The organism is Pseudomonas sp. PLMAX, assembly GCF_046042685.1.
Classification (GTDB): domain Bacteria; phylum Pseudomonadota; class Gammaproteobacteria; order Pseudomonadales; family Pseudomonadaceae; genus Aquipseudomonas; species Aquipseudomonas putida_AE.
On sequence record NZ_CP064949.1, the window covers coordinates 6,524,244 to 6,581,422 of the forward strand.

The 57,179-nt window shown below is 62.0% G+C and carries 52 protein-coding genes (2 of these 52 cut by a window edge); 27 read left to right on the top strand and 25 right to left on the bottom strand.

The window, feature by feature from the left end:
* From DKB71_RS29750 to DKB71_RS29785, 8 genes are all read left to right on the top strand, one after another.
* Positions 1-412 carry the 3' end of an ethanolamine ammonia-lyase subunit EutB gene (locus tag DKB71_RS29750; protein ID WP_408599096.1) on the top strand. Its footprint begins 983 nt before the window's first position, so the window shows 412 of its 1,395 coding nt (coding positions 984-1,395); the start codon falls outside the window, past its left edge; it ends in the stop codon at positions 410-412.
* Positions 413-417: 5 nt separating this feature from the next.
* Positions 418-1,242 carry an ethanolamine ammonia-lyase subunit EutC gene (gene eutC, locus DKB71_RS29755; protein ID WP_408599098.1) on the top strand — a complete coding sequence of 275 codons (825 nt, stop codon included), beginning with the start codon at positions 418-420 and terminating at the stop codon, positions 1,240-1,242.
* 116 nt (positions 1,243-1,358) lie between these two features.
* Complete coding sequence (locus DKB71_RS29760; RefSeq protein ID WP_077186306.1) at positions 1,359-1,820, top strand: N-acetyltransferase; 462 nt, start codon at positions 1,359-1,361, stop codon at positions 1,818-1,820.
* Between the two features lie 214 nt (positions 1,821-2,034).
* Entirely contained in the window at positions 2,035-2,691 is a 657-nt protein-coding gene (locus tag DKB71_RS29765; RefSeq protein ID WP_274074437.1) for a DedA family protein, read from the top strand.
* Positions 2,692-2,695: 4 nt separating this feature from the next.
* Positions 2,696-3,508 carry a zinc-dependent peptidase gene (locus DKB71_RS29770; protein ID WP_274074436.1) on the top strand — a complete coding sequence of 271 codons (813 nt, stop codon included), beginning with the start codon at positions 2,696-2,698 and terminating at the stop codon, positions 3,506-3,508.
* 113 nt (positions 3,509-3,621) lie between these two features.
* Positions 3,622-4,149, top strand: coding sequence for an inorganic diphosphatase (ppa, locus tag DKB71_RS29775; protein ID WP_003205933.1), 528 nt, complete (start codon positions 3,622-3,624; stop codon positions 4,147-4,149).
* A 228-nt stretch (positions 4,150-4,377) separates the two neighbouring features.
* The gene (locus tag DKB71_RS29780) at positions 4,378-5,124 is read left to right on the top strand and encodes a S24 family peptidase (protein WP_274074435.1); all 747 of its coding nucleotides are present in this window, start codon (positions 4,378-4,380) and stop codon (positions 5,122-5,124) included.
* A 529-nt stretch (positions 5,125-5,653) separates the two neighbouring features.
* Entirely contained in the window at positions 5,654-7,105 is a 1,452-nt protein-coding gene (locus DKB71_RS29785) for a DUF1254 domain-containing protein (protein ID WP_408599101.1), read from the top strand.
* A 55-nt stretch (positions 7,106-7,160) separates the two neighbouring features.
* Here DKB71_RS29785 and DKB71_RS29790 read toward each other — a convergent pair whose 3' ends face one another.
* From DKB71_RS29790 to DKB71_RS29815, 6 genes are read right to left on the bottom strand one after another with little or no spacing between them, the layout of a single operon-like run.
* Positions 7,161-7,973, bottom strand: a complete 813-nt coding sequence (locus tag DKB71_RS29790; RefSeq protein ID WP_408599103.1) for a YfaP family protein — start codon at positions 7,971-7,973, stop codon at positions 7,161-7,163.
* Between the two features lie 3 nt (positions 7,974-7,976).
* Entirely contained in the window at positions 7,977-9,596 is a 1,620-nt protein-coding gene (locus tag DKB71_RS29795; protein WP_408599105.1) for a DUF2300 domain-containing protein, read from the bottom strand.
* A 1-nt stretch (position 9,597) separates the two neighbouring features.
* Positions 9,598-14,154, bottom strand: coding sequence for an alpha-2-macroglobulin family protein (locus DKB71_RS29800; protein ID WP_408599107.1), 4,557 nt, complete (start codon positions 14,152-14,154; stop codon positions 9,598-9,600).
* On the bottom strand, positions 14,151-14,816 hold the full coding sequence (locus DKB71_RS29805; protein ID WP_408599109.1) for a DUF1175 domain-containing protein: 666 nt from the start codon (positions 14,814-14,816) through the stop codon (positions 14,151-14,153). Before DKB71_RS29805 ends, DKB71_RS29800 begins: the two co-directional genes overlap by 4 nt.
* Positions 14,786-16,498, bottom strand: a complete 1,713-nt coding sequence (locus DKB71_RS29810) for a DUF2138 domain-containing protein (protein WP_408599111.1) — start codon at positions 16,496-16,498, stop codon at positions 14,786-14,788. The genes DKB71_RS29805 and DKB71_RS29810 overlap by 31 nt, the downstream gene beginning before the upstream one ends.
* Positions 16,499-16,533: 35 nt before the next feature.
* Positions 16,534-17,322, bottom strand: a complete 789-nt coding sequence (locus DKB71_RS29815) for a YfaP family protein (RefSeq protein WP_408599113.1) — start codon at positions 17,320-17,322, stop codon at positions 16,534-16,536.
* A 276-nt stretch (positions 17,323-17,598) separates the two neighbouring features.
* On the opposite strand from DKB71_RS29815, the gene DKB71_RS29820 reads away from it, so the two are divergent.
* The 5 genes from DKB71_RS29820 to DKB71_RS29840 all read left to right on the top strand — a co-directional run bounded on the left by DKB71_RS29820 (position 17,599) and on the right by DKB71_RS29840 (position 23,962).
* Positions 17,599-18,738 carry a Fic family protein gene (locus DKB71_RS29820; protein ID WP_408599115.1) on the top strand — a complete coding sequence of 380 codons (1,140 nt, stop codon included), beginning with the start codon at positions 17,599-17,601 and terminating at the stop codon, positions 18,736-18,738.
* An 85-nt stretch (positions 18,739-18,823) separates the two neighbouring features.
* Positions 18,824-19,066, top strand: coding sequence for an exodeoxyribonuclease VII small subunit (locus DKB71_RS29825; RefSeq protein ID WP_007894317.1), 243 nt, complete (start codon positions 18,824-18,826; stop codon positions 19,064-19,066).
* Positions 19,063-19,950: a (2E,6E)-farnesyl diphosphate synthase gene (gene ispA / locus DKB71_RS29830; RefSeq protein ID WP_274074420.1), complete on the top strand. Its 888-nt coding sequence runs from the start codon at positions 19,063-19,065 to the stop codon at positions 19,948-19,950. The genes DKB71_RS29825 and ispA overlap by 4 nt, the downstream gene beginning before the upstream one ends.
* Positions 19,951-20,041: 91 nt before the next feature.
* Positions 20,042-21,940 (top strand): 1-deoxy-D-xylulose-5-phosphate synthase, encoded by a 1,899-nt coding sequence (dxs, locus tag DKB71_RS29835; protein WP_274074419.1) that lies wholly within the window; start codon positions 20,042-20,044, stop codon positions 21,938-21,940.
* A 138-nt stretch (positions 21,941-22,078) separates the two neighbouring features.
* Positions 22,079-23,962, top strand: a complete 1,884-nt coding sequence (locus DKB71_RS29840) for a TonB-dependent receptor domain-containing protein (RefSeq protein WP_408599118.1) — start codon at positions 22,079-22,081, stop codon at positions 23,960-23,962.
* Between the two features lie 138 nt (positions 23,963-24,100).
* Here DKB71_RS29840 and DKB71_RS29845 read toward each other — a convergent pair whose 3' ends face one another.
* From DKB71_RS29845 to nrdR, 12 genes are all read right to left on the bottom strand, one after another.
* Positions 24,101-24,901, bottom strand: coding sequence for a cobalamin-binding protein (locus DKB71_RS29845; protein ID WP_408599120.1), 801 nt, complete (start codon positions 24,899-24,901; stop codon positions 24,101-24,103).
* Entirely contained in the window at positions 24,901-25,320 is a 420-nt protein-coding gene (locus DKB71_RS29850) for an MFS transporter (protein ID WP_323607775.1), read from the bottom strand. The genes DKB71_RS29845 and DKB71_RS29850 overlap by 1 nt, the downstream gene beginning before the upstream one ends.
* Positions 25,317-25,934 (bottom strand): GTP cyclohydrolase II, encoded by a 618-nt coding sequence (gene ribA / locus DKB71_RS29855; protein ID WP_180204442.1) that lies wholly within the window; start codon positions 25,932-25,934, stop codon positions 25,317-25,319. Before ribA ends, DKB71_RS29850 begins: the two co-directional genes overlap by 4 nt.
* Before the next feature lie 180 nt (positions 25,935-26,114).
* The gene (locus DKB71_RS29860; RefSeq protein ID WP_323607774.1) at positions 26,115-26,852 is read right to left on the bottom strand and encodes a transporter substrate-binding domain-containing protein; all 738 of its coding nucleotides are present in this window, start codon (positions 26,850-26,852) and stop codon (positions 26,115-26,117) included.
* A 24-nt stretch (positions 26,853-26,876) separates the two neighbouring features.
* Positions 26,877-27,380: a phosphatidylglycerophosphatase A gene (locus tag DKB71_RS29865; RefSeq protein ID WP_046815881.1), complete on the bottom strand. Its 504-nt coding sequence runs from the start codon at positions 27,378-27,380 to the stop codon at positions 26,877-26,879.
* The gene (thiL, locus tag DKB71_RS29870) at positions 27,377-28,342 is read right to left on the bottom strand and encodes a thiamine-phosphate kinase (protein WP_408599121.1); all 966 of its coding nucleotides are present in this window, start codon (positions 28,340-28,342) and stop codon (positions 27,377-27,379) included. The genes DKB71_RS29865 and thiL overlap by 4 nt, the downstream gene beginning before the upstream one ends.
* 18 nt (positions 28,343-28,360) lie before the next feature.
* A complete protein-coding gene (gene nusB / locus DKB71_RS29875) occupies positions 28,361-28,861 on the bottom strand; it encodes a transcription antitermination factor NusB (RefSeq protein WP_008053839.1) in 501 nt (166 codons plus the stop codon).
* Complete coding sequence (ribE, locus tag DKB71_RS29880) at positions 28,858-29,334, bottom strand: 6,7-dimethyl-8-ribityllumazine synthase (RefSeq protein WP_003228649.1); 477 nt, start codon at positions 29,332-29,334, stop codon at positions 28,858-28,860. The genes nusB and ribE overlap by 4 nt, the downstream gene beginning before the upstream one ends.
* A gap of 91 nt (positions 29,335-29,425) precedes the next feature.
* A complete protein-coding gene (ribBA, locus tag DKB71_RS29885) occupies positions 29,426-30,517 on the bottom strand; it encodes a bifunctional 3,4-dihydroxy-2-butanone-4-phosphate synthase/GTP cyclohydrolase II (protein ID WP_274074413.1) in 1,092 nt (363 codons plus the stop codon).
* A 32-nt stretch (positions 30,518-30,549) separates the two neighbouring features.
* Positions 30,550-31,212, bottom strand: a complete 663-nt coding sequence (locus DKB71_RS29890) for a riboflavin synthase (protein ID WP_007906836.1) — start codon at positions 31,210-31,212, stop codon at positions 30,550-30,552.
* 47 nt (positions 31,213-31,259) lie between these two features.
* A complete protein-coding gene (gene ribD, locus DKB71_RS29895) occupies positions 31,260-32,393 on the bottom strand; it encodes a bifunctional diaminohydroxyphosphoribosylaminopyrimidine deaminase/5-amino-6-(5-phosphoribosylamino)uracil reductase RibD (RefSeq protein WP_408599122.1) in 1,134 nt (377 codons plus the stop codon).
* Positions 32,390-32,854 carry a transcriptional regulator NrdR gene (gene nrdR, locus DKB71_RS29900; RefSeq protein WP_003228656.1) on the bottom strand — a complete coding sequence of 155 codons (465 nt, stop codon included), beginning with the start codon at positions 32,852-32,854 and terminating at the stop codon, positions 32,390-32,392. Before nrdR ends, ribD begins: the two co-directional genes overlap by 4 nt.
* A 118-nt stretch (positions 32,855-32,972) precedes the next feature.
* Between nrdR and DKB71_RS29905 the strand changes: the two genes are divergently transcribed.
* The 3 genes from DKB71_RS29905 (at position 32,973) to trxA (ending at position 35,095) form a co-directional block, all read left to right on the top strand.
* The gene (locus DKB71_RS29905) at positions 32,973-33,437 is read left to right on the top strand and encodes a YbaY family lipoprotein (protein WP_274074411.1); all 465 of its coding nucleotides are present in this window, start codon (positions 32,973-32,975) and stop codon (positions 33,435-33,437) included.
* Complete coding sequence (locus DKB71_RS29910; protein ID WP_274074410.1) at positions 33,434-34,090, top strand: methyltransferase; 657 nt, start codon at positions 33,434-33,436, stop codon at positions 34,088-34,090. Before DKB71_RS29905 ends, DKB71_RS29910 begins: the two co-directional genes overlap by 4 nt.
* 132 nt (positions 34,091-34,222) lie before the next feature.
* Complete coding sequence (gene trxA / locus DKB71_RS29915; protein ID WP_008065763.1) at positions 34,223-35,095, top strand: thioredoxin; 873 nt, start codon at positions 34,223-34,225, stop codon at positions 35,093-35,095.
* Between the two features lie 95 nt (positions 35,096-35,190).
* Here trxA and DKB71_RS29920 read toward each other — a convergent pair whose 3' ends face one another.
* The gene (locus DKB71_RS29920) at positions 35,191-35,535 is read right to left on the bottom strand and encodes a hypothetical protein (RefSeq protein ID WP_408599123.1); all 345 of its coding nucleotides are present in this window, start codon (positions 35,533-35,535) and stop codon (positions 35,191-35,193) included.
* Between the two features lie 135 nt (positions 35,536-35,670).
* Between DKB71_RS29920 and DKB71_RS29925 the strand changes: the two genes are divergently transcribed.
* From DKB71_RS29925 to DKB71_RS29950, 6 genes are all read left to right on the top strand, one after another.
* Positions 35,671-36,231 (top strand): DUF2796 domain-containing protein, encoded by a 561-nt coding sequence (locus DKB71_RS29925; protein WP_408599124.1) that lies wholly within the window; start codon positions 35,671-35,673, stop codon positions 36,229-36,231.
* A 135-nt stretch (positions 36,232-36,366) separates the two neighbouring features.
* The gene (locus tag DKB71_RS29930) at positions 36,367-37,077 is read left to right on the top strand and encodes an ABC transporter ATP-binding protein (protein ID WP_408599125.1); all 711 of its coding nucleotides are present in this window, start codon (positions 36,367-36,369) and stop codon (positions 37,075-37,077) included.
* A 1-nt stretch (position 37,078) separates the two neighbouring features.
* Positions 37,079-38,344 carry an ABC transporter permease gene (locus tag DKB71_RS29935; RefSeq protein WP_408599126.1) on the top strand — a complete coding sequence of 422 codons (1,266 nt, stop codon included), beginning with the start codon at positions 37,079-37,081 and terminating at the stop codon, positions 38,342-38,344.
* A 10-nt stretch (positions 38,345-38,354) separates the two neighbouring features.
* Positions 38,355-38,873 carry a DUF3299 domain-containing protein gene (locus tag DKB71_RS29940; protein WP_408599127.1) on the top strand — a complete coding sequence of 173 codons (519 nt, stop codon included), beginning with the start codon at positions 38,355-38,357 and terminating at the stop codon, positions 38,871-38,873.
* Positions 38,874-39,107: 234 nt separating this feature from the next.
* Positions 39,108-39,806 carry an OmpW family protein gene (locus DKB71_RS29945; protein WP_274074404.1) on the top strand — a complete coding sequence of 233 codons (699 nt, stop codon included), beginning with the start codon at positions 39,108-39,110 and terminating at the stop codon, positions 39,804-39,806.
* 167 nt (positions 39,807-39,973) lie between these two features.
* Complete coding sequence (locus DKB71_RS29950; RefSeq protein WP_323629399.1) at positions 39,974-41,305, top strand: IS4 family transposase; 1,332 nt, start codon at positions 39,974-39,976, stop codon at positions 41,303-41,305.
* Positions 41,306-41,334: 29 nt separating this feature from the next.
* Here the strand turns inward: DKB71_RS29950 and DKB71_RS29955 are convergent, their stop codons facing one another.
* Both DKB71_RS29955 and DKB71_RS29960 read right to left on the bottom strand, forming a co-directional pair.
* On the bottom strand, positions 41,335-42,264 hold the full coding sequence (locus DKB71_RS29955; protein ID WP_408599128.1) for an NAD-dependent epimerase/dehydratase family protein: 930 nt from the start codon (positions 42,262-42,264) through the stop codon (positions 41,335-41,337).
* The gene (locus DKB71_RS29960) at positions 42,257-43,141 is read right to left on the bottom strand and encodes a sugar nucleotide-binding protein (RefSeq protein WP_046815894.1); all 885 of its coding nucleotides are present in this window, start codon (positions 43,139-43,141) and stop codon (positions 42,257-42,259) included. Before DKB71_RS29960 ends, DKB71_RS29955 begins: the two co-directional genes overlap by 8 nt.
* 223 nt (positions 43,142-43,364) lie before the next feature.
* On the opposite strand from DKB71_RS29960, the gene DKB71_RS29965 reads away from it, so the two are divergent.
* On the top strand, positions 43,365-47,669 hold the full coding sequence (locus DKB71_RS29965) for a DEAD/DEAH box helicase (RefSeq protein ID WP_408601176.1): 4,305 nt from the start codon (positions 43,365-43,367) through the stop codon (positions 47,667-47,669).
* A gap of 112 nt (positions 47,670-47,781) precedes the next feature.
* On the opposite strand, the gene DKB71_RS29970 is transcribed toward DKB71_RS29965, so the two are convergent.
* The gene (locus DKB71_RS29970; RefSeq protein ID WP_408599129.1) at positions 47,782-49,902 is read right to left on the bottom strand and encodes a mechanosensitive ion channel family protein; all 2,121 of its coding nucleotides are present in this window, start codon (positions 49,900-49,902) and stop codon (positions 47,782-47,784) included.
* Between the two features lie 408 nt (positions 49,903-50,310).
* Here DKB71_RS29970 and DKB71_RS29975 point away from each other — a divergent pair, with 408 nt between their 5' ends.
* From DKB71_RS29975 to DKB71_RS29990, 4 genes are read left to right on the top strand one after another with little or no spacing between them, the layout of a single operon-like run.
* Positions 50,311-51,237, top strand: coding sequence for a DUF72 domain-containing protein (locus DKB71_RS29975; RefSeq protein ID WP_323607763.1), 927 nt, complete (start codon positions 50,311-50,313; stop codon positions 51,235-51,237).
* Positions 51,234-52,031, top strand: coding sequence for an endonuclease/exonuclease/phosphatase family protein (locus tag DKB71_RS29980; protein ID WP_408599130.1), 798 nt, complete (start codon positions 51,234-51,236; stop codon positions 52,029-52,031). The genes DKB71_RS29975 and DKB71_RS29980 overlap by 4 nt, the downstream gene beginning before the upstream one ends.
* Positions 52,028-53,323, top strand: coding sequence for a cardiolipin synthase ClsB (clsB, locus tag DKB71_RS29985; RefSeq protein ID WP_323607762.1), 1,296 nt, complete (start codon positions 52,028-52,030; stop codon positions 53,321-53,323). Before DKB71_RS29980 ends, clsB begins: the two co-directional genes overlap by 4 nt.
* Positions 53,310-54,296 (top strand): lysylphosphatidylglycerol synthase domain-containing protein, encoded by a 987-nt coding sequence (locus DKB71_RS29990; RefSeq protein ID WP_323628305.1) that lies wholly within the window; start codon positions 53,310-53,312, stop codon positions 54,294-54,296. The genes clsB and DKB71_RS29990 overlap by 14 nt, the downstream gene beginning before the upstream one ends.
* Before the next feature lie 38 nt (positions 54,297-54,334).
* Here the strand turns inward: DKB71_RS29990 and DKB71_RS29995 are convergent, their stop codons facing one another.
* The 3 genes from DKB71_RS29995 to DKB71_RS30005 all read right to left on the bottom strand — a co-directional run.
* The gene (locus DKB71_RS29995) at positions 54,335-55,093 is read right to left on the bottom strand and encodes a S9 family peptidase (protein ID WP_274074396.1); all 759 of its coding nucleotides are present in this window, start codon (positions 55,091-55,093) and stop codon (positions 54,335-54,337) included.
* Positions 55,083-56,192 (bottom strand): DUF3182 family protein, encoded by a 1,110-nt coding sequence (locus DKB71_RS30000; RefSeq protein ID WP_408599131.1) that lies wholly within the window; start codon positions 56,190-56,192, stop codon positions 55,083-55,085. The genes DKB71_RS29995 and DKB71_RS30000 overlap by 11 nt, the downstream gene beginning before the upstream one ends.
* A 301-nt stretch (positions 56,193-56,493) precedes the next feature.
* Positions 56,494-57,179, bottom strand: the 3' portion of a protein-coding gene (locus DKB71_RS30005; protein WP_274074394.1) for a GlxA family transcriptional regulator. The gene runs 307 nt beyond the window's last position; the window shows 686 of its 993 coding nt (coding positions 308-993); the start codon falls outside the window, past its right edge; it ends in the stop codon at positions 56,494-56,496.

Sequence of the window (57,179 nt, forward strand, 5' to 3'; positions counted from 1 at the left end):
TGTCGGATTCATCGGCCCCGAATATCTCTACAACGGCAAACAGATCATCCGCGCCGGCCTCGAAGACCACTTCTGCGGCAAACTGCTGGGCGTACCGATGGGCTGCGACATCTGCTACACCAACCACGCCGAGGCGGACCAGGATGACATGGACACCCTGTTGACCCTGCTCGGAGTGGCCGGGATCAATTTCATCATGGGTATCCCCGGTTCCGACGACATCATGCTCAACTACCAGACCACGTCGTTCCACGATGCGCTGTACGCCCGGCAGACGCTGGGGCTCAAGCCTGCCCCGGAGTTCGAGCAATGGCTGGCGAAAATGGGCATCTTCACCCAGGCGGACGGCAAGGTCCTCTTCGGTAACAGCCTGCCGCCGGCCTTCCGCCAGGCCCTGGCGCAATTGGGATGAGTGATATGGAAAAACCACCCTTCGATCCGCACAACCCGTGGCTGGAGCTGCGACGCCTGACCCCCGCGCGCATTGCCCTGGGCCGCACTGGCACCAGTATGCCCACCCGTGCCCAACTGGACTTTCAGTATGCTCACGCCCAGGCGCGAGACGCGGTGCACTTGCCGTTTGATCATGCCGCCCTCAGCGAGCAACTGGCCGAACGGGGTCGTAAGAGTCTGTTGCTGCATAGCGCAGCGCCTGATCGCAACAGCTACCTGCAGCGCCCTGATCTGGGGCGCAAATTGAGCGTGGAATCGGCAAAAAACCTGCGCGAATACGCCACGGCCAATCCTGGCGGAGTCGATCTGGCCATCGTGGTAGCCGATGGTTTGTCGGCATTGGCGGTGCATCGCCATACGCTGCCGTTCCTGGCGCGCTTTGCAGAGCAGAGTTCAGCCGACGGATGGTCAATCGCGCCCGTCATACTGGTGGAACAGGGGCGAGTCGCGGTAGCCGACGAGATCGGCGAACTGTTGGGTGCAAAAATGACCGTGATCCTGATCGGCGAACGCCCTGGCCTGAGCTCTCCAGACAGTCTGGGATTATATTTCACCTACAATCCAAAGGTCGGCCTGACCGACGCCTATCGCAACTGCATCTCGAATGTGCGTCTCGAAGGCCTGACTTACGGCATGGCGGCACACCGTTTGCTGTATTTGATGCGCGAGGCGTGCCGGCGACAGTTATCCGGGGTCAATCTGAAGGACGAAGCGCAGGTGCAAACGCTGGAATCGGACGCAGGAGCGGACCTCAAAGGAAATTTCCTGCTTGATGCGCCCCAAACCTGAACCGCTTCCGCATTGCGCTTTCTCACCTTTTTCAGGCAGGATCGACGCACGGCTGCCAGTGAGTACCCTTTGCCGCCAAAGCACGTGAAGACAGCCACTTGAAGACGAGACCTACCATGCGGATTATTCAAGCGACCCTCGAACACCTGGACCAGCTGACCCCGTTGTTCGTCAAATATCGCGAGTTTTACGGCTCCCTGGCCTATCCGGACTCGTCCCGGGCGTTCCTCGAGAAACGCCTGCGTCGCAAGGAGTCGGTGATCTACCTGGCCCTGTCCGATGACGACAGCAACAGACTGCTGGGCTTCTGTCAGCTGTACCCGAGCTTTTCTTCGCTTTCGCTCAAACGCGTGTGGATCCTCAACGACATCTACGTCGCCGAAGACGCACGCCGCCAGCTGGTTGCAGACAACCTGATCCGCACCGCGAAGAAAATGGCCAAGGAAACCAACGCCGTGCGCATGCGCGTGTCCACCAGCAGCAACAACGAAGTGGCGCAGAAAACCTACGAATCCATCGGATTCAAGGAAGACACCGAGTTCAAGAACTACGTATTGCCGATCAGCGACGAGTTGTAATGTCAAAAAAGAGATCGCAGCTTTCGACCGAAGGCTGCGGTCTTGTCCTCAATTCACCCTGAAATCCCCTGCTACAAACCCTACGCGCTTTTCACTTCCCAGCCCGTATAATCCCGTACTTTCCGGCTTGTAAGAAATACTACCTCCTGTCTGTAGTCTTACGCGAAGTCATCCGCAGGCCTGCCAAGTCGGGCCGTTACCACAGGTGCCGTCCATGGATTTCAACCCGCTCGATCTCGTCCTGCATCTCGATGTCTACCTCGATTTGCTGGTCACCAACTACGGGCCATGGATCTACGCCATTCTGTTTCTGGTCATTTTCTGCGAAACCGGGCTGGTGGTCATGCCCTTCCTGCCGGGCGATTCACTGCTGTTCATCGCCGGCGCCGTTGCGGCCGGTGGCGGCATGGACCCGGTGTTGCTGGGCGGCCTGCTGATGCTCGCGGCCATCCTCGGTGACAGCACCAACTACATCATCGGACGAACGGCCGGCGAGCGATTGTTCAGCAACCCGAACTCGAAGATCTTCCGGCGCGACTACCTGCAGCAAACCCACGACTTCTACGACAAGCACGGCGGCAAAACCGTGACCCTGGCGCGTTTCCTGCCGATCATCCGCACCTTTGCCCCCTTCGTCGCCGGCGTCGCGAAAATGCCCTACCCACGCTTCTTTGCCTTCAGCGTGCTGGGCACGATTCTCTGGGTCGGTGGCCTGGTCACCCTGGGTTACTTCTTCGGCAACGTGCCGTTCATCAAATCCAACCTGTCGCTGCTGGTGGTGGGCATCATCCTGCTGTCGCTGGTGCCGATGATCATTGGCCTTGTGCGCAGCCGCCTTGGCGGTTCGAACTCCAAGACCGCATCGCGCTGACAGCATGTGGTCCCTTGGCGCCTGGCGCCGTCGGCGCACCCTGGCCAAGCACCCGATCGCCGACGAGATGTGGCAACGGGTGCGCCATCACCTGAGTTTTCTCGATGGCATCAGTGCCGCCGAAGACCAGTGGCTGCGCGAAGCCTGCGTCCTGTTCCTGCAAGACAAACACCTGACCGCCCTGCCCGGTGTCGAGCTGCATCAGGAACAACGCCTGCTGCTCGCCGCCCAGGCGCAACTGCCGTTGCTACACCTGGGTGACCTGAACTGGTACCAGGGTTTTCACGAAATCGTGCTCTACCCCGACGATTTCCTCAGCCCCCAGCGCCATCGTGACGCCAGTGGCGTCGAGCACGAATGGGACGGCGAGCACAGCGGCGAAGCCTGGCAACAAGGGCCGATCATCCTCGCCTGGCCGGGCGTCATGGCCAGCGGCGGCTGGGAAGGCTACAACCTGGTGATCCACGAACTGGCGCACAAGCTCGACATGCTCAACGGCGACGCCAACGGCCTGCCACCGCTGCACTCGGACATGCGGGTGAGCGACTGGGCCAGGGTCATGCAGCAAGCCTACGACGATCTGGACCGTCAACTGGAACGCAATCCGGATGCCGAGACCGCCATTGATCCGTATGCCGCGGAAAACCCGGCCGAGTTCTTCGCCGTCACCAGCGAATACTTCTTCAGTGCCCCGGATTTGCTGCACGAGGCTTATCCACAGGTCTATGAGCAACTGAAGCTGTTCTATCGCCAGGACCCACTGGCAAGGCTGCGGCAACTTCTGGCCGAGAACCCGGTCTATCAGGCACACGACTAAGGTCTACACGACCTCTGGTACGTGGCGTCGACGTAGGAATATGCCTATAATCGCCGCCACTTTTTGGTCAATCCGGCCAAGTGTTTCTGGTCAACTAACGGGGGCAACGCCCAATGAGCTACAGCAAGATTCCGGCTGGCAAAGACCTGCCGAACGACATCTACGTCGCGATCGAGATTCCGGCCAACCACGCGCCGATCAAATACGAAATCGACAAAGACAGCGATTGCCTGTTCGTTGACCGTTTCATGGCCACCCCAATGTTCTACCCGGCCAACTACGGTTACATCCCGAACACCCTGGCTGACGACGGTGATCCCCTCGACGTGCTGGTCGTAACCCCTTACCCGGTTGCCCCAGGCTCGGTGATCCGCGCGCGTCCAGTCGGCATCCTGAACATGACCGACGATGGCGGCGGCGATGCCAAAGTGATCGCGGTTCCACACGACAAGCTGTCCCAGCTGTACGTCGACGTGAAGGAATACACCGACCTGCCGCCGCTGCTGATCCAGCAGATCGAGCACTTCTTCGCGAACTACAAAGATCTCGAAAAAGGCAAATGGGTCAAGATCGAAGGCTGGGCCGGCGCAGACGCCGCCCGCGAAGCGATCACCAAGTCGGTTGCTGCCTATAAAGGTTAAGAGCAGCTGCAGGCTTCAAGCCGCACGCTTCAAGAAGAACCCCGGTTGATCCGGGGTTTTTTTTGCGCGTCTGTAAAGCGCATTAAACAATTCGTTTAACGCGCTGCAATGCCGGGTTTTCATGTTTATTTTTTACCCAACGCGCCTCACATCCAGTCGTAAATTTCCCTCGAAATTTGAACGAGCCGTTTATTCAAAGCCCCGGCGGGCGCCAGTAGACTCCCGTTCATGAAAAAGAACACTAGCGGCCCACGGTTTAAAGCGCTCCTTGAAGCAGCGAACATCACGACGACAGGATTCGCCGAATTCCTGGATACGGCTCCGCAAAATGTACACAACTGGTACACCCGCGGCGTCCCCGCCCATTGCATGGAAGAAGTCGCCAGGAAACTCTCGGTCAACAGCGACTGGCTGAAAACCGGCGAAGGCTCGAAAGACGCCAGGCACCTGCGCCTGGTCGACGACACCGGCCACACCTTCGACGCCCAGGCCATCCGCGGTGTCTACACCGTGGTCGAGCCCACCGACATCGAACTGCCCTTCTACAAGGAAGTGATCACGGCCCCCGGCTCCAAAAAGACCCACGTCATCGAAGACCGCGGACAAAGCCTGCGCCTGCCCCGCAGCCACCTCGACTCCCTGGAAATCAACCACGCCGATGCCATCGGCGCCGCCATGATCGGCAACAGCATGGCCGAGAAAATCGACGACGGCTCCACCCTGGCAATCGACCGCGGCCTGACCCAGATAGTCGACGGCGAAATCTACGCCATCGAACACGACGGCATGCTGCGCATCAAATACCTGCACCGAATGCCAGGCAATGCCTTGCGCATGCGCAGCCATAACCGCGCCGATTACCCCGACGAAATCTTCCGCCCCGCGCAAATCGAAGAACAGAACATCCGCGTACTGGGCTGGGTGTTCTGGTGGTCGACACTGAACAAACGACGACCACCGCTACCGTTCCTGTAGCCCCAGGAAACGCCAACTCACACACCAGACTGGGAATTCTGCAAAAAAATCAGTATGCTGCGCCCCACATTTGCGCATCACCCCGCCAAGCGGCCCTGATCGCACCGACAAGGCAGATGACTTTCTCGCCAAGTCCCACAGCCGGACGCAAGATCCGGGTGTACGTTTTGAAGGCTGGCGCGGTTTACCAAAAATGAACCAAGCCAGTCCCCGAGAAGCCGGCCACAAGCCGGCTTTTTAATGCCCGCCAGAAAGCCGACTCGCCTGAAAAAACTCGGGATAACGCCCTCCGGGCTTTTGAATGGAAGCCGTCCCGAGTCGCCTCGAGTGAAATCCCCCCTCTCGTATGCACTGCCCAAAAATCCGAGCTATACCTCTCGCTGGCTGTCCGAAAATGCAAGATGCATTTCTGATGTCTGCATAGTGTCCGCGGACCTGATCCCCAGTTTTCTTTGCAACTGCCCATAACCTGCAGTTGCTCATAACTAACGAGGTGAAAATGAACAGGATGTCATACAGGGGCTGGACGATGGCTGCGGCAGTTGTCGTAGCGGGGTCAACGCTTTTCGCGGGGTGCGCGGGCAAGAACGATCCGATTGCGCAGGCAGACAAGGCGGATGTAGCCAAGGGCGTGGCCGCGCCGAGTCTTGAGCAGACCAAGGCGATCGCCGAGGAAGGGTTTATCTACGGTTTGCCGCTGGTCATGAACTATGCGGTGATGAACGAGTTCGCGGTGGACCCCAAGTCCAGCCAGTTCAAGGCCCCCTTCAATCAACTGCACAACGAGCATCGGGTCGCGACGCCCGCCGATACCGCGGTCATTACGCCAAACAGCGACACGCCGTACTCGATACTCTGGGCCGACCTGCGCGCGGAGCCGCTGGTGATCACGGTGCCCGCGGTCTCCAAAAAGCGTTACTACTCAATACAACTGATCGACGGCAACACCTATAACTATGGCTACATCGGCAGTCGGGCGACTGCCAGCGCAGCCGGCAGCTATCTGGTTGCAGGCCCCGACTGGAAGGGCACGACACCTCCGGGCATCGACAAGGTGTTTACCTCCACGACCCCCTTCGCGCTCACCTTGATCCGCACCCAGTTGTTCAATCCGGCCGACATGCCAAATGTCGAGAAGGTGCAGGCGAGCTACAAAATCCAGGCGCTGTCCGCCTTCCTTCATCAACCCGCGCCGCCCGCTGCGCCGAAGATCGATTTCGTACCGGCGACCACGGCAGGTATCAAGGCCAACTTCTTCGAGTACCTGTCTGCCGCGATGGAGTATTTGCCAGCATCGTCTGACGACAAGGCGATCCGGGCCAGGCTGGCCAGCATCGGGGTAGGTCCCGGCCGGAAATTTGAATTCAAGGACCTCTCGCTCGAGCACAAGGCCGCGGTCCTTCTTGGAATGAAGGCCGGTGACGAGAAGGTCGACAAGTTTCTCTCGAACGGAATGAAGAATATCAATGGCTGGAACGTCGGTGCGTTCTTTGGTGATCAGGCGTTCTACCAGTCCAACTGGCTCATGCGTGCCGGTGCCGCGAAGGGCGGCCTGTACGGCAACGACGCCGCCGAGGCGATGTACCCCTTCACGCGCACCGACGGCAGCGGCCAGACGCTCGATACCAGCAAGCACAATTACACGCTCACCTTCCCGGCCGGCAAGCTGCCGCCCGTCAATGCCTTCTGGTCGGTGACGATGTACGACGGCAAAAGCCAGCTGCTGATCAAGAATCCGCTCAACCGCTACCTGATCAATTCGCCGATGCTGTCAGCCATGACGAAGAACGCGGATGGCTCGCTGACCCTGTACATACAGAAGGATTCGCCGGGCAAGGCCAAGGAGCCCAACTGGCTGCCCGCGCCTGACGACACGGTGTATCTGGTGATGCGTCTCTACTGGCCGAAGACCGCACCGCCTTCGATTCTTCCCGCTGGCAACGGCAGCTGGCAGCCACCGGCGCTGGTGGTCGCGAAGTAGGGTGAATGTTGCGGCTGCTTGCGCCTGGCAAGCAGCCGTTCGCGCGACTGGCGATTTACGGATAACTGAACGCCTTCACCAACGTCAACTCCCCCACCGCACGCATCGGCACCAGAAACGTCTCCATCTTCTCACTCGGCGTCCCTTCCTCCGTAATCACCGTCACCTGCGCCGTCGTCAGCGGCTGAACCGCATCCTCCTGCCCTTCTTCATCACTGCGATACCCACCGCCAAAGTAATTCACATACACCAGATACTGCCCTTTGATCGGCGCAGGCATGGCGAAGATTTCCGGGCCATAGCCGGTGGTGACGTCGACATCGAGGGCGGCGCCGTTGGCCACGGCGCGGTCGCCGTACCAGATGTGGGCGCCGTCCGGGGTGATCAGGTGCAGGTCGAGGTCGGTGCCGTCGCTGTCCCAGGCCAGCAGTACGCGCAGCTTGGCAGGAGTCGCGCCACCACTGGCGTTGAGGAACTGGGTTCGGTGGCGTTGTTGGCCGTCGGGGCTGCGGATTTCGACGCTGTTGCTGCCGTTGGGGAAGGAGAATGGTCGATCGAAGCCGCCTGATGGATCGATTTTCAGGGGCATGCTGACGCCGTTGATGATCAGCCGGCCGGGTTCGCCGCTCTTCGGTGCGGCGTTGATCTGACCGGCGATGCGCGCGGTGTTGGCCTGGCCTGCCGGGGTGTTCACCGACGATGCCGGGTAGTTGACGACCTGGCGAAAACTCTCGCCTTCACCTTCGGCGGCGCCGGTTCGCCAGCCGCCGGAGGGGGTGTCGAGTTTGACGCTGTCGGCGGCGGTTGCCGGCGATAGCACGGCGATCGCGCAGAGCAGCAGCAAGACCTGTGGATAACGATGGGTCATGGTCTATTCCAGCAAAAGGTGGCGGGCGAGCCCTTCGATGTAGGTTTCATCCTGGCCGTTGGGGTGCGCTTCGAAGGCCAGGTGCAGGTATTCGTGGGTCAGGTCGAGGCGGTCTTGCAGGGAGAGCACGCCGCGCACGTAGAGGCGCTGGCGTTCGCGGTCGACGAAGGGGCGGCCGAAGGCCAAGCGGCAGACGGCGAAGGTGCTGACTTCGTTGTAGCCGGCTTCGCCTTCCAGGCGCGGGCGCCAGCTGCGGCGCTGCTTTTGCAGCCAGTCTTGTGCGGCGGGCAGCGCTTCGCAGGAAGCCACAGGATTGTCCCAGCGGCTGAGGCTGGCGCGTGGGTAGGCGTGGAGCAGGATGGCGTCGTAACGCTGGCCGGCGCTGGCTTGTTCCACGGCTTGTTGCCAGGACAATTTGTCGAGGCCTGGCTGGTTGGAGTGGTAGGTCACCGTGCTGCCGGCGAGCACCAGGTCGCTGGTCCAGGCGGCGATGGCGCGGGTATCCGCAGTGGCCGGGCGTGGGGCGACTCGCTGGCGCTGGCTGCTGTCGTCGATGCTCAGGCAATCACCGTTACGCGTGGCGTTTTGCAGCAGGTAGGTGCGGATGGCCACGGTGAGGGCCTTGGCGGCTTCCGCGGGTTCCGCGCTGGCCTCACGCTGCAGAACTCGGGCAACATACTCTTCGCGATCCAGTCGGGCGACCAGCTTGTCCTTGAATAAAAACAGTTCGCCGTCACTGTGGATATCCAGTTGGTTGCCGTTGACGAACTCGACGCGGTAATCGCCCTGCAATTGGCCGGAGGACACCACGCGGTCACCTGACATGACCCGCTGAAGTGGATAACGCGAGAACAGATCGACCTCGACACACTGCCCCGCCTCCGCCGGCCAGGACGCCGGCACCACCGCAGACAAGGCCTGGGCGTAGTCGCGCAGGACCCGCTGGCTGGTGCCGCGCCCTCCCGCCCAGATCGGCGTGCCATCCGCCGTCCAACCGGCGAATCCACCTTGGCGCGATGCCGCATCCCGATCCCCCAGCCAGCTCCAGGTCTTTACCCGCAAGCGGCTACCGAGCTCGCCCACGACGTTGCCATCCGCCGCGTTCAACAGCACATCCAGCAACACGCGACGCGCCTGGTCCTGCGCCGGCATCAGCGCCAGCGCGCGCAGCAATTCAGTCACCGAGACCCGGGTGGCGGGCTGCAATGACGGCAAGTCCAGCAGCCACTGCGGCGCCTGTCGTGCCTGCCAATAGTCACGCCAGGCGCCAGGGTCAAGCGCCAGGCGCGCCGGCTCGAAATACAATCCGCAGGACTTCACCAACGCCTGATCCCGCTCGACTTTGCCACCCGCAGCGCAGCAATAGACTTCCTCTTTCGACTGCCCGCGACACTCATAGGCCGGCTCTCGCGCGCCGGTATCCACCAGCCAGGCGTACACAAACAGCTTCCAGACACTGCCCAGGGGCGCCTGCAGACTGTCGGCCAAGGGCTCGCGCGACAGCAGCTGCGTGTGGCTCAACGTCAGCAGTTGATCCTTGTAGGCCAGTCGTAGCGGTTCCTCCTGCGCTGTGACCAGCGCGGGAATCAGACTCAGCAGCAACCAGACCCAGGGTCGATGCATGTCAGTGAACCGTCACCTGACCGAGCGCCGGCTTCTGCTCCTGAGCCTGATGCTGCGGCGCATAGACCTGGGTGAAACGCGCAGGTGGCAAGCTGAACTGGCCTTTCTGCGAGAAACGCACCAGGTGACGCAGGCGCAGTTCGCCGCTCAAGGCATCCACCGGAACGGCGTAGGCCATTTGTCCCGGCTCGAAACGGGCCTTCTCCAGCGCCGACGGTTCGGTCCCGGCCTTGCCCATGAGCTTGATGCCCCAGGTCGTGCGCTCGACATCCGCGCCCGGTGGCAGCGGCACTTCCAGCAGGCCATAGTGCAAGGGTCTGGCGGCTTTGCTGGTCAGGATCACTTCGTCGAGATACAGATTGTCGCTGGACAACGGCGCATGGCCGACCGGCTGCTGCTTGAAGGTGAAGGCTTCATCGCCCGGCACCAGTTGCGACAGGCGACGGGTGATGGTCACGGGCAGCGGATCGACCGCTGGCTGCTGGCTCTGGAAGCTCAATGCGGCGCTCAGTGACCGCTCTTGCGCACCGCTCAACGACAATACGCCGGGTACCTGTGCGCCTTGCCAAGTCCAATAGACTTCACCCGTGGCGCCCTGCTCCTGCTTCCATCCGTCGCCCGGTTTCAGGGCCACGGCCGGCGCGGCCTGTTCGATGCTGCGTTGCAACCAGGTCAGTGCCAGCGCGCGTTCCAGGGTGGATTGCTGTGGCAGCAGACGTTGCAACAACGCTTGCGTGTGGGCCTGATCGAAAGGCTGCAGTGACGCATTCAACGCCTCGGCAAACGGCTCGGAGCTGGTGGCCAGGCGCTGCTGCGCGTCGGCCAGTTGCCGCTTGAACGCGTCCGGCAAAGCGACCTTCGATTGCGCGGCTAACGAGGCAGTCAAGACGCGGGCAGCGGCCAGGCCCAATGCCGAATCCGGATCCCCCATGACCAGGCTATCGCCCGCCACGTCCATGACGTTATCGGCACGCCCCTCACCTGCCTGCATCAGATCTTCCATCAAACCGCTGAGCAAGGTGTTGACCGGCAACTGCATCTGCCTGGCGAACGACAGGATCAATGCCCGTTGCAGCAGCGGAGTGCTCTTCGCCTGTTTCGCGTACACCTCCAGCACCCGCTGCCAGTGTTCCGGCGGCAGACTCAGTTCCAGCACCCGGCTGGCGTGCCAGTCGGCGTAATAGGCGTAGGCGGTTAGAAACGCGTCCGGCTCGCCGTCCATGCCCCACCAGGTGAAGCTCGCCGAAGGACCAGCCATCTGCACCAGGCGCAGGCGGCTGTTCTGCATGATCAGACGCAAGCGATCGCGCACCTGCGGGTTAGACGACAAGGCGGGATAGGCGATGCTCAGCGGCAGCAAACCGCTGGCGGTTTGCTCAACGCTGCCATACGGGTAGCCCAGCAGGTCATCGAGGGCCGCACGGAACAGCGCTTGCGGGCTGTCATCCAGGCGCAGGCGAATATCCGTGGCATCCGCCGGCAGGCTCAGCGGCGTCTCCGCGCCAGCCACGTCCAGGCGCTGGCTTTGCGTGACTTGCCAGCCTTCGCCGGTTGCGCTCAGGCGCACGGCCAGGGCATCGGCGGTTTTGCCGTCCTGCACCAGTTCAGCGCTCCACTCGCCATTGACCAACTCGAACGCTGGCAACGGCAAGTAGTTGATGCCGCTGTTGAGCGTGACAGGAACCCGTTGATCGCTGCCCGCGTAATGAATCACCAGCTCAGCCTTGAGCGGGTTTTGCGCCTGGCTGAAAGCAAACACACCGAGATCCGGTTTGTCACCCGCGCGGAATTTGCTCGGCCCGCTCCACTTCAGGTACAGGGGTTTCTCCGAGCGTACGAACTGCTTCTTCTGCCCGACCTGGCCGTCATCGGCGATGGCCCGGGCGGTGATGCGCCAGCGGGTCAGCGAGTCCGGCATCTTGAAGGTGAACCGGGTCTTGCCGTTGGCGTCGGTCACAAGCTCCGGTTGCCAGGCGGCGGTGTCGACGTCTTCGCGACGCGGCCGCTCCAGCACTTTCACCCCGCGCTCGCTGCGGTTCGCCTTGCCCGGCGCGCCGGGGCTGCCGGGCAATGCGACGTCGTAGCTGATGAACGACAGACTGGCGCTGGTGCGCACGTTGTTGCGACGCGGATGGTAGAAGAACTGGTCGATGGTCGGAGCGATTTCCGGCTGCAAGGCATAGACCATTTCGTCGACCACACTGACCGTCAGATGCGCCGGGATCGGCTTGCCGGCGAACTGCGTGGTCAGGTCCACCGCAACGGTGTCGCCGGGTCGGTAGGTCTCTTTGTCCGTGGCGATGGCCACGTCGATCTGCGGCGTGATCACCTTGATCCCGGCGTTCTGGAAGCTGTACTGGCCGCCCTTGGTGTACAGCACCGAGAAGGTCAGGTTCGGCGCGAAGCTGTCCTTTACCACGATGCGCGCGCGGTATTGAGTGTCGCTGAGTTTTTCCAGCTTCAGCCAGTCGCTGCCCTTGGACAGCAACGCCGTGGCCTCGACCTTGTCGCGCTCCAGCGACAGCAGCGCATCGTTGATCGGCTCGGGGAAGGTGATCAACGCCAGCGCTTCGTCGCCGGCTTTGTACTCGGGTTTGTCGAGGACGATTTCCACGGTGCCCGGTACGGCTTTGACGCCCTCGCCGGTGACCGAATGACCGGTGGCGCCGAGGGTGCGGCCGTGGTCGTCCCTGAGTGTCAGGCTGTAAGTGCCGGGACGCTCGAAGGCCAGGGTGAAACCTTTGTCGGTTGCCGCGAGTTTACCTTCCCCAGTGCTCTGGTCTTCCAGGCGAACCCAGCCATAGCTGCTCGGGGTGACCGCCGCACTTTGTTCGCTTTCGTTGACGTAGCTGAACGCAACCTTGTCGCCCACCGCACTGAAGCGCTGGGGTGCACTCAAGCGGAAATTCGCCGCGCCGCGATCGATGAGGATTTCCTTGGTGGTCTTGACCCGATACGCCGCGCCATCGCTGGCGAACACCGTGAGCATGTAGCGACTCGGTTTTTCCGCAGCCGGCAAATCGAGGACGGCGTTGCCCTTGGCGTCGGTGGTCAGTTCGGTGCTGGTCAGTTCCACCGGGAATTGCCCGAGGTATTGCAGCTCGTTGTCGACCATCGACAGTTGCTGGGCGCGCAGGCTCAGGCTCAGTTTGGCGTTGGCCACCGGCTTGCCATCCGGATACAGCAGCACCAGGTTGCCCTTGACCGGTTCACCGGTGCGGTAGTCCTGCTTGGCCAGGTTCAGGGAGATTTCGAAGTGCGGCTTGATGTATTCAGCCACGCGGAAGGCGCTGCTGTAGGCCTGCTCCTTGTAGTTGAAACGCAGCTCATATCCACCGGCCACGGCGTTGTCCGGCAACTGGAAACGGCCTTGAGTGCCGGCCTTGGAATCGAGTTTCAGGTCCAGGCTTTGCAGCGCCGTACCAGTCGCATCGAGCACCGTCACATTGACGTCGGCAGCGGTGGGTTGCACCGAATCCCGGGCATTCTTGAACTCGCGCCCGACGATTTTCAGCGATACCCAATCCCCTGGCCGGTACAGCGGGCGATCGGTGAAGGCAAAGAGTTTGGTGTCGTAGATTTCGCTGTCGTAGTAGAAGTTTTCTGAAACGAAAACCCCACCCTCTTCATCCTCACCGATCACGAACGAACGTTCGGGGCTGACGTGTTTCAGGCGCAGCAAACCATCGGCGTCGGTTGCCCCGCTACTCATCACACCCAGGCCATCGGTCCACAGCACATTGACCTTGGGCACCGAGCTACCCTCGTGTTTGCGCGCGGCCCACACCAGCAGTTCGTCCCCGGCAATCTTGCTCACCGCCACGGTGTTGGAGACGAAGACCATGGTGGTCGCACGGTACTTGCCGATCAACGCTTCCACCAGATACAGCCCCGGTTTCAAGTTGCCCAACGGGATGTAGACGTTGCCCGGCGCGACACTGACGAATTCACTGGAAGACCCGGCGAGGTTGACGCCTTCAGGCGGCTGGATTGGTTTGGCTTGCCACAGCGGATAACGAAACTGGCTGACCACCGGCAGTCCCGGAATCAGCGCGAATTGCGGCTGCGCGTCGTAGGGTGTTGGCGCGGCCATGGCGCTACCCATTTTCAGTTCCGGCACTTGCTCGGTGACTTGTTTACGCGACTCGTAGGAAAACGCCCGCTGCATCACCCGGCGGGATTTGCGGTACCAGTTGTCCCACAGATAGGCGAGCGTATTCGACAGGCCTTCGCCCTTGAACTGGCCGTCACTGACCACCCGGTGCAGGTTCTTCTGGCGTTTGAGGAAGTCGAGCGGCTTGTCGATGCGATACACGCGAATGTCGGCGCCGCCGTAGGGTTCCATGCGCAAGCGACGGTAGTCGCGACCCGGCGCTTCGAGGCGGACCATTGCCTGTTCGTCGCTGGCAAAACTGCTGTCGGCCAGCAGGAAAAAACTCTCACCGGTCACCGGCGTGTAGCCACTGGGCTCAACAGTGTCTGCGGCGTTGGCCGTCGACAGAGGCAGCACCAATACCAACAACAGGGACAGAAAACGCAGCATGCGGGCACCGGTCATTGGGAGAGAAAATTCAGTCGATAGACGCCGATGAAGTTGGGGTTGGCTGCATCGGGTATCCATCGGGTGTCCTTCCATGTCATGAGTTGTTGCAGGCTTGCCGAGCGCATGCCGTTGTCGGTGGGGGTGGTGGTGCCGGTGTGATAGGCGATGTAGCGGCCCATCCAGATCATCAGGTGCTGGTCGTCGCCCTGATCGAAAAACATCAGGTCGCCAGGGCGTGCCTGTGCGACATCGCGGCCAACCAGTTGGCTGTTGAACTGAATCAGCTTGATCGCGTTGACGTAGGGCCCGACCTTGCCACCACCCTGCTGCCACTGCTGGGCGAGGCCGCGCTGGGCATCGCTCAGTTGCAACTCCGGCGGCAGGTAGCGGTTGGACAGGCCATTGCTGCGCAGCCATTTGTCATCATGGACTTTCAGCGCTTCGTTGGCGGCAAAACGCACCAGCCCTGCGCAGTCCTGCTGATACCAGCGCGGGCTCGGGCCCTGGCTCAGTTGCTCCTGGGCGATGCGCACGAACCAGGCGCGGAATACATGGGATTGCTGCGGGTCGAGCGCCGGTGCGTCGATGGCCCGGGCGCCCGCGCTCAACAGTAATGCGAGCACGCCGAGGCTGCGGATCAGTGCGTTCACAGCGCTTTCCACTCCAGCGGCAGCCATTGCCAGTGGCCATCGGGCTCGCTGCCCTCGGGCAGGGTCAGGGCGTACTTGCCGTAACCGCCGAGCTTGCGCAATTTCGGGATCAGGTAGGTTTGCGCTGCGTTGGAGAACACCGGTTCCATGTCTTGCGGCAGGCTGTCGAGGGTTTCGCGCTGCATCAGTTGGGCCATGGAGTCCGGACCGAAATACACCGGCATCAGCAGGTCCTTGGGCACCACGTCGGCCATCGGCGGGAAGCGTTTGTCGAGGGTGCCGAGGGCTTTATCCACCAGCTTGTCGTCGAGGGAAAACAGCAGCGTCGAACCGTGACGCGCCAGGCTGACTTTCATGAAGGCCTTGCCGGTGATCTGATCGGGATCGGATGCATCCTTTGCCGCATAGGGACCGAAAGTGGAGCTGACCTGGCGCTGCCATTGATGACTCAGGCCTTCCTGCTTCTCGACCACCGGGAACGCATGTTCATCGACCTTGCCTTCATAAGCGCCGACCATCGAGCCGAACAGTTTGCCCAGTTCACCATCGAGGCTGGCACTGTCTTCATCCTTGAGGCTGGCTACCAGCAGCGGTGTATAAAGCCGCGAATCGGCGTACCAGCACAGGCCCGCCGCACCGCCCATGTGCTCGGTCAGCGCCTGGGCGGCGGCCTCGTCGGCACCGAGCTTGAGCAGCAGCGGCTGCTGTTGTTCGGCGGCCAGCGGCAGGGTCACACAAGCGCTGGCGCCCATGGGCATGGCTTGCCAGATCGGTTTGAAATCGAAGTCCGGCTGGTTGTCCAGTTCGTCCATGGCGAGGAAGCTGTGCCAGCCCTTGTCGTCCATGTCGAAGCGCAACCCGGCGAAGTTCGGAATGAAACGCTGATACCCCATGGCCAGCACACTGGCATTCACCGACAGCCGCTGTTTCACCTCTGGCGCGCGGGGTTGCAGGCCGAAGGCCTCGGGAAACAGTTTGTCGCCATTGAGCAGCGCGGCGATGGCTTGGGTCGAGACGCCGCCCGCTTCCTGTGTCGCCCCACTTTGCGGATCGTACAGCCTGGTCGGATTCGACAGCACCACCAGCTTGTCGCCGTGGGAAGCAAACAGCAGCGCCTTGCTGGCGTTGTACGTGAGTTGATAGAGCGCCACGTCGTCGTTGCCGACTTTCACGTCCGCGAGTTTGCTCAACTGCGAATCATCCAGCGCCACTTTCGCCAGCGGCTCAAGCACCTTGGCCAGGCCACCGCGATCCATCACCAGCAGAAAATCCTTGAGCCGGCCGTCCGCCCCGCGCCACAACGCAACGTCCGCCGGTTGATCGAACAGCTGCTCGATCAGCGTGTCCTGCAACTTCAGGTCGTGTTCGTAAATGATCCGCCGCAGGCTGCCAATCAGCCCGAGGCGATCGGCATGGGTCTGGTAATAGAAGACGAAATCTTCGGTCAGGGTTTCCTTGAGGAACGGCACCGTCAGCAGGTCCTTGGGCAACTGGCTCAGGGAATGGGTTTCGAGCAGGCCGTCGGGGCGGCTCATGCCGAGCTTTTCAGCCGCCAGTTGCGGTGCCGGGGCTTTGTTTTTATGCATCAGCCAGCCCATGCCAGCGGCCACGCCCGCGACCAGACACAGCCCGGCCACAATGACCGGCCAACGGCGGGACGGTTTGGCACTCGGTGTTTCAGCCGCCGGTAAAATAGTGCTATCGCTCATTTCACAAAACCCAGTTCATCCGTGGAGCGGGATGCTTAATAGTTGAAAGTCTTGACCAGCAGCAGATCCCCGATCGCGCGCAGGGGCACGATGAAGGTTTCGCGTTTTTCGTCGACGGTGTTTTCGTTGAGCACCAGGTTGATCTGCGAGGTGATGACCTCGTTCCGGTTGCTGGTCTCATCGAAGTTATAGCCGCCGCTACCGAAGTTGCCCCAATAGTTGACGTAAACCAGATAGGTGCCATGCAGCGGCGCGGTCATGGTGAACATTTCCGGACCAGGGCCGTCGACGCCGTCCGGGTCCAGGCCACCGCCATTGCTCATGGCCGGGCGCGCCCAGAACGCATGCTGGCCGTCCGGGGTGACGATGTGCAGGTCGAGCTCGGCTTTCGGATCGTCCCAGCCCAGCACCACGCGAATCCGCGCCGGAGTGCGCAGGTTGTTGGCTTCATAGAACTGCACGCGCTTGAGCGACTGGCCTTCGGCACTGCGCACTTCGACGCTGTTGGAACCGGCCCCGAATGCATAGGGCCGGGCAAAACGCCCCTGATCGTCGGTGTACAGGTTCAAAGGATTGCCGTTGACCGCCAAGGTATGGGGCCCGCGCTGTGCGCCGATGGCCTTGAGCTGGCCCTGGATCATCGTGCGATTGCGCTGCACACCGCGATCGATGGGGGGCGTGGGATAGGCGACTTGCGGGTTTTCGGTACGGTCGAGCAAACCGTTGAAGCGCCAGCCGCCCACCGGCTCCGACAACTCGGCACTCGGCGCGGCCAGGGCGGGCGCACAGAACCAGCCGATCAGCAGCAAAAGAAATGAGCGCATGTGACGCCTCCTGCCATGCATGACGAAACCTTGCGCCTGATCCTCGGCGCGTTACAGATGCGGATGCTGCGTTTCGTCAGAAAGACCCAGACTCACGGGTCGTAGATGGCGCGAAGGTTAGACGCTCAGTCCGCGCCTAACAATCGGAGAACGCTGAAAATGAGGTGCGAATCACGCCGACGGCTGGACGGTGAGCCGAATAAAGATCATATTCGGCTCACTATATGAGCCGAATAGCCTTTCTAATCGGCTCACACCTTCAAGAGTAGCGAGTTCATGGCACCTTTCTGGATCTGGCAGCAGCCCGATTGGCCGAGTTTCACCTGGAACGCCGAACGACTGGCACCGTTGCTGCGCGAGTGCGTCCAGGCACAAGGTCGATTGACGGGCATGGTCAGTTCCGTGGGCAATTCGCTGAGTGCGCAGAGTGAACTGGATGCATTGCTGCAAAACATCGTCACCTCGTCCGCCATTGAAGGTGAGCAGTTGAATGTCGGCTCGGTGCGCTCTTCATTGGCGCGACGGCTGGGGCTGGAGCAACTTGATGGCAACCATGTCAGCCAGCGTAGCGAAGGCTTGGCGCAATTGATGCTCGATGCCACGCAGCATTTCGCTGAACCACTGACACTGGAACGATTGCTTGGGTGGCATGAGTGGTTGTTTCCTGATCAGGACACCGACCTCGCCACCCGCAGCATGCGGGTCGGCGCGTTGCGCGGCGATGATCCGATGCAAGTCGTGTCCGGTCGCCTCGACAGGCCGACCGTTCACTTCGAAGCGCCGCCGCGCCAGGGCCTCGAGCGCCAGGTCGATAGTTTCCTCGACTGGTTTGAAAGCAGCCGGAATCAGGCGGGGCTCGACCCGTTACTGCGGGCCGGGGTCGCACATTTCTGGTTCGTCACGCTTCACCCTTTTGATGACGGCAATGGCCGCCTGACTCGCGCCATCACCGACCTTGCACTGGCTCAGGGCGAGGCCCAGGCGATTCGCTTTTACGCCATGTCGGCGAGCATCCTCGAAGATCGCTCTGGCTATTACCGCGTATTGGAAAACAGTCAGAAAGCCACTCTGTACATCACTGAATGGCTGGAGTGGTTTCTCCAGACCTTGTTGCGCAGCCTGCAGCAGGCCATGGCGCGGATCGAGTCGGTGCTGGGCAAAGCCCGCTTCTGGCAGGCGCACCGGCAGTCCGGTTTGTCGGCCGAGCAGACCAAGGTACTGAATCGCTTGCTCGATGGCGGGGAGCGAGGGTTTGAGGACGGGATCAGCGCCGCGCAATATCAAGCGGTGGTGAAAGTATCCAAAGCGACCGCGACCCGCCATCTGGCTGAACTACTGGCGAAGGGCTGCCTGAATCGACTACCGGGTGGCGGACGCAGTACCCGGTATCAAATCAATTATCCTGAAACCCTGTAGGGGGCTTGCGGTGCCGGTGTATTTGCCCATAAACCCCCTATCTGCTAGTGTCGCGCCGGTTTAACGTCAACCGGAAATCGCCGCCATGGCCCGCAAAAAAGCTGCACTGGATTTCGAACAATCCCTCGCTGACCTGCAAACGCTGGTAGAGCGCCTGGAGAATGGCGAATTATCGCTGGAAGACTCGCTGACCGCTTTCGAGCAAGGCATCGGCCTGACCCGCGATTGCCAGGCGGCGCTGGCCCAGGCCGAGCAAAAAGTTCAGGTGCTGCTCGAGCGTGACGGCGAGTTGGCCGAGGAACCCTTCGACGCGGATCAACCAGAATGATTGAAGCGTATTCGGCGACCAGCCAGGCCCGCGTCAACGCCGCCATGGAAACCCTGTTCACCGCGCCGAGCCCTGAGCTGGCGCGACTGTACGAAGCCATGCGCTACAGCGTGATGAATGGCGGCAAGCGCGTGCGCCCGCTGCTGGCCTACGCCGCCTGCGAAGCCCTGGGCGGCAAGGCCGAGCAGGCCAACGGCGCGGCCTGCGCAGTGGAACTGATCCACGCCTATTCGCTGGTACACGACGATTTGCCGGCCATGGACGACGACGATCTGCGTCGTGGCCAGCCGACTACGCACAAAAAATTCGATGAAGCCTGCGCGATCCTCGCCGGCGATGGCTTGCAGAGCCTGGCGTTCAGCGCCCTGCTCGACCCGCGCCTGAGCAATGCCGACGCCGAGATCCGCCTGCAAATGGTCAGTGCGCTGGCCCTGGCGGCGGGTCCGGCGGGCATGGTCGGCGGCCAGGCCATCGACCTTGGCTCGGTCGGCCTGAAGCTCGATCAGCAGGCGCTCGAATACATGCACCGGCACAAGACCGGCGCGCTGATCGAAGTCAGCGTCAAGCTAGGCGCCCTGGCCAGCGGTCGCGCCGAGAAGGACGAACTCAAGTCCCTGCAGACTTATGCACAGGCCATCGGCCTGGCCTTCCAGGTCCAGGACGACATTCTCGACGTCGAAAGCGATACCGAAACTCTTGGCAAACGCCAGGGCGCCGACATTGCCCGCGACAAGCCAACCTACCCGGCCCTGCTCGGCCTCGACGCCGCCAAGGCCTATGCCCTGGAACTGCGCGATCAGGCGCTGCACGCGCTGCGACCGTTTGACGCGGCTGCCGAGCCCCTGCGCGACCTGGCCCGTTACATCGTCTCGCGCCGCAGCTGACGGCGTATCCGCCAAAAAAGACCAACGCGTGGGCAGGGGCCGATGCATCAGGTAAACTGCCGCATCTTTTATACCTATAACGATTCGCCTGATGCCCACGACGTTCCATGAGATTCCCCGCAAGCGCCCGACCACGCCCCTGCTCGACCGCGCGAACACGCCGGACGGCCTGCGCCGGTTAGGCGAAGCCGAGCTGGAAACCCTGGCCGATGAGTTGCGCCTGGAATTGCTCTACACGGTCGGCCAGACCGGTGGGCATTTCGGTGCAGGCCTGGGCGTCATCGAGCTGACCATCGCGCTGCATTACGTTTTCGACACCCCGGACGACCGGCTGGTGTGGGACGTAGGTCATCAGGCTTATCCACACAAGATCCTCACCGGTCGTCGCGAGCGCATGGGCACCCTGCGCCAGAAGGACGGTATTGCCGCCTTCCCGCGCCGTTCCGAGAGCGAGTACGACACCTTTGGCGTCGGCCATTCCAGTACTTCGATCAGTGCGGCCCTGGGCATGGCGATTGCCGCCCGCCTGCAGAACAGCGAGCGCAAGGCGATTGCCGTGATCGGCGACGGCGCACTGACGGCCGGCATGGCGTTCGAAGCGCTGAACCACGCGCCGGAAGTGGACGCCAACATGCTGGTGATCCTCAACGACAATGACATGTCGATCTCGCGCAACGTCGGCGGCTTGTCGAACTACCTGGCGAAGATCCTTTCCAGTCGCACCTATGCGAGCATGCGCGAGGGCAGCAAGAAAGTGCTGTCGCGCCTGCCGGGTGCCTGGGAAATCGCCCGTCGTACCGAAGAATACGCAAAAGGCATGCTGGTTCCCGGCACCCTGTTCGAAGAGCTGGGCTGGAACTACATCGGCCCGATCGACGGCCACGACCTGCCCACCCTGATCGCCACCCTGCGCAACATGCGCGATCTCAAGGGCCCGCAGTTCCTGCACATCGTCACCAAGAAAGGCAAAGGCTTCGCTCCGGCTGAAGTCGACCCGATCGGTTACCACGCCATCACCAAGCTCGAGCCTGTCGATGCGCCGGCCAACCCGCCGAAAAAAGCCAGCGGGCCGAAATACTCCGGCGTGTTCGGCGAATGGCTGTGCGACATGGCGGCTGCCGACCCGCGTCTGGTCGGGATCACCCCGGCGATGAAGGAAGGCTCGGACCTGGTGGCCTTCAGCGAGCGTTTCCCGCTGCGCTACTTCGACGTGGCGATTGCCGAACAACACGCCGTGACCCTGGCGGCCGGCATGGCCTGCGAAGGCGCCAAGCCTGTGGTGGCGATCTATTCGACCTTCCTGCAACGCGGTTACGACCAGTTGGTGCACGACGTCGCGGTGCAGAACCTCGACGTGCTGTTCGCCATCGATCGTGCCGGCCTGGTCGGCGAAGACGGCCCGACTCATGCGGGCAGCTTCGACCTGTCGTTCCTGCGGTGCATCCCCGGCATGCTGGTGATGACCCCGAGCGACGAAAACGAACTGCGCAAGATGCTCACCACCGGCCACCTGTACGAAGGCCCGGCGGCCGTGCGCTATCCGCGCGGCAATGGCCCGAATGCGACCATCGAGAAAGACCTCGAGCCGATCGAAATCGGCAAGGGTGTGGTTCGCCGTCGGGGCAGCAAGGTCGCCCTGCTGGTGTTCGGCGTACAGCTGGCCGAGGCGCTGAAAGTCGCCGAGACGCTGGACGCGACCGTGGTCGACATGCGTTTCGTCAAACCGCTGGATGAAGCACTGGTTCGCGAGATTGCCGGCAGCCATGAACTGCTGGTGACCGTCGAGGAAAACGCCATCATGGGCGGCGCCGGTGGTGCGGTCAGTGAGTTCCTCGCCCGCGAGAACATCCTCAAGTCAATGCTGCACCTGGGCTTGCCGGATGTTTACGTCGAGCACGCCAAGCCGGCGCAAATGCTGGCGGAGTGCGGGTTGGATGAGGCCGGTATCGAAGCATCGATCCGCGAACGCCTGCAATTGCTGAATATTTAAACGCAAGACCCTGTGGGAGCGGGCTTGCTCGCGAAAGCGGTGAATCTGTCGATAGAAATGTTGACTGACACACGGCCTTCGCGAGCAAGCCCGCTCCCACATTTGATTTGTGTACACCCAAGCACCAACGGATCACCGATGAAACTTTCCCCCCTCGCCCTGACGCTGACGCTTCTGCCGTCCGGACACCTGCTGGCTGACTCCTTCGAACGCGACCAGGCCCTGAAACTGCCCGACGTGCTGATCAGCGCCAACCGCCAGGTCCAGGCGCGCAACGACAGCAGCGCCGCCAACACGGTATTCACCCGCGAAGACATCGACCGACTGCAACCGAACAGCGTCACTGATCTGCTGCGCCGTGTACCGGGAGTGCAAGTGGCACAAACCGGCGGACGCGGCAGCTTGCCGGGGATCTACATCCGCGGCACGCAGTCGGCCCAGAGCCTGGTGCTGGTGGATGGCCAACGGATCGGCAACTCGTCCTCTGGCGACAGCAACCTGCAACACATCAACATCGAACAGGTCGAGCGCGTGGAAGTGCTGCGCGGCTCCCGTTCGGTGATCTACGGCAGCGATGCGATTGGCGGGGTGATCCAGATCTTCACCCGGCGTGGCAGCGAGCCCGGCCTGCAGCCACGCCTGCATGTCGGTTTTGGCAGCAACCAGACCTGGGAGCGCAGCCTCGGTTTGTCCGGTGGCGATGAGCAGACCCGCTTCAACCTCGGCGCCAGCCTCGATGAAACCGCCGGGATCGATCGCACCCATGAGTCGTATCCCAGCGACGGCGATCACGACGCATACCGCAACAAATCCCTGAGCCTGAGCCTGAGTCACGCCCTCAGCGACGACGTCGAGATCGGCGCCAACCTGCTGGATAACCGTGGCAAGAGCGAATATGACAATCCGTTCGGCCGCTTCGACCTGGACACTTTCGAGTCAGTCCAGCAGCAGCCCTACAACGAATTCGATGTGAGCAGTGTCAGCAGCTACGTCGACGCACGGGTCAACGACCTGTGGAAAACCCGCGTCGAATTCGGCCATAGCGAAAACCGCGAGAAGACGTTCGACAAGCTCAGCGATGAACGTAGCGTGTTCAACACCTACCGCGATTCGGTGAACTGGCAGAACGACCTGACACTCGACGAGCGCAACAGCCTGATCCTCGGCGGCGACTGGTACCAGGACCGGGTCAACAGCAGCACGCCGTTCGACGAGGACAGCCGCTGGAACCGCGCGGCCTTTATCCAGCATCGCTACCAGGCCGACAGCTTCTCCACCGAGCTGGGCCTGCGCCGCGACCAGAACCAGCAGTTCGGCGGCCATAACAGCTGGAGCGGTACCTTCACCCTGCCGCTGAACCCGGACAACGACGTGCTGCTGACCTACAGCGAAGGTTTCCGCGCTCCGACCTTCAACGACCTGTACTACCCGGACTTCAGCAACCCGGACCTGAAACCCGAGACCTCGAAAAGTTACGAGCTGCAATGGCGCAGCCAACTGACCGAGAACAGTCGCCTGGAGGCCTCGCTGTACCGCACGGACCTCGAAGACGCGATCATCTTCGGCAGCAACTCACGACCGGAAAACGTCGCCTCGGCGCGGATCAACGGCTTTGAAGCGGCGTTGAAACAGCAGTTGTTCGGCTGGCAGAGCAACCTTGGCGTGGCGATCATCGACCCGCGGGACCGCGACACCGGGCATACCCTGGCCCGTCGTGCCCGGCGTACGTTGAGCTGGGATCTGGACCGCCAGTTCGACCGCCTGGGCCTGGGCGCCAGCTGGCAAGCTGTGAGCAGCAGCTATGACGACCTGAACAATCAACAGCCATTGGGGGGTTATGGATTGTTGGGATTGCGCAGCAGTTGGGCGCTCAATCGTGAAGTCAGCCTGGAGCTGAAGGTCGATAACCTGCTGGACAAGGGATACAGCCGGGCGATGTACAGCCATGAAGGCAACCAGTACGGGTATCGCGAGGAGGGTCGGGCGTGGATGTTTGGGGTGACCTGGACGCCTGGGCTCTGATTTGAAGTTTTTGTTGGCCAGTCTGGCCTCTTCGCGAGCAAGCCCGCTCCCACACTTGACCTCTGTCGTACACAAAATCGGTGTCCACTGAAATCCAGTGTGGGAGCGGGCTTGCTCGCGAAGGGCCGCAACTCGGTCTCAGCGTTCGGGCGCTATCAACCGGCACAACTTGGCCGTAGCCTCAATCATCTGCCCACTCGGCCGCTCCAGGCCTTTATCCGTCACCAACCGCAATTGCCCCTGCCGCACCGCCGCCACCTGCGGCCACAGTTTCCACGCATCCAGCTGCGCCTGATCACCGGCCAGAATCGCCTCGGGATCGCGCTGCAGGACCGCTTCGACACTGACCTGCGGCGCCGGTAACGTCTGATCGCCGAACACGTTTCGCGCCCCGCACACTTCGAGCGCCGCGCTGATGATCTGGCCACCGCCAACGGTATAGAGCGGCCGGTCCCAGACCTGATAGAACACCCGCAACGGCTCTTCGCGCCTGTAGCGTTGACGCAGCTCAGCCAGCCGCTGACGCAAACCGCCAGCCAACGCAGCCCCACGCTCAGGCCGGCCAAGCTGCAAGGCAATCGCCTCGATCTGCGCGGTGAGCTGTTCGAAATCGTGCGGTTCGGCGACGTAGGTGGGGATGCCCAAGCGCTTGAGTTGTTCGCGCTGGGCCGGGCCGACACTGCCGGGCCAGAGCAGCAGCAAGTCGGGTTTGAGACTGAGCAGCCGCTCCATGTCCAGTTGGCCGTAGCGGCCCACGGAGGGCAGATCCTTGAGTTCGGCGGGACGCTCGCCGGCATCCAGCACGCCAACCAGTAAGTCGGCCGAACCCAGCTCAACGACAATTTCAGAGAGCGACGGCGCCAGGCTGACAACCCGTTCGACCGCGACTGCCGAGCCACTGGCGGCCAGCAGCAACACCGCCAGCCAGACAGGACGCATCAACCGAGCTGACGCGGAATACGGTAGAGGTAGAACAGCACGGCAGTCGACAGCGCCAGCAGCATCAGCGGCACCGCTTCGAGGCCGACGAACACCGCCAATGCACCGATCCACGCCGGCAGGCCTGCTGCCAGGAACGCCGTGCGCCGCTTGGCCGCCAGACTGATCCAGGCGCCAGGCTCTTCAGGGGTGTCGAGGGCTTTCTGGGTGGCGATCAGCGCATGTTTGTAGCCGCCAAAGAACTTCAGGCTGACAAACATCGAGGCGACACCAGCGATGAACAAGGGCATCGCCAGCACCGGCAGGATGGCCTCGCTCTGGCCGAACACGGCGTTGATCACGAACAGCGGCAACAAGGCCAACGCCAGGTATTGCCACCAGTTGACGGACAGTCGCCGCCGCACCTGGCCGCGGGTCACGCCCGGCCTACCTCGCCCTGATGTTCGTTGCCCATCATGTGGTCGAGTTTGCTGGCCTTGGTCGCCAGGTAGAGTTTGTTGTGCGGATTGTGCCCGGTGTGCAGCGGCACGCGCTCGGCGACCGCGATGCCCATGTCGGTCAAGGCTTTGACCTTGCGCGGGTTGTTGGTCATCAGGCGCAGGGATTTCACCCCCAGGTGCTCAAGCATCGGCAGGCACATGGCGTAGTCACGCTGGTCGGCGGCAAAGCCCAGGCGCTCGTTGGCTTCAACGGTGTCGGCACCGCCGTCCTGCAGCTCATAGGCGCGGATCTTGTTCAGCAGGCCAATGCCACGGCCTTCCTGACGCAAGTACAGCAACACGCCCCGACCTTCACGGGCGATGGCCTGCAGCGCGGCCTCAAGTTGCGAGCCGCAGTCGCAACGCTGGCTGAACAGGGCATCGCCGGTCAGGCATTCGGAGTGCAGCCGGCCGAGTACCGGGGCACCGTCGGCGATCTCACCCAGGCTCAGCACGACGTGCTCGCGGCCGGTGGCCTCATCGAGAAAGCCGTGCATGATGAATTGCGCAAAAGGCGTTGGCAGCTTGGAAGCGGCGACAAAAACGACAGGCACCGGTGTGCTCCTGATCTAAAAGTCTGAAGATTCGCAGGCCGGCATTGTAACAGCAGGTTCCAACCGACGCTTAGGCTGAATTATCGGCCATAACAATCAAAAAGTTTGATCTCTGTAGGAGCTGCCGCAGGCTGCGATCTTTGATTTTAAAAGATCGCAGCCTGCGGCAGCTCCTACAGGTTAGTTCTCATCGAACGGATAGGGTTGCTTCCAGCGCTCGAAGATCGGTTTGAGCTCACCGCTTTTCACCAACTGCGCCATGCGCTGGTCGAACAGTTCCATCAGGCTGCGGGCCGCCGGGGTCTTGGCAAAGCACAGGTACAACGGCAATTCGGCAATATGCGTGCGGCGGAACTGGGAAGGATCCTTCGCCCGACTGAGCACCCAATCGACTTCAGTTAGAGCATCTATGTAGAAGTCGGCGCGGTTCTGCGTCAGCATCGAAACGATGCCGGTACGCCGCAACACTTCATTGTAGCGGCGGATATTGGGCAGATAATCCTGAAAATCGTAGCCACGCACCCACGCCAGGCGGTAATTACCCAGGGTTTGCGGGGTCGGTTGCGGGCTGCTGGCCAAGCCCAGGGCATAGATATGGTCGGTATCGAAGTTCCAGCGCGGATAAAGCACGTCGCTGGATTCTTCATGGTAGGAGCCGACACAGGCGTCGACCTCACCGCGCTCGGCCAGCCCCATCGAGCGCACATAGGGTTCGCTGCGGATGTCCAGCTTGACCCCCGCTGGCTCGAAGACTTTGCGCAACACGTCCCAGCCCAGGCCGTGGCCGTCGGCAGCGGTATAGTCTTCCCAGTCTTCGCTGGCCAGATGAATCACCGATGGCGGGGTGGATGCCTCCTGCGCCTGGGCAAGTGCACCGAACACCATAAACACCATCGTTACCAACCAGCGTCGAGCCATCCCTAGTTCTCCCTAATTAATCCCTCAGGCGAAAATCCATACCAGCCCCTGCATCGCCAACCAGGCAAACACCCCGGCCAATACATCGTCGAGCATGATGCCGACGCCTCCATGCACATGCCGGTCAACCCAGTGAATCGGCCACGGCTTGAGGATATCGAAGAAGCGGAACACCAGGAACCCTGCCAACAGCCACTGCCAGCCTTCCGGCACCAGCCACAGGGTGATCCACATTCCGACCATCTCGTCCCAGACGATGCCTTCGTGGTCGTGTACCCGCAAATCATCGGCCACCTTGCCGCACAGCCAGAAGCCGAACAGCATGGTGATGCCCAGCATCAGCCAGTAACCCCAGTCGGGCAACATCTGCCATAACGGGATAAAGGGTAGCGCAACCAGCGATCCCCAGGTGCCTGGAGCCTTTGGCAAGGTGCCCGAGCCGAAACCGAACGCCAGGAAATGCCAGGGATTGCGCCAGACCGAGGGCGGTACGAATTCCGCCGGGACCTGTTTGGGATGATCTGTCACGGTGTCTCCCGAAAATGTTGATAGCCCCGGGTTTGCGGGGTGATGTCATGCCCATCGGTATCGATCAGCGTCACGCCCTGCCCCGCCACGATCCGCCCGATCACATGGATCGGCCAGCCGTCGGCCACCAGTGGCGGCAACTCGACGGACGGTATGGTGAAGACCAATACGTAATCGTCGCCACCACTCAGGGCTGCGTCCTGCGCGCCCGGCTGGCCGAGGAAGGCCACCAGTGCTTTGGACAGCGGCAAGCGATCCCGTTCGATCAGCACCCCGACTTTCGAAGCCAGGGCAATGTGTCCGCAATCGGCGAGCAAACCGTCGGAGATATCCATGGCTGAAGTGGCCTTGCCGCGCAACGCCTGCCCCAGGCCAAGCTGCGGTTGCGGCGACCAGTAATGCGCCAGCAGCGGCTCGGCGATGGCGGCTTCAGCGTCGCGCTCGCCGAGCACCAGCGGCAAGGCGCCAGCGGCATTGCCCAGTTCGCCGCCGACACACAGCAAGTCGCCGGGCCGTGCGCCACTGCGGGTCAAGGCCAGGCCACCCGGCACCCGACCGAACACGGTCATGGTCAGGCTCAACGGCCCGCGGGTGGTGTCGCCGCCCACCAGCGCCACGCCGCAGCTCTGCGCCATGAGGTTCAAACCACGGGCGTAGGCCTGCAGCCAATCGGCGGTCACCGTCGGCAAGGTCAGGGCAAGGGTAAAGGCAACGGGGATGGCGCCCATGGCGGCCAGGTCGCTGACCGCTACGGCCAGCGAGCGCTGACCGAGCAGAAACGGATCGCAGGGGTCGGCGAAATGCACACCGGCCACCAGCGTATCGGTAGAAATCGCCAACTGCTCCCCGGGAGGAACCGCCAGCAAGGCGCAGTCGTCGCCAATCCCCAGGGCAACGCCTTCGCCGCCCTGCGCACAAGGCGCGGCGGCGAAGAAATTGCGGATCAGCTCAAACTCACCCATTGCTGAATCAAGCGCCAATCAGCGCTTGAACGCCTTCACTTCAGCTTCCCGCAGACGTGGGGCCAGCTTGTCGAGCACACCGTTGACGAACTTGTGCCCATCGGTGGAACCGAAGACCTTGGCCAGTTCGATACCCTCGTTGATCACAACGCGGTACGGCACGTCGACACGCTTGAGCAGCTCCCAGGTGGACAGGCGCAGAACCGCCAGTTCAACCGGGTCCAGCTCTTCGATGGTCAAGTCCAGGCAAGGCGTGAGCGCCGTGTCGATTTCGGTCTTGAACTGCGGCACCCCGTGGAGGATCTCGCGGAAGTAGGCACCGTCGACATCGGTGAAATCGTTATCGACCCGGAACTGCGCTTCGATCTCGTTCAGCGACTGCTTGGCCATGTGCCATTGGTACAGCGCCTGGGTCGCGAGCTGACGGGCTTCGCGACGCTTGACGCTTTTCGATGGCTTGCCAGCATCCGCAGGTTTTGGATCGCGCGGGTTGAAACGATCGCTTTCGTCGCTAATCACTTGGCCTCCAACTGCGCCAGCAGGCTGACCATTTCCAGAGCGGACAGGGCAGCTTCGGCACCTTTGTTACCGGCCTTGGTGCCGGAACGTTCAATGGCTTGCTCGATGGAATCAACGGTCAGCACGCCGAAAGCGACCGGAACGCCGAACTCCATGGACACCTGGGCCAGGCCTTTGGTGCACTCGCCAGCCACGTATTCGAAGTGCGGAGTACCGCCACGAATGACCGCGCCCAGTGCGATGATTGCCGCGAACTCGCCCTTCTGAGCGACTTTCTGCGCAACCAGCGGGATTTCGAAGGCGCCAGGAGCGCGGATGATGGTGATGTCGCTTTCGCTTACGCCATGGCGAACCAGGGCATCAACAGCACCGCTGACCAGGCTTTCAACGACGAAGCTGTTGAAACGGCCTACTACCAAAGCATAGCGGCCTTTAGGGGCGATGAAGGTACCTTCGATGGTCTTCAGGGTCATTCGTTAGATCTCTTAAAGAGCCGGGACGCGTCTCGTACGCATCCCTCAGTGATATTTGAACCGCGAATACGGGGCCGGATACGACCGGTCATTATTCGGAGGGCACGTATTCTACAACTTCCAGATCGAAACCGGATATCGCATTAAATTTCATCGGTGCCGACATCAGGCGCATTTTACGAACGCCCAGGTCGCGCAGGATCTGCGAACCGGCACCCACGGTGCTGTAGGTGGTCGGTTTTTTCACCGCCGCGTGGTCGGCAGTTTCGCGGATATGCGCCAGCAACACGTCGCCATCGAGCGGGTGGCCGAGCAACAGCACCACGCCACTGCCGGCCTCGGCAACCGCGGACATGGCGGCGCGCAGGCTCCAGCGGCCCGGTTGCTTGACCATCAGCAGGTCGCGCAGCGGGTCCATGTTGTGCACGCGCACCAGGGTCGGTTCTTCGGCACACACGTTGCCCAGGGTCAGGGCCATGTGCACGTCGCCTTCCACGGAATCACGATAGGTCACCAGGTTGAATTGGCCCAGTTCGCTGTCCAGAGGCTGCTCGGCAATCCGCTGAACGGTACGTTCGTGGATCATCCGGTAGTGAATCAGGTCGGCGATGGTGCCGATCTTGATGTTGTGCTCGGCGGCAAAGGCTTCCAGCTCGGCGCGACGGGACATGGTGCCGTCGTCGTTCATCACTTCGCAGATCACCCCGCTCGGCTCGAAACCGGCCATGCGCGCCAGGTCGCATGCGGCTTCGGTGTGGCCGGCGCGGGCCAGGGTGCCGCCGGCCTGGGCCATCAGCGGGAAGATGTGGCCTGGGCTGACGATGTCTTCAGCCTTGGCATCACGGGCGGCAGCCGCTTGCACGGTGCGCGCACGGTCGGCGGCGGAGATGCCGGTGGTGACGCCGGTGGCTGCTTCGATCGAGACGGTGAACTTGGTGCCGAAGCCGGAGCCGTTGCGCGGCGCCATCAGCGGCAGCTTGAGCAGCTCGCAGCGCTCGCGGCTCATCGGCATGCAGATCAGGCCACGGGCGTGCTTGGCCATGAAGTTGATGTGTTCGGCCTGGCAGCACTCGGCGGCCATGATCAGGTCGCCTTCGTTCTCGCGGTCTTCGTCATCCATGAGGATGACCATCTTGCCTTGGCGGATGTCTTCAACCAGTTCTTCGATGCTATTGAGCGCCACAAGGCACCCCCCTTCTTTCGAAATTTTGAGCTTCAGGATTTGAGGTAGCCGTTGGCGGCCAGAAAGCTTTCGGTAATGTTACTGGAGGTTGGCTCTGCGGCCTTGTCGCCCAACAGCAGGCGCTCCAGATAACGCGCCAGCAAATCCACTTCCAGATTCACCCGGCGACCTGGCTGGTACGACGCCATGATGGTTTCGCTCAGGGTGTGCGGAATGATGGTCAGCAGGAACTCGGCGCCATCGACCGCGTTCACGGTCAGGCTGGTGCCGTCGACGGTGATCGAGCCTTTATGGGCGATGTACTTGGCCAGGTCCTTCGGCGCGCGGATGCGGAATTCCACGGCCCGCGCGTTCTCGGTACGGGCAACCACTTCGCCCACGCCGTCGACGTGACCGCTGACCAGATGACCGCCGAGGCGCGTGGTCGGGGTCAGGGCTTTTTCCAGATTGACCGGGCTGCCGCTTTTGAGGTCGTTCATGGCGGTGCAGTCGAGGGTTTCACGGCTGACGTCAGCCGCGAAGCCGTTGCCCGGCAGTTCAACCGCCGTCAGGCACACGCCGTTGACCGCGATGCTGTCGCCCAGCTTGACGTCGCTCAGGTCGAGCTTGCCGGTTTCGACGTGGACCCGCACATCTCCACCTTTAGGGGTCAATGCACGAATACTGCCGATGGATTCGATAATGCCGGTAAACATGGAGTCCTCCTCGAGAACAGGGCCAGCGCTATAACGATGGCCGGGAATTATACGCTGGCGACTGGCAAAGGAATGGCAGTGACCCGCCAGTCATCGCCAACCGCGCGAATTTCGGTGATTTTGAGCTCGGGCGCATCCTTCATTTGCGCGAGCGGCCAATCCAGCAACGGCCGCGCCGAAGAACCCAGGAACTTGCCGGCGATGAAAATCTGGAACTCGTCCACTAGACCGAGTTGGGCAAAGGCACCCGCCAGCCGTGGTCCGGCCTCGACCAACACTTCATTGACCTGACGGTTGGCGAGTTCGACCAGCAACTGACGAAGATCGACCTGCCCATCGTAACCCGGCACGATCAGGCACTCCGGGCCGTTGGCGTATTGTTCTTCCACTGCCACGCAGGTAGCGACCAGCGCGGGACCTGCCTTGAAGAATGGCGCATCCAGCGGCACCCGCAGACGGCCATCGACCAACACACGCAGCGGCGGTCGGCTCATGGCCAGTGCGGCCTGTTCGGTGTCCAGACCGAGTTCATCGGCGCGCACAGTCAAACGGGCGTTGTCCGCCAGCACCGTATCGGCGCCGGTCAGCACCACGCTGGCCTGAGCACGCAAACGTTGAACCGCCGAGCGCGCTGCCGGGCCGGTAATCCACTGGCTTTCGCCGCTTTCCATTGCCGTGCGACCGTCGAGGCTCATGGCCAGCTTGACCCGCACAAACGGCAAGCCATGCTCCATGCGCTTGAGGAAGCCCTGATTGAGCCGGCGCGCCTCGCCTTCCAGCACGCCGCTTTCGGTGACGATACCGGCCTGCTCCAGGCGCTGCAGACCACGACCGGCCACTTCCGGGTTCGGGTCCTGCATCGCCGCCACGACCCGCGCCACGCCGGCGTTGACCAACGCATCGGCGCACGGTGGCGTGCGCCCGTGGTGACTGCAGGGTTCGAGGGTCACGTAAGCGGTCGCGCCCCGGGCCAGCTCACCGGCGGCGCGCAGGGCGTGGACTTCGGCGTGGGGTTCGCCGGCGCGCTCGTGCCAGCCTTCGCCGACGATCTGCCCGCCGCGCACGATCACGCAGCCGACTCGCGGGTTGGGGTGGGTCGTGTAATGACCTTTGCGCGCCAGTTCCAAAGCACGGGCCATGTAATGGGCGTCGAGGACGGCAAGCTCTGCTGACGTGGTCATTCTTTCACCGGTTCCCGGGCCAGGCGATCGATCTCTTCGCGGAACTCGTTGAGGTCCTGGAAGCGGCGATACACCGAAGCGAAGCGGATGTAGGCGACTTCGTCGAGCTTTTGCAGCTCGGCCATCACCAGCTCACCGACCACGAGGGACTTGACCTCGCGCTCGCCGGTGGCGCGCAGTTTGTGTTTGATGTGCACCAGCGACGACTCGAGGCGCTCGACACTCACCGGGCGCTTTTCCAGCGCCCGCTGCATGCCGGCGCGGAGTTTTTCTTCGTCGAACGGCTGGCGACTGCCGTCGGTTTTGATCAGGCGCGGCAACACCAGTTCAGCGGTTTCGAACGTCGTGAAACGTTCGCCGCAGGCCAGGCATTCACGCCGGCGGCGCACCTGTTCGCCCTCGGCGACCAGACGCGAGTCGATGACCTTGGTGTCGTTGGCACCGCAGAAGGGACAGTGCATGGTGGCAGGCAACAAAAAAAGGGAGGGCCATGGTAGCGCATCCGGGTGGCAAGACAAGCCATAGGGTTTGCGGTATACAGATTGGCTATATATGGATTACGTGTTGCCGGAGCCGCAAATGTCCCTGAGACCACTCGTTTTGCTCAGTTTTTTCAGCCTGTTGGTCGCCTGCAGCAGCGATGCACCCCAGCCGCAGCCGCCAACGCCAGGCCCTGCACCGGAACAGGCGCAGAAGAAAGCCCGGGAATCGGCGAACCTCGGCCCGCTGCCGGCCTATCAGCGCGAACTGAGCGGTACGCTGCAAGGTGTGCCAACAGGTGCTGAAGTGGAACTGGCGCTGCTGGTGATCGACGACAAAGACCGTCCACAGCAATTGCTGGCCAGTTCGAGCCTGATCGGCAACAACCAGGTGCTGCCGTTTCACCTGCGCTTCAACCCGGATTCGTTCCCGGCCGGTGCCCGTGTAGAACTGCGTGGCCGCGCCAGCCAGTCCGGCCAGTTGATCCTGCATCTGCCGTCACAGCGGATTAGCCAGCCGACCACCCAGGCCCTGGGCCAGCTGCAATTCGTCAAAGCCCCATGAGTGCACCGCACGACCTGCAACAGGCCTTGGGGGAACTGCTGGGTGATGCGCGACTGGTTGCCTGTGAATTACCGGGGACCGACCTGAAGTTGTGGCTGATCGATGGCGACAACATGGATCGCGCGTTCAGCCCGGAAGAAACCCGGCGGATTCTGCACGAACCGCCGTACTGGAGCTTCTGCTGGGCCAGTGGCCTGGCGGTGGCGCGTTACCTCGCCGACTTCCCTGAGTGGGTCAAGGGCAAGCGCGTGCTGGATTTCGGCGCAGGCTCCGGCGTCGCCGGGATTGCCGCGGTGAAGGCCGGGGCGCTGGAAGTGGTGGCTTGCGACCTGGATCCGCTGGCGATTGCCGCCTGTCGGGCGAATGCCGAGCTCAATGACGTACAGCTCGTTTACTCGACGGATTTTTTCGCCGAGGCCGATCGTTTCGATCTGATTCTGGTCGCGGATGTGCTGTACGACCGGGCGAACCTGCCACTGCTCGATGAGTTCCTGAGTCGTGGCAAGGAGGCTCTGGTGGCGGATTCGCGCGTTCGGGATTTTCGTCATCCGTTGTATCAACGCATTGAAATGCTTGAAGCGATGACCCTGCCGGACCTGGCCGAGCCGGAAGAGTTTCGGCATGTGAGCCTTTACCACGCGCGGCGCGGCTGAAGCCGCTAAAAGATCGCAGCCTTCGGCAGCGCCTACGCGGGGATGCGGTTTAACCTGTAGGAGCTGCCGAAGGCTGCGATCTTTTGCGCCACGCCTTATAGTTCACCTATTCACGCTTTTACGAGATTGCCCATGAGTCAGCAAACGCCGTACATCTTCGACGCCACGACTGCCGATTTCGACCAGTCGGTGATCGAGAATTCCTTCCACAAACCGGTGCTGGTGGATTTCTGGGCCGAATGGTGTGCGCCCTGCAAGGTGCTGATGCCGATGCTGCAGACCATCGCCGAGAGCTATCAGGGCGAACTGCTGCTGGCCAAGGTCAACTGTGACCTCGAACAGGACATCGTCGCCCGTTTCGGTATTCGCAGCCTGCCGACCGTGGTGCTGTTCAAGGATGGCCAGCCGGTCGATGGTTTTGCCGGTGCCCAGCCGGAGTCGGCCGTGCGCGCGCTGCTCGAGCCCCATGTGCAAATGCCGCCACCGGCCGCCGCCGATCCGTTCGAACAGGCCCAGGCCTTGTTCGACGACAGCCGTTTCGCCGATGCAGAGGCCCTGCTCAAAGTGCTGCTGGGCGAAGACAACACCAACGCCAAGGCGCTGATTCTCTACGCCCGCTGTCTCACCGAGCGCGGTGAGCTGGGCGAAGCGCAAGCCGTGCTCGATGCGGTCAAGAGCGATGAGCACAAGGCCGCCCTGGCCGGCGCCAAGGCGCAGATCAAGTTCCTCGGCCAGGCCAAGGACTTGCCGGATGCCGCCGACCTGAAGGCTCGCCTGGCGAAAAACCCGCAGGACGATGAAGCGGTCTATCAGCTGGCCGTTCAACAACTGGCCCGCCAGCAATACGACGCGGCGCTGGATGGACTGCTCAAGCTGTTCATTCGCAATCGCAGCTACAGCGAGGGTTTGCCGCACAAGACCTTGCTGCAGGTGTTCGAACTGCTGGGTAACGATCATCCGCTGGTAACGACGTACCGTCGCAAGTTGTTTGCTGCGCTTTATTAAGATCAAAAGATCGCAGCCTCGCTTCGCTCGACAGCTCCTACAGGGGATATGCGTTGCCCTTGTAGGAGCTGCCGCAGGCTGCGATCTTTTGCGGTTTATTCGATCCAGCGGTAAAGCGGCGTATCCGCGCCACTCTGCACCTTCACATCCGGGCTATGCCGCAAGCGCACCAACAGGCGCTTGCCTGCCGCCGCACTGCCGGTCAGCCCTTCCAGTTGATCGAGTAATTGCGGCCCGCTCAATTGCCCGGCCTTGCGTAGCAGATCTTTGGCGACCTGCCACAGCGCATCGTCCTGATTCAGCGGTTTCGCCACTGGCGCAGCACTGACCTCGGTTTTTTCCACTTTCAACTGCGCACCCAGCCTTGCCCAGTCGGCGTCATCCATCTCCAGCGTCAAATCCACCGGCCAGTCGCCGATGCTTCCGCGAATTCGCAACATGAGTCAGCTCCCGAACATTTCTTCGCACCCATGCTCCCACGGGGCTTGTGCAACGCCAAGCAGGCAGTCACACTCTGCGCATCATGTTATAAGATTACATAACATTTCTTTCATCTTGTCTTTCGGAGACTCGCCATGCGTCACCTGCTTCTCGCTCTGCCGTTTGCCTTGTTGCCGCTGGCTGGCGTTCACGCCGCTGACGAACATGATCACGACCATGAGCACGGCAGCCTTGGCGCCCATGAGCACGGTGTCGGGCGCCTGAACGCGGCACTGGATGGCCTGACCCTGGAGCTGGAGCTGGACAGTCCGGCGATGAACCTGGTGGGCTTTGAGCACGTCGCCGCAACCGATGCCGACAAAGCCAAGGTCGCTACGACCCGCGCTCGCCTTGAGCAACCGCTGGCGCTGTTCAGCCTGCCGAAAGCCGCCGGTTGCGTGGTGGAAAACCAGGAGCTGGAAAGCCCGTTGTTTGGCGACACGCCAGAGGCCGACGATGAACACCACCATGACCACAGTGAAATCCACGCCCGCTACCAATTCACCTGCGCCACGCCGGGCGCGCTGAAGACCCTGGATCTGGCGAATATCTTCACCAGCTTCCCGGCGACCCGGAAAATTCAGGTACAACTGATCGGCCCGAGCGGGCAGCAAGGGGTTGAAGTGACGGCGAAGGCTGCCTCCCTCAAGTTCTGATCCACCGCACAACCAATGTGGGAGCGGGCTTGCTCGCGAAGGCAGTGTGCCATGCAGCATAGATGTCGACTGACACTCCGCCTTCGCGAGCAAGCCCGCTCCCACAGGATAATCAACACCCATGAAATCAGCGCCATGACCCAAGCACTCATCGAATTGTCCGACCTGAGCTTCAGCTGGCCCGGTCACCCGCCGCTGCTGGATATCCCGGCGTTTCGCCTTTCGCCTGGGGAAACCCTGTTCCTCAAGGGCCCCAGCGGTAGCGGCAAGACCACCCTGCTGGGCCTGCTCGGCGGCGTGCAGAAGCCCGATCGCGGCAGCATTCGCCTGCTTGGCCAGGAGCTGACCGAACTCTCGGCCGGCGCCCGCGATCACTTTCGTGTCGATCACACTGGCTACATCTTCCAGCAGTTCAACCTGCTGCCGTTTCTGTCGGTGCGCGAGAACGTCGAACTGCCCTGCCACTTCTCGAAACTGCGCGCCGAGCGGGCGAAGCAGCGCCACGGCAGCATCGACCAGGCCGCCGCCACCCTGCTCGCCCATCTGGGTTTGAAGGATGACAACATCCTCGCGCGCTGCGCCGACTCCCTGTCCATCGGCCAGCAACAACGGGTGGCCGCCGCGCGCGCGCTGATCGGTCAGCCGGAACTGGTGATCGCCGACGAGCCGACCTCGGCCCTCGACTACGACGCCCGGGAGAACTTCATTCGCCTGCTGTTCGCCGAATGCCGCGAGGCCGGCTCGAGCCTGTTGTTCGTCAGCCATGACCAGAGCCTGGCGCCGCTGTTCGATCGCAACCTGTCGCTGGCCGAACTCAATCGCGCCGCCACCCCGTCCGAGGTCTGAGATGTATCTGTTCCGTCTAGCCATGGCCAGCCTGGCTAACCGCCGTTTCACCGCGATCCTCACCGCGTTCGCCATCGCCCTGTCGGTGTGCCTGCTGCTGGCCGTGGAACGGGTGCGCACCGAGGCCAAGGCCAGTTTCGCCAGCACCATCAGCGGCACCGACCTGATCGTCGGCGCGCGTTCCGGCTCGGTCAACCTGCTGCTGTACTCGGTATTCCGTATTGGCAATGCCACCAACAACATCCGCTGGGACAGCTTCGAACACTTCGCCAGCAACCCGAAAGTGAAGTGGGCCATTCCGATGTCCCTTGGCGATTCCCATCGCGGCTATCGGGTGATGGGCACCACCGGGGCGTACTTCGAACACTACCAGTACGGCCGCCAGCAACACCTGGAACTGGCCGAGGGCCGTGCCTTCGCCAGCGACCCGTTCGAAGTGGTGCTCGGCGCTGAAGTCGCGGACGCGCTGCACTACAAACTCGGCGACAAGCTGGTGCTGGCCCATGGCGTGGCCGTGATCAGCCTGGTCAAGCATGACGACAAGCCATTCACCGTGGTCGGCATTCTCAAGCGCACCGGCACCCCGGTGGACCGCACGCTGCACATCAGCCTCGGTGGCATGGAAGCCATTCACGTTGATTGGCACAACGGCGTGCCGGCCCGGGGCAACGGGCGGGTCAGCGCCGATCAGGCACGCAACATGGACCTGACACCCCAGGCGATCACCGCGTTCATGCTCGGCCTCAACAGCAAGATCTCGACCTTCGCCCTGCAGCGCGAGATCAACGAATTCCGTGGCGAACCGATGCTGGCGATCCTGCCCGGCGTTGCGCTGCAAGAGTTGTGGAGCTTGATGAGCACGGCGGAAAAGGCCCTGTTCGTGGTGTCACTGTTCGTCGTGCTGACCGGCTTGATCGGCATGCTCACGGCGATTCTCACCAGTCTCAACGAACGTCGGCGGGAGATGGCGATCCTGCGATCGGTGGGCGCGCGGCCCTGGCACATCGCGACGCTGCTGGTGCTGGAGGCGTTTGCCCTGGCGCTGGCCGGTGTGGTGGCCGGCGTGGCATTGCTCTACGTCTGTATCGCGGCAGCCCAGGGTTACGTGCAGGCCAATTACGGCCTGTTTCTGCCGCTGGCGTGGCCGAGCGAATATGAATGGACGCTACTCGGTGGCATCCTGATCGCTGCGTTGCTGATGGGCAGCGTGCCAGCCTGGCGCGCCTATCGCCAATCCCTGGCCGATGGCCTGTCGATCCGTTTATGAGGACGTTGAAATGCCCCGCGCTGTCTTTGCGCTGTTGATGCTGGTCGCCCTGCCGTTGTGGGCGGCCGAGCCGAAAGAGCTGACCTGGTCGGAAATGATCCCGCCGGATGCGGCACCGGAAGTGCCCAACATGACGCCGCTGCACGACCTGTCGAAGCTCAGCGATGCACTGTCCGCCGAATCGGCGCCGGCAGCGAAACAGGACATGCCCAACGCCCCGGTGGTCAAGGCCCTCGACGGTCAGAACATTCGTTTGCCGGGCTACATCGTGCCGCTGGAAGTGAGTGAAGAAGGTCGTACCACGGACTTTCTGCTGGTGCCGTATTTCGGCGCCTGCATCCACGTACCGCCACCGCCGTCGAACCAGATCGTGCACGTCAAAAGTGAAGTCGGCGTGAAGCTCGACGAGCTGTATCAGCCTTACTGGATCGAGGGGCCGATGCAGGTCAAGCCGTCCACCAGTGAGCTGGCGGACGCCGGGTACCAGATGGAGGCGGACAAGATCTACCTGTATGAATTGCCGGAGTGAACCCGGGAGTTAGTCGGCGCCTGCAAAATTGTCTTCGCGAGCAAGCCCGCTCCCACACTGGATCTGTGCATAGACACAATTCCATTGTGGGAGCGGGCTTGCTCGCGAAGGGGCCATCGAAAACACCACAAAAACCAGGTCCATCACGATTTCATTGAGCTGCATCAAAAGACCAGATCGTTAGCCGCCTTACCATTGGACATCGAAGATTTTTAACGTCCTCTGGAGCCCCCCATGAACAAGTCCTTGCTCGGTGCCTCGCTGGTAGCGCTGGCGCTTGCAGCCCCGTTCGCCCACGCCCACGAAGCCGGTGACATCATCCTTCGTGCCGGTGCGATTACCGTCAACCCGGAGGCCGACAGTTCCTCGGTCAAGGTCGATCAGGGTCCGCTGAGCGGCGCCGACCTGGGTGGCAAGGCGACCATGAGCAGCGACACGCAACTGGGTCTGAACGTTGCCTACATGATCACCAATAACTGGGGTATCGAACTGCTCGCGGCCACGCCGTTCGAGCACGACGTCAAGCTCAAGGGCACCGCCCTGGGTGCGGCCAACGGCAAACTCGGTACGCTGAAACACCTGCCACCGACCCTCAGCATCGTGTACTACCCGCTGGATGCCAAATCCGACTTCCAGCCGTACCTCGGCGCCGGCATCAATTACACCTGGATCTACGACGAGCATGTCGGCAGCGAAGCCCAGGCCAACGGCTTCAGCAACTTCAAGGCAGAAAACTCCTGGGGCATGGCGTTCCAGGTCGGTGCCGACTACATGCTGACCGACAACGTGATGATCAACGCCCAGGTGCGTTACATTGACATCGATACCCGCGCGACCGTGGAAAACGACGCCGTGGCGCCGGGCACCCGGGCACGGGTGAACGTGGATGTCGATCCGTTCATCTACATGGTCGGTCTGGGTTACAAGTTCTAAGTATTCACGTGGTGGTGGATTGGTCGCTCCCTTGCCCTGTGGACGGGAACGATCAGCAACAAAAAAAGGCGCCTCAACCGGCTAATGCCGATCAGTTAAGCCATCTCGCTTGACCTTTGGCCGCAAGAAATCAAAATCCGATGCCTGAACTGGCATCGGATTTTTTTATGCGTCTCGCTCGGGCACTGGAACTGACCCACAACTTCGCTTCCACTCCAAACTCAATCGAGGGATTGGATTCCTTACTCGATCCTTCTTTGGTCGAGCAGGCGCTTGAACAGGCCGGCGTGGCGACGCTGCGCAAGCGGCGCTTGCCGCTGGAAATGATGCTCTGGTGCGTGATTTCCATGGCGTTCTTCCGGCGCATGTCGGCGTGGGATGTGGTCAGTCGCATGAACATCATGCTGCCGGGGCAACGCCCGTTAGTGGCCCCCAGCGCCGTAGTCCAGGCACGTCAGAGACTAGGTAGCGAAGCCGTACGACAAGTCTTCGACCTGACTCAGAAAAGTTGGCATGAAGCAGCTGAGCATCCGACTTGGGCCGGTTTGCGCTTGTTGAGCGTCGACGGTGTCGTCTGGCGAACGCCTGACACCCGCGAAAATCGAGCGCGCTACGATTCGGCCAGTAACCAGCACGGCGACACCGGTTTTCCCCAGGTACGCATGGTCTGTCAGATGGAATTGACGAGCCACATGTTGATCGGCAGCGCATTTGATGGCTATCGCAGCAACGAAATGAAACTGGCCGAACAACTGATCGACACCACGCCCGATCACTCGTTGACCCTATTCGATCGAGGTTTCTACTCCCTGGGATTGCTGCACCAGTGGCAGCAAGCAGGCACCGAGCGCCATTGGCTGATGCCACTGCGCAAGGGTGCGCAGTACGAAGTTGTTCAGCGTTTGGGCCGTCAGGATGCAATGGTCTCGTTAAGCACTTCGCCGCAGGCCCGCAAGCAATGGCCGGGACTGCCCGAGCGCCTGATTGCGCGCCTTCTGAGCAAAACCGTCAAGGGCAAGGTGTGTCAGATCCTGACGTCGATGACCGACCCGCTGCGCTTCCCGTCTGACGAAATAGTCGACCTGTACAGCCAGCGATGGGAGATCGAATTGGGCTTTCGGGAGATGAAACAGACGCTGCTCAACAGCAGCTATACCTTGCGCAGCAAGACACCCGAGATGATCGAGCAGGAGCTGTGGGGCGTGTTGCTGGGCTACAACCTGTTGCGCTATCAGATGGTAGAAATGAGCCGTCACTGTCCGGGAATTTACCCGTGCGAAATGAGTTTTACCGCCTGCACCTGGGCAATTTTAGGGTTTATCAACAGCGTCTCGGCCGACCGCTCCGGGAACATCCCCAAATACCTGGCCGAGCTTCATGCTTCAGCGCCGCACTATGTCCTGCCTCATCGGCGAGAGGAGCGTATTTATCCCCGAGCCATCCGGCTCAAATCGCCGAAGTATCCGATCAGAAATAAAAATGCCAGTCAGCTTAACTGACTGGCATTAGCCTCAACCGGCGCCTTTTTCTATTGTCCCAGCAACCGTGCCAGCCCGACGCTCAAGGGGGTTGGCTCGGGCGCCCGGAAGCGCTCCAGCAGACGCTGGTTGTTGGCCCGCGAATGACGAATGTCACCGGAGCGCGCCGGGCCGTAGCTCACCGGTGGCAGCTTGCCAACAACGACCTCAAGGGCCGCCAGCATCTGCTTGAGACTGGTCGCCTGGTTCCAGCCGACGTTGACCGCGCCCTCTTCCACCTGGGGTTTCTCGATGGCCTGCACCAGCAGATCGACCAGATCCTCGACGTAGAGAAAGTCCCGCGTCTGCTCGCCGTCGCCAAACACCGTGATCGGCAGGCCTTTCTGTGCGCGCTCGCTGAAAATGCTGATGACCCCGGAGTACGGCGAGGACGGATCCTGGCGCGGGCCGAAGATGTTGAAGAAGCGGAAAATCACCGGCTCCAGCTCATGCTCGCGCCGGTAGAAATCGAAGTATTGCTCGCTCGCCAGCTTGTCCACCGCGTAGGGCGTCAACGGCGCCTTGGGCGTGTCTTCATCGATTGACTCGCCCTCGCCATTGTTGCCATACACCGCGGCACTGGAGGCGAACAGCACGCGCTTGACGCCCGCCTGGCGCATGGCTTCGCAGACATTCAGCGAGCCGATGAAGTTGCTCTGGTGGGTCTTCACGGGATTGTCCACTGACGCCTGTACCGACGCCACTGCCGCCAGGTGCGCCACGGCGCTGCAACCGGTCATCGCACGGGCGACCAGGGCGGCATCGGCAACGTCGCCGACGATCAGCTCGACCTTGGGATTGTCCAGCGGCAGGTTGCTGCGTTTACCGGTGGATAGGTCATCCAGAATCCGTACCGAATAGCCCTTGGCGAGCAAGGCATCGGTGAGATGGGAGCCGATGAATCCGGCACCCCCGGTAATCAGAATGGGGCGATCAGCCATGACGATAGAACCTGTCCAGAAGGCTCGGAAGGGCCGCACGCCAGGCGCGTGGCTTGATTCCGAAGGTGTGCAGAATTTTCTTGCAGGCCAGTACCGCGTGTTGCGGTTCTTCCGCGGCATCCGGTCGCGCGGCGTGGGCCTGGGCGGTCGGCGCTTCGATGGCCAGCGGGTGCAGGGCGCGGGCTTCGGTGAGAATCGCCTGGCCCAGGGCCAGCGGCGTGGTCGCCTCATGCCCGGCGTAGTGGTAGGTGCCCCACAGCGGCGCGCTGCAGTCGAGTTGCTTGAGTACCGAAATGATCACCCGGGCCGCGTCGTCCACCGGTGTCGGATTGCCCCGGCGGTCGTCGGCCAACAGCAGTTCCTCGGGTTGCTCGGCGCGGCCGAGGAAACGCCCGAGGGTGCCGTCGGGACTGTCATCAAGCAGCCAGCCGAAACGCAACAGCACGTGTTGCGGGCAGGTGGCGCGCACGCTTTGCTCGATCCGCCACAAGGCCTGGCCACGCAGGCCCAGCGGCAGCGGTTCGTCTTTTTCGCTGTAGGCGGTCGCCCGGGAGCCGTCGAACACACGATAGCTCGAGGGTTGCACCAGGACGATGTTGTGATGCTGGCACAGTTCGGCCAGGCGCTCGATCGCCCGCTCCTGCCCGGCCAGACGCTGTTCGCTGACCGTCTCCGCCTGGAACCAGTCGAAGTAGTAGGCGAGGTTGATCAACGCGTCCGGGCGGGTGTCGTCGAGCAGTTGCGTCAGGCTCGCGGCATCCCAGCCGTCCTGTGGTGGGCGGGGGGCGAGGAAACCGATGTCTTCCTCCGCACCGAGGCGAATCAGCGCCTGCCCAAGGGCATTTCCGCCGCCCAGTAACATAAGGCGCATTCGCATAGAGTCAGCAGGCCCAGTCTGATTGGAACGATGGCTGTATCGACACCGCCCGCGGGCGATGTCATCGATAGTTGCCGGAATCGTTGCATTTTGCGGGTTTAGTGCGCAACCGTCATCCGTAAAGTGTAGATGTGCGGGATTTGTGATGCTGCTGGCCCTGAAGGTTGGCGAAGATCTTGAGTGGTACTTGCATCTTCGCGCCCTCACCCGCATAAATCAGAACATGAACCTGCCCATCCCCGCCGACAGTGCCCTGGCCGGCTTCCACCCCGCCGTCAGCGCCTGGTTCAGCAACAAATTCGCGACGGTCACCGCCGCCCAGGCCCGGGCGTGGCCGCTGATCCGCCAGCGCCGCTCGACTCTGATCGCCGCCCCCACCGGTTCCGGCAAGACCCTCACCGCCTTCCTCGCCGTGATCGACGACCTGGTTCACCGTGGCCTGGAAAACTCCCAAGGCCTGCCAAACGAAACCCTGGTGGTCTACGTCTCGCCGCTCAAGGCGCTGTCCAACGACATCCAGATCAACCTGCAAGACCCATTGGCCGGCATCACCGAACAGTTGCGGCGGATGGGCCTGCCCGAGCTGCGGATCAGCACCGCCGTGCGCACCGGCGATACACCGCAAAAAGACCGCTCGGCGATGCGCAAGACCGCACCGCACATCCTGGTCACCACCCCGGAATCGCTTTACGTGCTGCTCGGCTCCGACTCCGGGCGGCAGATGCTCAGCACCACCGGCACGGTGATCGTTGATGAAATCCACGCCATCGCCGCCAGCAAGCGCGGCAGCCACCTGGCGCTAAGCCTCGAGCGTTTGCAGGCACTGTGCGCCAAACCGCTGGTGCGCATCGGCCTGTCGGCCACGCAAAAACCCATCGAGGCAGTGTCGCGCTTTCTGGTCGGTCGTGATCGACCCTGCGAGATCGTCGATATCGGCCACGCCCGCCCACGTGACCTGGACATCGAAGTGCCGCCCGTGCCGCTATCGGCAGTGATGGCCAACGATGTCTGGGAACTGGTCTATGACCGACTTGCCGCCCTCGCCCGCGCACACCGCACCACGCTGGTGTTCGTCAACACCCGACGTCTCGCCGAGCGCCTGAGCCGCCACCTGAGCGAACGCCTGGGCAAGGACGCGGTGGCCGCCCACCACGGCAGCCTGGCCAAGGAGTTTCGCCTGGACGCCGAACAGCGGCTCAAGCGTGGCGAATTGCAAGTGTTGATTGCCACCGCGTCGCTTGAGCTGGGCATCGACATTGGCGATGTCGACCTGGTGTGCCAGATCGCCTCGCCGCGTTCGATTGCCGGCTTTTTGCAAAGGGTTGGTCGCTCCGGGCACCAGGTCGGCGGCACCCCCAAGGGCCGCCTGTTTGCCACCACCCGCGACGACCTGATCGAATGCGTCGCGCTGCTCGACTGCGTGCGCCGGGGCGAGCTCGACACCCTGCTGATCCCCGAAGCGCCGCTGGACGTCCTGGCGCAACAGATCATCGCCGAAGTCAGTTGCCAGGAATGGCCGGAGCAGGCGCTGCTGGAATTGTTCCGCAACGCTTCGCCCTACAGCGGGCTCGACGAAAAACACTATCAGGCGCTACTGCAGATGCTCGCCGAGGGCTTCGACGGGCGCCAGGGCATCCGCAGTGCCTATCTGCATCGTGACGCCGTGAGCCGCACCCTGCGCGGTCGCAGGGGCGCCAAGCTGACGGCGGTGACCAGCGGCGGGACCATCCCCGACAATGCCGACTACAGCGTTCTGCTCGAGCCCCAAGGGCTGAACATCGGTAGCGTCAATGAAGACTTCGCGGTGGAGAGCATCGCCGGGGATGTGTTCCAGCTGGGCAATACGTCGTACCGGATACTGCGGGTCGACACCGGCAAGGTCCGGGTGGAGGATGCCCAGGGTCAGCCGCCGACCATCCCGTTCTGGCTCGGCGAGGCCCCGGGGCGTAGCGCCGAACTGTCGTTTGCCGTGGCGCGCTTGCAGGCCCAGCTCGATACTCTGCTGGGCGCGACGCCGGGCAACTTGCAGCCCGCCCTCGACTGGCTGACCCAAACCCTGGGCCTGAACCTGGCCAGCGCCGAGCAACTGGTGGAATACCTGGCCCGCGCACGGCAGACACTGGGCGCGTTGCCGTCGCAGGACACCTTGCTGATGGAGCGCTTCTTCGACGAGTCCGGCGGCACCCAGCTGGTTATCCACAGCCCGTTCGGCAGTCGCATCAACCGCGCCTGGGGCCTGGCCTTGCGCAAACGCTTCTGTCGCACCTTCAACTTCGAGTTGCAGGCCGCCGCCAGCGAAGACGCCATCGTGTTGTCGCTGTCCTCCAGCCACAGCTTTGAGCTGGCTGATGTGTGGCGCTACCTGCACAGCAACACCGCTGAGCACATCCTGATCCAGGCCGTGCTCGATGCCCCGTTGTTTGGCGTGCGCTGGCGCTGGAATGCCGGCGTGGCGCTGGCGCTGCCGCGCTTTCGCGGTGGTCGCAAAGTGCCGCCGCAGATCCAGCGGATGAAAAGCGAAGACCTCACCGCCAGCGTGTTCCCCGACCAGATCGCCTGCGTGGAAAACCTCGTGGGCGAGCGCGACATTCCCGACCATCCGCTGGTGGAGCAGACCCTCGACGATTGCCTGCACGACGCCATGGACAGCAACGGCTGGTTGGCCCTGCTGCGGCGCATGGAACGCGGCGAGGTCCGCCTGATCAGCCGGGACCTGCCCGCGCCCTCGCCCCTCGCCGCGGAAATCCTCAGCGCCAGGCCCTACACCTTTCTCGACGATGCGCCCCTGGAGGAACGCCGCACGCAGGCGGTGCTCAACCGCCGCTGGAGCGAGCCGCAGTCCACTGACGACCTGGGCGCGCTGGACGCCGACGCCATTGACGCCGTGCGGGAAGAGGCCTGGCCCTCGCCCGGCAATGTCGATGAGATGCACGAAACCTTGATGAGCCTGGCCTGCATAACCGACGCCGAGGCCAGCGCCAATCCGCATTGGCTGGAATGGTTGAATGCCCTGGCTGACAGCGGCCGAGCCTGCCGCATCAACCATTCACTGTGGCTGGCGCTGGAACGGCTGACGTGCCTGCAGGCGATTTATCCACAAGCGGATCTGTCTCCACCCTTGCAGGCTCTGCCGGGTTTCGATCTGGCCTGGACGCCGGACGACGCCGTCGTAGAAGTGATTCGAGCGCGGCTCAGCGCCTTTGGTCCATTGCCAATGCAGGCGATTGCCGCCCCCCTCGAATTGCCCGCTCTGAAAGTCACCCAGGCATTGGCGCACCTGGAACGCGAAGGCTATGTGCTGCGCGGGCGCTTCACCCCAGGCAATACCGAAGAAGAATGGTGTGAGCGACATTTGCTGGCGCGGATTCATCGCTACACCGTCAAGCGCCTGCGCCGGGAAATCGAGCCCGTGGCCTTGCAGGATTTCATGCGCTTCCTGTTCGACTGGCAGCACCTGTCCAACGCCACCCGTGGCCAGGGCAGCACGGTGCTGCCGGCGATCGTCGCCCAGTTCGAAGGCTACCCCGCCGCCGCCTCAGCCTGGGACAGCGACCTTTTGCCCGCGCGGATCAAGGACTATTCGCCCACCTGGCTCGATGATGCGTGCCGTAGCGGCAAACTGGTCTGGAGCCGACTGACTGCGCGCAACCGCAGCACCGGCACCGCCCTGCGAAGTACGCCGATCGTGCTGTTGCCGCGTAATCGGGTCGGTCTGTGGAGCGACTTGACCGAGCAGACGCCAGTCAGCGAACTGTCGCCCAAGACACAGAAGGTGCACGCCGCCCTCAGCCAGCACGGCGCGCTGTTTTTCGATGAGCTGATTCACGAAGCCCACCTGCTGCGCGCGGAGCTGGAAATCGCCCTGCAGGAGCTGGTGGGTGCGGGGCTGGTGAACGCCGACAGTTTTGCCGGCCTGCGGGCGCTGATCACACCTGCCAGCAAGCGCCAGCAGCGTAGCAGCCGACGCGGACGCGGGGCCTTTGTCGGCGGCATGGACGACGCCGGGCGCTGGGCGCTGTTGCGACGCGCAGTGACCGCGCCGGTTGTGGATAACCCGCGACCGACGCCAACGCCCGCCGACACCCTGGAACACATCGCCATGACCTTGTTGCGCCGCTACGGCGTGGTGTTCTGGCGCTTGCTGGAGCGTGAGGCCGATTGGCTGCCGAGTTGGCGGGAATTGCTGCGCACCTTCCATCGGCTGGAAGCGCGGGGTGAGATTCGTGGCGGACGTTTTGTCAGTGGCCTGGCGGGCGAGCAATTCGCGCTGCCGGAGGCGATTCCATTGCTGCGCGAAGTCCGCCGCCGGCCCCATGACGGCAGCTTGGTCGCGGTGTGCGGGGTCGATCCGCTGAACCTTGCCGGCACCCTGTTGCCCGGTGCGAAAGTGCCGGCGCTGGCGAGCAATCGGCTGGTGTATCGCGATGGTTTACCGGCAGCGGCGGAGATTGCGGGCAAGAAGCATGTGTGGCTGGAGCTGGATCAGCAGGCCATGGTTGAAGTGCAGAGCAAGCTGATCCGGCATTGATGTTGTCTGGGCGGACCTCTTCGCGAGCAAGCCCGCTCCCACATTGGCTTTGTGTACACCGATCCCCTGTGGGAGCGGGCTTGCTCGCGAAGAGGCCATCCTTGACAACAAATTATTGGGGACGTGGCCGATCCGGCATCAACACCGCCGCATGCTCCGGCTCAGCCGCTCCATCATGCACAGGCTCCGCCGCCGGCCTCTGCACTAAAACCTGCTGTGGATAAGTCTGCGCAAAATGCACCCACGGACTGTTATCCACAAGCTTTTTCAACCGCTGGTTGAACGCCCGGCTCACCGCATATTGCCCGCCTGACACGGTGCGAAATTGTGCCGTCAGCACCACGCCATTGAGGTCCATCCTGTCGACGCCGAACACATCCAGCGGCCCTTGCAGGTTGTACCGCAGGAACGGGTCTTCACTGATCGAATGCCCCGCCTCGCGAATCAGTTCGATGGCCTTGTCGACATCGGTGTCATAGGTGAACTGCACGGAGAAGAACGCATAGGCAAACTGCCGCGATTGGTTGGTCACGGCCTTGATCTGGCCAAAGGGCACCGAGTGCACGAAGCCCTTGCCGTCGCGCAGGCGCAAGGTGCGGATGGTCAGGCCCTCGACCGTGCCGGCATGCCCGGAATCGAGCACCACCCAGTCACCGATGGACAGGGTGTCTTCGATGATGATGAACAACCCGGTAATCACGTCCTGCACCAGTTGCTGAGAGCCGAAACCGATGGCCAGGCCAATGACCCCGGCACCGGCCAGGAAAGGCGCGACATTGATGCCAAGATTGGCCATGGTGGTGATGGCGCAGATCACCACCAGGATGATTTTGATCGCATTGCGCAGCAACGGCAGGATGGTCTTGATCCGCGTACTCGGCTGGCGTGCCCCGCGTTTGCTGGCCGGAGGTTTCAGGGCCTCCTGGATCGCCGTGTCGAGCACCACCCAGACCATCCAGGTCACCAGGAAGATCAGGCCGATATGACTCAAGGAGTCACTGATCGCCCGTCCCACGGCATTGCTGACCGCAAAATCGAACAGTGACACGCCCCAGATTCGTCCGAGGATATCGATGAACACGATGGCCATGGCGATGCGCAACAACGCGTGGGAGAGGCTCAGGAAGCGTTCCTTGTAGGCGCCACTGCGGCGCACCTCGGACTCGCTGCGGGTCTTGAACAGGTGGTGCAGCGTCGTGCTGAGAAACACCGTCGCAATCAGCAACACCGTGGTGAACAGCGCGCTGCGCAGCACTTGCTGGTTGTCATCGCCAATGCCGATCAGGTTGATGACAGAGACCAGCACCATCAACAGGATCGGCCAGTACCAGAGCCCGGAAAAAATCCGCAGGGTTTCGCGCAACGCTGGCTGTGCCCGACGCTGGGCCAGCGGCAGGATACGGATCACCTGGGCGACCGGACGGCGCAGGCGGAACACCAGCAAACCAAAGGAAATCGAGGCCGCCAGCCCGGTAAATACAGCGATGCTGCTGGTGAGATTGTTCCCCAGTTGATGGGCGATCTGCGGGCTGGTCAAGGCGTCGCTCAGGGCGACCAGGAAACCAATCGCGAACAGCGGTCGTGGGCTGTCCTGGCGAATGATCTGCACCGCCCGGCGTTTGTGACCGATATTGAACAGCACCACCAGGGACATCACCAACGACGAAGCGAACACGCCACTGCTGGTGGCATAGGCAAAACACAACGCCAGCGCCCTGCCGGCCGACACCGGCAATAACTGGCTGGCATAAATCGTCAACGGCAGGCTGATCACCGCGGGGATGCTGTAGGGCAAGACATAACCCAGCAAGGCCTGCCCACGCTCTCGGCTGAGCAGCACACGATGGCGGCACAGGCGTTCGGTCAAGAACTTGCCGAACATCCAGAGCAGGCCGAAGACACCCGCCCACACCGCCGTCAGCAGCAGGAAATCCCCCGCCACGCTCCAGCTCGAACGGGTCGATGGGCGATTGACCAGTTGGTCTACCTCATCGGCCGCACGATCAGCACGCAAACGCCAGGCGTCGAGCAGGTCCTTGTCGAGGTTCAGCTTGCTCTGGACGTCGTCGATGCTCGAACTGATGGCGCCCAGCAACCCGCCCTGGACCAAGGGTTCCGGGTGTGCCGCCGGTGTGGCGGCGGCCGGCACGCCCGGTATGGCCGCTGCCTGCAGTTCCTCGCTGCCGAAAAACAACAGCGCCCCCAGTAATATCGCTGTCTTGAGCCTGATCAAGGCATCCGCTCCTTTGGATAGGACTGTAAGGAACTGATCGAGAATTGCCGGACTAGTTCGCTGCTGGCCGGCAAATCCCCAGCAATCTTTGCGCTCAAGACAAATATCAAATGCTCATCCCTGTATTTTTACCATCGCCAACCAGTCTAGTGCCCGAGGAAAAAGCCGCCAGCGCGATCATGTTCACCGGACTGGTTGCAGGCCTCTGACCCCCGTAGGAGCCGGCTTGCTGGCGACAGCGATATGTCGGTCACATCCATGTCGAATGGGCCGCCGCCATCGCCAGCAAGCCGGCTCCTACGGGTTTTGTGGTGACCTGTAAAATGTGACCGTCCGTAGCCCCACCGAAACTTTCGCCACTGCCCCACAGTCATCAAAAGATCAGGGGGCAGTCACACGGGAGGCGACATGGCGGCGATTCACATCGGTATTTCAGGTTGGCGCTACACGCCCTGGCGGGGGGATTTCTACCCGAAGGGCCTGGCCCAGAGGCGCGAATTGCAATTCGCCTCACGGGCGGTCAACAGCATCGAGATCAATGGATCGTTCTACGCCCTGCAACGGCCCGAACGCTATGCCCAGTGGTATGCCGAAACCCCGGCGCACTTTGTGTTCAGCGTCAAAGCCCCGCGTTTCATCACCCATATCAAGCGTCTGCGTGACATCCACAAACCCCTGGCGAATTTCTTCGCCTCCGGGGTGCTGGAACTCAAGGAAAAACTCGGCCCGATTCTTTGGCAGTTTCCGCCCAACTTCAAATTCGACGCCGAACTGTTCGAAACCTTCCTCGAACAATTGCCCCACGACACCCAACAGGCCGCCGCCCTCGCCCGCCAGCACGATTCCCATGTAAACGGCCACGCCAGCCTGAAGGCGAGCAGGAAACAGCCCTTGCGCCATGCCGTGGAAATCCGCAACGAGAGCTTCATCGACCCGCTATTTGTCCGCCTGCTCAAACGCCACAACACGGCCCTGGTCATCGCCGACACCGCTGGCAAATGGCCGTACCGCGAGGACCTCACCAGCGATTTCGTGTACCTGCGGCTGCACGGTGCCGAAGAGCTCTACGCCAGCGGCTACACCCCTCAGGCACTGAAGCGTTGGGGCGACCGGATCGAGGCCTGGCATCAGGGGCGGCAACCGGCCGATCCGCATTTGATCGCGCCGCGCCTGAAACCCAGGGCGCGCAAGTCCCGGGAAGTGTTCTGCTATTTCGATAACGACATCAAGGTTCGCGCGCCCTTCGATGCGCGTCGTTTGCTGGAGCGCTTCGACCTCGACAAAGAGCTGCTCACTGCCCCCGGCGAACCCGCTGCCGAAGGAGTGTTGCCATGAGCATTTCCGAACCGGTTGGTACCACCGACGAGCAGGCGACCATCGAGAGCACGGTGCACCGTTTCACCGTGCTGACGGTCAACACCCACAAGGGTTTCACGGCGTTGAACCGGCGCTTCATCCTGCCTGAACTGCGCGAAGCGGTGCGCAGCGTGTCTGCCGACGTGGTGTTTCTGCAGGAGGTACACGGCACCCACGAACATCATCCCAAGCGCTACGACAATTGGCCGGCGATACCCCAGTACGAATTCCTCGCCGATACCCTCTGGCCGCAGTTTGCCTACGGCCGCAACGCGGTCTATCCGGCAGGCGATCACGGTAATGCCTTGCTGTCGAAATTCCAGATCGTTCGCCACGACAACCTCGACGTGTCCATCAGCGGCCACGAGAACCGCGGCATTTTGCACTGCGTGCTGCGCCTGCCTGGCGAAGGCCCGGAGGTGCATGCCATATGCGTCCATCTCGGATTGCGCGAAAACCACCGCAATGAACAGCTCAAGTTGCTGGGGCGCCTTCTTGAGTCGTTGCCAGGCGACGCGCCGGTGATCGTGGCCGGTGATTTCAACGACTGGCGCCAACGCGCCGATGCCCTGCTCAAGCCCTGCGGTTTGCGCGAAGTGTTCGCCGAGCACCATGGCAAGCCGGCGCGCAGTTTTCCCGCGCGATTGCCGACCCTGCGCCTGGACCGCATCTACGTGCGCAACCTCAAGGCCAGCCGTCCGCAGGTACTGGCCACCCGGCCCTGGTCACACCTTTCGGATCACGCACCGTTGTCGGTGGAGATTGAGCTATGAGTAGCCCGTCGATGGAAAAAACCGCGCTGGAAAAAACGATAGCCGCGCCGCCCATGAGCGAGCCGCAAAGGGTCGACGTCGAGTACGGCTGGCAGGGAAACAATCGGGTCGAACTGTTGGAAAATGGCGAAGCCTATTTCCCCAGGGTGTTCGAGGCCATGCGCCAGGCCAAAACCGAGATCCTCCTGGAAACCTTCATTGTGTTCGAGGACAAGGTGGGCGAAGAACTGAAGGACGTGCTCATCGAGGCGGCTCAACGGGGCGTACGCGTGACGGCCAGTTTTGACGGGTTTGGCTGCGGAGAGTTGTCTGCCGGGTATCTCACCGCCCTGAGCGGTGCCGGCGTGCATTTGCAGATGTTCGACCCGGCCCCCAAGCGCCTGGGCATCCGCACCAATTGGTTCCGCCGCCTGCATCGCAAGATCGTGGTGGTGGACGGAACGCTTGCGTTCATCGGCGGGATCAACTTCTCCGCCGATCATCTGGCCGACTTCGGCCCGGAAGCCAAACAGGATTATTCGGTTGAAGTGCAAGGCCCGGCGGTGGCCGACATCCATCACTTTGCCCTGCTGCAATGCGGTCGCCCGGCCCGCGCGAAATACTGGTGGCAACGCCGTCGGCAACGGCGCTCGGAACTGGTCGTGACCGATCACGATGGCCAGGTGCGGCTGGTGTACCGCGACAACGCCGAGCATTCGACCGATATCGAAGAGGTTTACCGCCTGGCGCTGCGCACGGCGCAGCGGCGCGTGGTCATCGCCAACGCCTACTTTTTTCCAGGCTATCGCTTGCTGCGCGAGATCCGTAACGCGGCGCGCCGCGGCGTTGAAGTGCGCCTGATCCTCCAGGGCCAGCCGGATATGCTGGTGGCCAAACTGGCAGCGCGCATGACTTACGATTACCTGCTCAAGTCCGGTGTGAAAATCTTCGAATACTGCGACCGCCCACTGCACGGCAAGGTCGCGTTGGTGGACGAAGACTGGAGCACCGTCGGCTCGAGCAACCTCGACCCGTTGAGCCTGTCGATGAACCTGGAGGCCAACGTGTTGATCCGTGACCGTGCGTTCAACCGTGACCTGTTCGAACGGCTCGAGGAACTCAGCGATAACCATTGCAAGGCCATGTCCGTGGACAAAGCCCCGCGCGGGCGAATCTGGCACATGACCGTGGGCTTCATGGTGTTTCACTTCCTGCGGCATTTTCCGGCATGGGCCGGCTGGTTGCCCGCGCACAAACCACGATTGAAAGCATTCACCCCACCGACCGGGAGCGATCAACATGAGCCGCACTGAAGCGCAGGCGGCGTCCCACGCCGAGCACCCGGCAAAATCGCGCTGGAGCCGTTGGAAAAGACCGTTGACGATGCTGTTTTTCCTGGCGCTGATCGTCCTCTTGACGATGTTCGCCCAGCGCATTGAATGGAACGAAGTGTTCGAGACCCTGACCGATTTCAAGGTACGCACCTTGATCATCGCGGCCGGCCTGACCCTGGTGAGTTTTCTGGTCTACGCCTGTTTCGACCTGATTGGCCGCACCTACATCCGCCAGGACCTGACGTGGAAACAGATCCTGCCGGTGGGCATCATCAGCTACGCCTTCAACCTCAACCTGAGCGCCTGGGTCGGCGGCATTGCCATGCGGTATCGCCTGTATTCACGGCTTGGGGTGAGCAAATCCAACATTGCGAAAATCCTCGGCCTGAGCCTGGCGACCAACTGGTTCGGCTACATGATGATCGCCGGCGCGGTGTTCAGCAGCGGACTGGTGCGCATGCCTCCAGGCTGGAAACTGAGCAGCGGCGCGTTACAGGCGGTGGGCGTGTTGCTGCTATTGGTGAGTGCGGGGTATCTGGCGGCGTGCCAGTTCTCCAAGCGTCGGGAATGGTCGATTCGCGGGGTGGAAATCAACTTGCCGTCGCTGCGCATGGCAATCCTGCAACTGGCCCTGGGGGCGCTGAACTGGTCGTTGATGGCCGCAGTGATTTTCACCCTGTTGCCGAGCAAACTGGACTATCCGCTGGTGCTGGGTGTGTTGCTGATCAGCGCCATCGCCGGGGTCATCACCCACATTCCGGCCGGGCTCGGTGTGCTGGAAGCGGTGTTCGTGGCACTGCTGCAACACGAGGCCTCGCGGGGCAGCCTGGTGGCGGGGTTGCTGGCTTATCGGGCGATCTATTTCCTGTTGCCGCTGTTGATCACGCTGGTGATGTACCTGCTGGTGGAGGCCAAGGCCAAGTCGTTGCGGATCTCGAAGAAGCCCAAGTGATTTGTGCTGTTTTCGAAGCCCGAAAGAACACCACAAGATTATGAGGACTGAATAATGCTCAACCGCTCACCCACCACCATTTCCGTGATCCAGTCCACCAGGATCGAGGTGTAGGCCTGCTGTGAAACGGGTTCACTCAGCGCATGATCGGCCCCGTCGATGATGCGGTGCGTCAACGAATGAGTCTGCTGACACGCCGCGCGATAACTCATGATGGTCGCGTGGGGTACGTAGACATCGGTTTCCGACTCAACCAGCAACACATCCCCGGTAAATTGCGAACAGGCATGCAGCGCCCGGTTGCTATCGGCGCGCACCAGGGTGCTGCGGTAGTCGCGCAGGTCGAGCTTGTCCAGGTCGCGCTTGGGCGTGTGCCATTGATCGTCGCGGTACAGCGCCGGCACCCGCAACGCCAGCCAGCGCACCGGCCGCAGCGAAGTGAGGATCGAAGCCAGGTAACCGCCGTAGCTGGTGCCAACCACGGCAATCGCCGAGGTATCCAGCGCCGGGTGCGCGAGCAAACGGTCGTAGGCCGCCAGCAGGTCGCGCAGGTTGTCTTCGCGGGTTACGCGGGTCAGCGGAATACCCGTGCCGCCGGTGTGCCCGCGTAGATCGAAGGTCAAACACACACAACCCAATCCGGCGATGCCCTTCGCCCGTTCCAGGTCTCGCTCCTGACTGCCGCCCCAGCCGTGCACAAACAACACGCCGGGGACTTTCGATTTGGGGCTGAGAAAAGTCCCGCTCATCTGTTCGTCGTCGATGTCGATTTGAATGCTTTCGCTTCTAGCCGTCATAGGATTTGACCGTTACGTACTTGAGGAGAAAATCGCTGTTTTCCGCTGGCCCGCGGTACACCTCGATGGCGTCCGCCGGCAAGGGTTGATCGATGTAGGTCTCCACCGAAGACACGCGAATCGCGCGCATCCCCGGATCGTTGACGAAGCTCTGCAAGGCTGCGACTTCAGCGCTACTAGCCCCACCCATGCGCCAGGATTGCTCGAGCACGCCGCTGCGTTGCTGGCCATCACTGGCGATACCCTGGGCGATGTCGTAATTGCGCCGTGAGGCGTAGAAACCGGGATAGGCTTCGTCTGCGGCACCGTCAAATACCTGAGCCTGCCGGATCGCCAGTTGCACATCGTCGGGTAAATCCAGGGTCAGCAGATCGTCGTAGCCACCCTGCACCACCAGCAGGTTGGAACCACCATAGACCTCTTCGCCGTGGGCGTCTGTGGTCAAGTATTGATCACCGCAGTAACTGAGCACCTTTTCACCAATGAAACTCTGCCCGACGCTGTGGGTAATCACCTGGTCCAGGTCCTGCTCCAGCACCACGCCTTCACTGAACAGCGCTTTCGCATCAGGACGGGCGAGGATTTCGTCGAACTGGTCGAGGCTCTTGATGACTTCCTGACCACGCCCGGCACAGGCATGGATCGGCTTGATGCGGATCGCGCCGCTGTAGAGCAGATGCTCCGCCGCCGGACGCGCATCCTCGAACGAGAACACACTCAGACCATCAAGCACCACCGTGCGCACCCGTTCGGAAAACAACGGCGCCCAGCCTTGCGGAGCATGGGCATGTCGATTCAACAAACCATGACTGATGGCTTTGGTGCAGATGAAATCATGCTCGACATAACCGCCCCACAAATCCTCCGGTCCCTTGACGCCCAAATGCCGGGCGGCTGCGGCCCCCACCAGGGTCTGGGTCGGTAACAGATAAATGTCTCGACCGCTGTGTACCTGCGGGTCGTAGCTGCCGCCGAATTTGAGCCCGAGGACTTGCGCCAGCCAACGGGCCAGGGCGCGATTGGTTTCGACTTCGTGAACCGGTGCATCGTCGCGCACCGAATGGGCGACGACCAATTTCTTGCGGTTTGTTGGGGTCATGCGTCCCCCTTCAGTTGTCGCGATATGAATGTAGCTGATGGGGTGCAGGGTTCAGGCCAACCGCCTGCTGAGAAAAATGCTATGTAAATCAGCCTGTAGCAGAAACGATGGTGGCACCTCGCCCGCCTTATTCTGCACGACCGGATTTTTCATACCGGCATTTTGCACGATTCAAACCTGACATCGCCCCCCCTGTGGGAGCGGGCTCGCTCGCGAAAGCAATCTTCCAGTCCCACCAGTTTTGACTGACATACCCCATTCGCGAGCAAGCCCGCTCCCACAGGGTCGTGTGATGCAGCCGCTAACGGGTTGCAACACTCGGCATCACCCCAAACCGCGCGCGATAATCACTCGGCGCCAGCCCGGTAATCTTCTTGAACGTCGAACGAAACGCTCCCGGATCCTGATACCCGACGGTCCAGGCAATGTGATCGATGGTGCCGTTGGTAAACTCGAGCATTTCCCGAGCCTTGCCGACCCGCAGATGCTGGCAATATTCCGTAGGCTTGAGCCCCGTCGCCGCGCGGAAACGGCGCAGGAACGTACGCTCTTCCAGCCCTGCCCGCTCAGCCATGGTCGCCAGCGAGACATCGGTGGCGCCCGTGCTTTGCAGCCAGTGTTGAACCTTGAGAATCGAGGCATCGCCATGGTTGAGAATCGGCGCGAAATTGCTGCCGCACTCACTGGCGCTGTCGCTGTGTTCCACCACCAGGAAACGCGCCGTGCCGGTGGCAATGCTCGGCCCCAACAGACGATCCACCAGGCGCAGTCCCAATTCAGACCAGGCCATCAGTCCGGCGGTGGTAATCAGGTCACCGTCATCGACGATGGGAGTATCGGCCTTGAGCTTGATCGCCGGGTAACGCTCGCTGAAGGACTTTGCCGAAGTCCAGTGAGTGGTGGCGCTGCGCCCGTCGAGCAGTCCGCTTTCAGCCAACAGCAGCGAACCCACGCAGACGCCCCCGAGGGTCGCGCCGCTGGCGTGTT

Excerpts from the sequence above, each read along its gene's own strand:
- eutC (WP_408599098.1), top strand. The coding sequence starts at position 418 with ATGGAAAAACCACCCTTCGATCCGCACAACCCGTGGCTGGAGCTGCGA.
- DKB71_RS29760 (WP_077186306.1), top strand. The coding sequence starts at position 1,359 with ATGCGGATTATTCAAGCGACCCTCGAACACCTGGACCAGCTGACCCCG.
- DKB71_RS29765 (WP_274074437.1), top strand. The coding sequence starts at position 2,035 with ATGGATTTCAACCCGCTCGATCTCGTCCTGCATCTCGATGTCTACCTC.
- DKB71_RS29770 (WP_274074436.1), top strand. The coding sequence starts at position 2,696 with ATGTGGTCCCTTGGCGCCTGGCGCCGTCGGCGCACCCTGGCCAAGCAC.
- ppa (WP_003205933.1), top strand. The coding sequence starts at position 3,622 with ATGAGCTACAGCAAGATTCCGGCTGGCAAAGACCTGCCGAACGACATC.
- DKB71_RS29780 (WP_274074435.1), top strand. The coding sequence starts at position 4,378 with ATGAAAAAGAACACTAGCGGCCCACGGTTTAAAGCGCTCCTTGAAGCA.
- DKB71_RS29785 (WP_408599101.1), top strand. The coding sequence starts at position 5,654 with ATGGCTGCGGCAGTTGTCGTAGCGGGGTCAACGCTTTTCGCGGGGTGC.
- DKB71_RS29790 (WP_408599103.1), bottom strand. The coding sequence starts at position 7,973 with ATGACCCATCGTTATCCACAGGTCTTGCTGCTGCTCTGCGCGATCGCC.
- DKB71_RS29795 (WP_408599105.1), bottom strand. The coding sequence starts at position 9,596 with ATGCATCGACCCTGGGTCTGGTTGCTGCTGAGTCTGATTCCCGCGCTG.
- DKB71_RS29800 (WP_408599107.1), bottom strand. The coding sequence starts at position 14,154 with ATGACCGGTGCCCGCATGCTGCGTTTTCTGTCCCTGTTGTTGGTATTG.
- DKB71_RS29805 (WP_408599109.1), bottom strand. The coding sequence starts at position 14,816 with ATGGCTGCCGCTGGAGTGGAAAGCGCTGTGAACGCACTGATCCGCAGC.
- DKB71_RS29810 (WP_408599111.1), bottom strand. The coding sequence starts at position 16,498 with ATGAGCGATAGCACTATTTTACCGGCGGCTGAAACACCGAGTGCCAAA.
- DKB71_RS29815 (WP_408599113.1), bottom strand. The coding sequence starts at position 17,322 with ATGCGCTCATTTCTTTTGCTGCTGATCGGCTGGTTCTGTGCGCCCGCC.
- DKB71_RS29820 (WP_408599115.1), top strand. The coding sequence starts at position 17,599 with ATGGCACCTTTCTGGATCTGGCAGCAGCCCGATTGGCCGAGTTTCACC.
- DKB71_RS29825 (WP_007894317.1), top strand. The coding sequence starts at position 18,824 with ATGGCCCGCAAAAAAGCTGCACTGGATTTCGAACAATCCCTCGCTGAC.
- ispA (WP_274074420.1), top strand. The coding sequence starts at position 19,063 with ATGATTGAAGCGTATTCGGCGACCAGCCAGGCCCGCGTCAACGCCGCC.
- dxs (WP_274074419.1), top strand. The coding sequence starts at position 20,042 with ATGCCCACGACGTTCCATGAGATTCCCCGCAAGCGCCCGACCACGCCC.
- DKB71_RS29840 (WP_408599118.1), top strand. The coding sequence starts at position 22,079 with ATGAAACTTTCCCCCCTCGCCCTGACGCTGACGCTTCTGCCGTCCGGA.
- DKB71_RS29845 (WP_408599120.1), bottom strand. The coding sequence starts at position 24,901 with ATGCGTCCTGTCTGGCTGGCGGTGTTGCTGCTGGCCGCCAGTGGCTCG.
- DKB71_RS29860 (WP_323607774.1), bottom strand. The coding sequence starts at position 26,852 with ATGGCTCGACGCTGGTTGGTAACGATGGTGTTTATGGTGTTCGGTGCA.
- thiL (WP_408599121.1), bottom strand. The coding sequence starts at position 28,342 with ATGGGTGAGTTTGAGCTGATCCGCAATTTCTTCGCCGCCGCGCCTTGT.
- ribE (WP_003228649.1), bottom strand. The coding sequence starts at position 29,334 with ATGACCCTGAAGACCATCGAAGGTACCTTCATCGCCCCTAAAGGCCGC.
- DKB71_RS29890 (WP_007906836.1), bottom strand. The coding sequence starts at position 31,212 with ATGTTTACCGGCATTATCGAATCCATCGGCAGTATTCGTGCATTGACC.
- ribD (WP_408599122.1), bottom strand. The coding sequence starts at position 32,393 with ATGACCACGTCAGCAGAGCTTGCCGTCCTCGACGCCCATTACATGGCC.
- nrdR (WP_003228656.1), bottom strand. The coding sequence starts at position 32,854 with ATGCACTGTCCCTTCTGCGGTGCCAACGACACCAAGGTCATCGACTCG.
- DKB71_RS29905 (WP_274074411.1), top strand. The coding sequence starts at position 32,973 with ATGTCCCTGAGACCACTCGTTTTGCTCAGTTTTTTCAGCCTGTTGGTC.
- DKB71_RS29910 (WP_274074410.1), top strand. The coding sequence starts at position 33,434 with ATGAGTGCACCGCACGACCTGCAACAGGCCTTGGGGGAACTGCTGGGT.
- trxA (WP_008065763.1), top strand. The coding sequence starts at position 34,223 with ATGAGTCAGCAAACGCCGTACATCTTCGACGCCACGACTGCCGATTTC.
- DKB71_RS29920 (WP_408599123.1), bottom strand. The coding sequence starts at position 35,535 with ATGTTGCGAATTCGCGGAAGCATCGGCGACTGGCCGGTGGATTTGACG.
- DKB71_RS29925 (WP_408599124.1), top strand. The coding sequence starts at position 35,671 with ATGCGTCACCTGCTTCTCGCTCTGCCGTTTGCCTTGTTGCCGCTGGCT.
- DKB71_RS29930 (WP_408599125.1), top strand. The coding sequence starts at position 36,367 with ATGACCCAAGCACTCATCGAATTGTCCGACCTGAGCTTCAGCTGGCCC.
- DKB71_RS29935 (WP_408599126.1), top strand. The coding sequence starts at position 37,079 with ATGTATCTGTTCCGTCTAGCCATGGCCAGCCTGGCTAACCGCCGTTTC.
- DKB71_RS29940 (WP_408599127.1), top strand. The coding sequence starts at position 38,355 with ATGCCCCGCGCTGTCTTTGCGCTGTTGATGCTGGTCGCCCTGCCGTTG.
- DKB71_RS29945 (WP_274074404.1), top strand. The coding sequence starts at position 39,108 with ATGAACAAGTCCTTGCTCGGTGCCTCGCTGGTAGCGCTGGCGCTTGCA.
- DKB71_RS29950 (WP_323629399.1), top strand. The coding sequence starts at position 39,974 with ATGCGTCTCGCTCGGGCACTGGAACTGACCCACAACTTCGCTTCCACT.
- DKB71_RS29955 (WP_408599128.1), bottom strand. The coding sequence starts at position 42,264 with ATGGCTGATCGCCCCATTCTGATTACCGGGGGTGCCGGATTCATCGGC.
- DKB71_RS29960 (WP_046815894.1), bottom strand. The coding sequence starts at position 43,141 with ATGCGAATGCGCCTTATGTTACTGGGCGGCGGAAATGCCCTTGGGCAG.
- DKB71_RS29965 (WP_408601176.1), top strand. The coding sequence starts at position 43,365 with ATGAACCTGCCCATCCCCGCCGACAGTGCCCTGGCCGGCTTCCACCCC.
- DKB71_RS29975 (WP_323607763.1), top strand. The coding sequence starts at position 50,311 with ATGGCGGCGATTCACATCGGTATTTCAGGTTGGCGCTACACGCCCTGG.
- DKB71_RS29980 (WP_408599130.1), top strand. The coding sequence starts at position 51,234 with ATGAGCATTTCCGAACCGGTTGGTACCACCGACGAGCAGGCGACCATC.
- clsB (WP_323607762.1), top strand. The coding sequence starts at position 52,028 with ATGAGTAGCCCGTCGATGGAAAAAACCGCGCTGGAAAAAACGATAGCC.
- DKB71_RS29990 (WP_323628305.1), top strand. The coding sequence starts at position 53,310 with ATGAGCCGCACTGAAGCGCAGGCGGCGTCCCACGCCGAGCACCCGGCA.
- DKB71_RS29995 (WP_274074396.1), bottom strand. The coding sequence starts at position 55,093 with ATGACGGCTAGAAGCGAAAGCATTCAAATCGACATCGACGACGAACAG.
- DKB71_RS30000 (WP_408599131.1), bottom strand. The coding sequence starts at position 56,192 with ATGACCCCAACAAACCGCAAGAAATTGGTCGTCGCCCATTCGGTGCGC.